We start from the raw sequence: 57671 nt of genomic DNA, 5'->3' as shown, positions 1-57671 counted from the left end.
CTTAGGTTGGAAGTTTGTAAGTGAGAAGGAAGCACAACGCGGCGTGAGACATGGGGATTACTACGCAAGCCTTGTTATTCCAAAAGATTTTTCCAAAAAAATTGGAACAGTTCTCGAAGAAAATCCTCAGAAACCACAAATTTATTATAGTGTAAACGAAAAAATTAATGCTGTGGCTCCAAAGATTACATCAAAAGGTGCCTCAAACGTCACAGAACAAGTGAGTGAAAAGTTTGTTAAGACAGCAACGAAATCAATGTTTGAAGAGTTTAATCGAATAGGAATTGAACTTGAGCAAGAGCTTCCAACAATCCGAAACTTTGAAAATCGTGTATTTGCACTAGAGGAAAAGCTTCCTGAAATTGAAGATATGGGGAACAAAGCGCTTGAAATTGAGCAGAAACTTCCTGAAATTCGTGAACAAGGCCAAAAAGTTGTGGAGCTTGAAGAAAAACTTCCTGAAATTCAAGCAGCAGGGCAAAGTGTTTTAAAAATTGAAAAAGAGCTTCCAAAAGTTAAGGAAGCAGGAAATGAGATTATAGAGCTTCAAAAGAAGCTTCCTGAAATTAAAAGTGCAGGAGATCGAGTTGTAGAGATTGACCAAAACTTTTATAAAATTGAAGAAGGGTTAAATAAAGCGCTAGAAGATGCTAAAAAAGCAAATGAAATTGTCATGAAAGCACAGTCCACCCTTCCGACAATTGAGAACATTGCTAATAAAGGAAGCGAATTTTCACAAGGGCTAAATGACTTTTTAGAGAAAAATGAAGGAGCGTTTAACGAAGTAGCTCCTGTTATAAAACAAAATCTTGTCCTTCTTAATCAAACGGCAAAAGATGTTGCAGGTGTCACAGAGGAATTAAAAAACGTTAATGATGAAAATAGAGCAACATATATTGAAACGCTAAGTGCTTTAGAAACACGTTTGTCTTCAGGCATTGATGCTGCAGATCGTACAGTTGATTTACTTACAAAGCTAAATGAATACACGGGAAATAATGCTCTAGCAGGAGTCATTAACAGGGTAAATAACGTAAAAGATAGTTTTACTAATCAGCGTGAAGCGGTTGTAAACATTGAAAATGCTTTAAAAAGAGGTGAGCAGCCTTCGAGTGAAGCGTTAGATCGCTTAAATACGCTTGCAACAGATGCAAACAACACACTATCTAATGTGTTGGCAAACTACGACTCTTCTATCGTTCCAGCTGTTAATAGTGGGTTAGATGAGCTTACAGAAAACGCAAAAAACGCAAATAACGCTGTACAAACAGCAAAAGAAAAGCTTCCAGACATTAAAGGTGTGTTAAATGATGCTTCAAGTGGTCTCCAATATGGACAACAAGAACTCACAAGTTTACAGGAGCAGTTACCAACTATCCGCGACCGTATTCATGAAGCAGCAACAACTATTTCTAGTAAAATGGATGACTTTACAAACGCTGTAAACAGCGGATCTGCATTTGTACAAAATGACCTCCCAGCTGTTGAGGCTCAAATTCATAAAGCAGCAGATTTTGTGAACAATGATTTGCCTGAAGCAGAGAAAGAAATCCAAAAGGCAGCAGATCTTGTTCAAACAAAACTTCCAGAAGTAGAAGAGACAGTTCACAAAGTAGCAAATCTTGTTCGTGATGACTTGCCAGACCTTGAAGACTCTGTTAAAAATGCTGCAGACAAAATTCGAGATTTTGAAGGGGAAAATGATCTAGGAGATATCATTGAGCTCTTAAAAAATGATGTTCAAAAAGAAAGTGACTTTTTTACAAGTCCTGTTCAATTAAAAGAAGATAAACAGTTTCCAATTCCAAACTACGGATCAGCTATGACGCCATTTTATACAGCTCTTTGCTTATGGGTAGGAGGACTACTCCTTATTTCATTACTCCGAGTTGATGTAGAAGATGTTCAAGAAGGAACAAAAGGAATGCATATTTACTTCGGACGTCTTCTCACCTTTTTAACAATTGGATTCTTTCAAGCGCTCATTGTTACGCTTGGGGACTTGTTTATATTAGGGTCATATGTAGCAGAACCAACGGCCTTTGTCTTATCGGCAATTTTTATCAGTATTGTTTTCCTGACGATTATTTACACATTCGTTTCCGTATTTGGAAACATCGGCAAAGCGTTTGCGATTATTTTGCTTGTGCTCCAAATTTCAGGCTCTGGAGGAACGTTCCCTATTCAAACAACGCCACCATTTTTCCAAGCAATTAATCCATTTTTACCTTTTACGTATGCTATTGGTTTGCTGCGTGAAACAACAGGTGGAATTGTGCGAGATATAATGATTCATGATATTCTATTACTTGTCTTGTTCCTTTTCATAGCTATTTTACTTGCCTTCCTTCTAAAAAAACCGTTATCAGGTTGGGCTGTAAACGTAGCGAAGAAAGCGAAAGAAAGCAAAATCATTCATTAAAAAAGGGGAGCATTATGTTCCCCTTTTTGTTTATTACTAAAGTATGTTAAATTAGTAAAGGATATTTAAAAACAAAGAGGGTTTAGCACATGAGAAAATTTGTGATAAGCGATATACACGGAAATTATGATGGGATGATGAAACTATTTCAATTTGCTAAGTTTGATCCATTGAAAGATCAGCTTGTTGTGATGGGCGACATGATTAACAGAGGCCCACAGAGTGGTAAGGTGTTAAGAGAAATCAAACAGCTTCACGAAACATATGAAAATGTTTATGCTACAATTGGCAATCATGAAGAAATGATGCTGTGGTACTTAGATCAAAAAAGCGACATGTGGGCTCATTTCGGAGGAAAAGAGTCTGCAGCAGACATTAATGATGTGTTCAAAGAAGAAGGTGTCACACAAGCAGTAGAATGGGTGAAGTCGTTGCCACTTTATATGGAAGATAACCAATTTATCTATGCACATGCTGGGATGTTATCTTTAGAAGATCGAAACAAGCGCAGCAACCTTTGGCTTAAAAAGAAAGAGCTTTACACATTAAATCCTCAGCTTTTTTTAGCACGGTTTAATGGAAAAATTCTTATCCATGGTCATACACCAACATGTTTTGCCATTTGTGATGGGGCAAGGTTAAATATTGATCTTGGAGCAAGTGTTATGAAAAATGGCCGACTCGGTCTTATTGAGCTAGAGCAAAAAGTAGTTTACAGTTATCACTTCGGGGAAGATAGAGTTGCGATGGAGAACATTAAAGATCTTGCACATCAGATGAATTGAAGCCAAAAGCCTGCTTTAGATAGCAGGTTTTTTTATTTACACAAAACTAGTATTTCTGTCTAATCATGAAAGTATAAATGTACATATACTTTCAGTAACAAGGAGATAGGAGCTGATAGAAATGCCAAGAAGATTCCGAGGAAGAATTAGAGCAGTAGAAGGCTGTGACCGAGACCAAGATTAAGACCAAGTAGGCGGAGTTGACGACATTAACGATTTTGATGATGTCGGAGGAAGAAATCGAAATGGAAACAGAGCAACAGCTAATGTATATGACAGTGGAAACTCTAACGTTGAGCTAACGTTAGATATCGATGTAGATGGCGAGTCAAGAGCACGCGTGCGCTCAAGAGCAAATTCAAACAACAATGATGAAGAGTGAATACCATAAAAGAAAGCGAGAAAAACCTCGCTTTCTTTTGCGTTTTTTAGAAGAGCTAGTGATTTTGTCTAAGCAAAACAAGACAAACGTACATAACCTAGTACAAAGTGGAAAAGAAGGAGAGAAAAGTTATGAAGCAGTCGTCAGGTGCATCAATACACTCTAGTGGTAATGCAGATGTTGATGTAACAGTGCAATTTGATACATCTCCGCTTGCGTATGCACTAGCCTGTTTCTTACATGCCACAGATCGAATTAACAGCGAGCAGTTTTCAAGAATGGTGAAAGATTTAGATTCATTAGGTCTTCGCGGAAAGATAGAGGAAAATAAGCAAGAGGTAATGAGAAAACAACGTCAAAGTGTGAAAAATGAAGTTAAGTTTGCTCGAACATTCGTAGGGAAATTAAAGGGAAAAAAACGATAAAAAAAGCAGGCAGCCGTAGCACTGCTTGCTTTTATATTACAAGTTCAGAAAGCGTTTTTTGGATGTCAAAAATGCTGTCGTCTTTTCTAAATTGTTTAGCAATAGGTGTTGCTCTTCCTGATACATAAATTTTTAGCTCAGCATCTAAATCAAATGTTCCTGCTGTTTCAACGCTAAAATGTGTAATGCTTTTATAAGGAAGGGAAAGATATTCTATTTTCTTTCCTGTAACACCTTGTTTATCAACAAGAATCAGTCGTTTGTTTGTAAAAACAATAAGATCTCGAACTAGTTTGTAAGAAGCACCGATTTCTTCTCCAGTCATTAAAAGTCGACTAAGTTCTTTCTTTATTTCCTCTTTGTTTGCTTCTGTTGCATTTCCCATCAATCCATTAAAAAGACTCAAATCAATCACTCCTTTTCTAATGTATACGGTTGAAAGGAGTAATAGGTTTCATATTTCTAAATGAACTTTTAAAATTTTTATTGCAAATTTCTTACGGTATTTATATAATACTAACTGTAATACAACTGTTAATACAGTTAATACATAAAATAAAGGGCAGCGGAAGGAGGAAAGAGATGATCTCATTAGATCTACGCAGCCGTAAGCCTATTTACGAACAGCTTGTTGAGAAATTAAAAGAGCTAATTATTCATGAAGTATTTAAAGCAGATGAAAAACTTCCGTCTGTTCGATTTTTATCAAAAGAACTAACGGTAAATCCGAATACAATCCAAAAAGCATATCGAGAGCTTGAACATCAAGGATATATTTATTCTATTCCAGGTAAAGGGAGTTTTGTTGTTCCACAAGCTATTACAACAAACAATGAGAAGGTGGAAAAAGTGAAAAGTGATTTAGTGAAAATACTTTCAGAAGCCTTGTATCTTGGGCTTGATAAAGAAGAAATTGTGCGGTTGATTGAAGAAGCAGAGAAAACGGTGAAGGGAGGAGAGATACGTGATTAAGTTTGAGAACGTAAAAAAGGAATTTGAGAGCGTTGAAGCAGTTCAAGGTGTAAGTGGAACGATTGAAAAAGGTTCTATTTATGGTTTGCTTGGTTCGAATGGCGCGGGAAAAACTACCCTTATGAAGATTTTAGCAGGAATTTATAAAGAAGACAGCGGCAGTGTGACAGTGGATAATCAACCTGTATTCGAAAACGTTGAATTAAAGCAAAAGCTTATTTTCATTCCGGACGTTCTTTATTTTTTTCCGCAAACAACGATTCGTCAAGCTGCTAACTTTTACCGGGATACGTATACAGCATGGAACGAAGAACGATTTCAAAAACTCTATCACGTATTTAACATTTCACCTAAGAAAAAAATCCAACGGTTATCAAAAGGAATGCAGCGGCAAGTTGCGTTCTGGCTCACGCTTTCCGCAATGCCTGACATTTTACTTATGGATGAACCGCTAGATGGGTTAGATGCGGTAATGAGACAGAAAGTAAAGAATCTTCTTATTGAAGATGTTGCGGAAAGAGACATGACAATTTTGATTTCCTCTCATAATTTACAGGAAGTTGAGGATCTTTGTGATCATATTGGAATTTTACATAAAGGAGAACTTTTGTTTGAAAAAGACCTAGATGATTTAAAATCAGACGTTCACAAAGTTCAGCTTGCTTTTAAAGGTGATATTCCACAAGCACTGTTAGAAAAGCTTGACCTTTTATATGAAGAAAAACGAGGAAGTGTTCTGCTTTGTATTGTAAAAGGAAAAGAAGAGCGCATTTCTTCCCTAATCAAACAATATAGTCCTGTTATTTTTGATATTCTACCGTTGACACTTGAAGAGATCTTTATTTATGAAATGGGAGGTGTTGGATATGCGGCAGAAAACCTCCTTGTTTAATAAAGGGATTTTTGTTCAAGATTTACGAAGTGTTGGATGGATTGGGATTGTATATTTTCTGTTGCTTGTAGCGGTTGGACCGTTGCAAACATTACTTAAAGTTGAAGAATATCGTAAATCCGTCTTAGAGCCCCAATCCTATATGCGAAGTCGAGTGATAAACTTCTTTGAGTTGGATAGTGCTCACGTTTTATTAACTTTTACTGTTCCTGTTGTGTTATCCATCTTTTTATTTCGTTATCTTCATACAAAAATGGCAGCCAATTATATTCACAGTTTACCAATGAAGAGAAGTACTCTATTTCATCAGCGAATGTTAACAGGTAGTTTACTATTACTCTTGCCACTATTAATAGATACCTTTATTATGTTTGGAATTGGACAAGGATATGATCTAGGAACAGCCTATTCTTTTAAAAGTCTATCACTTTGGTTTGTTACTTTGCTTCTATTTAACCTGTTTGTATTTGCAGGTAGCACGTTTGTTGCTATGTTCACAGGGATGTCCCTTCTTCAGGGAGCACTAACTTATATTATGTTTATACTGCCAATTGGGATTTTTATGATTATCTTACAGTATGAGGATCTGTTTCTTTTCGGATTTTCTTCTGAACTCGTACAGAGTGGATATTCTTCTAAAATTTTTCCTATAGAGCGAATGGCGAATATAACAGATGGTCCCCTTTCTTTATTAGAATGGTGTATTTATATTTTACTAATGGTTTTCTTCTACATTGTTGCTCTACTCATATACAGACATAGAAAGACAGAAGCAGCTACACAGGCTATCGTTGTGAGGCCACTTCGACCTGTATTTAAATACGGGGTCACTACTTGTTTTATGTTAGTAGGTGGAGTTTACTTTTGGAGCAATCAGGAAGATATAAAATGGCTTATTGTAGGGCTTATTATAGGTTCTTTAATTGGTTATATTATAGGAACCATGATTTTAGAAAAAACATGGCGTATCTTTTCGAAATGGAAAGGATATATTGGTTTTGCCATTGCTGCTTTTATTATAATGTTTACACTTAATTTGGATGTCTTCGGATATGAAAATCATGTTCCGAAAAGCAATGAAATTAAACGTGTTTATGTAAGCTCAGAATATGTTGATATAGAAACTCTTTTAGCTAATGATAACGAGTTTAACAGATATATTGAAGAATCGATTAAAAACGGAGAATTTAATTCTGAAGCTGAAGCAAGAAGATATTATAAAAGAGAGTTCTTTAAAAATAAAAATGATATTAACAATGTGATTACGCTTCACAAGTCTATTGTAAATGATAAGGAAAAGCTGCAATCGCTGCATAACAGCCGGGATAATATGGTGATTTTCGTTTATGAGCTAAAAGATGGAAGTCACGTTATGCGTCAGTATAGTTTACCAAATAATAAATATGATAATGTATACAAACCAATCGTAGAATCTGATGAATATAAAGAAAACCTTTATCCTGCTTTAAGTTTGAAAGAAAATGAAGTTCAGCAAATTATTCTAACAAACGGTATAGGTTTTATAGAGAAACAAGAAGTAATTTCTGATTCAAATGATGTTAAAGAATTGTTCAATCTTATGAAACAAGATGCAAGAGCACAAACATATGGAGATATTATAAGAGGAAAAGGGATGTTAATTAATACAGAATTTATAACTGGAAAAGATCGTATGCGAACGGATCAGATTCCTCTTACGTTTACGAAAACTATAAAATGGCTTAAAGCACACCATCTCTATGATAAAGTTGTGCCAAAAGCAGAAGAGTTTGATTATGTGGTTGTGAAGAAATATAACATTAATGGATCTCACGAAGAAATTGCTTCAACAGAGGAAATTACAGATAAAGATAAAATTAATCAGCTTATTAAATTAAGCTCTGATAAAGGTTTGGAATATAGCATAGATTTCGTATCAAAAAATGGACGTTCTAATTATGAAGTAAATGTTCAATATGAAGACTTACCAAATGACATTAAAAAGCAACTAAACTAGAAAAAGAGAATAAGAGAGGAGAGGAGTCGTGACACATTCTACACCGTCACAGCTTATGACAGTTTGGTATGAGCAATATCGCCATGATTTATGCCGATATGTACGCACGATTGTAAAAGATGCTTACCAAGCAGAAGATATTATTCAAGAGACATTTGTCAAAGCTTTTCAGCATATTGAATCACTTGAAGCTGTTAAAAAACCACAGAAATGGCTCTATAGAGTTGCTCATAATTTAGCCATTGACTTTTTAAGAAGAGAAACAACAAAAGATAAAACAGAAGCAAACATGAAGTTTAGCTATTTTCCTGCTCCTTCAACAGAAGAAGTTGTTTCAATAAGAGAAGCATCAAAAGAACTGGTTCAAGCGGTAAATATGCTAAAACCTTCTTATAAATCGGTCGTTATGATGCGTAAGATTCAAGGGCTTTCCCTTGATGAAACTTCTGCGTTGCTTTCATGGCCGAAAAGTAAAGTGAAAGTAACGTTATGCAGAGCATTAAAGAAATTGCGAAGTACAAAAGAATCTCAGTAAGGAAAAGCTCTCCAATAAAATGGAGAGCTTTTTTACTGTCTTCTGTTGTAGGAAAGAAGAAATGCATGTTACGATAGTTATGGGTAAATATGTAAAAATAAGTTTTTTTTAGAAGGAGCTGGTCCCTAATGAGTGAGTTTGCATTAGAGGTTCAAAATCTACAGAAGAAGTATGGGAAATTCGAAGCTTTGAAACCGTTAAATTTAGCTGTGAAAAAAGGAGAGTTATTTGGCTTTCTTGGTCCGAATGGAGCAGGGAAAACGACCACGATTAAGATGATGACAGGTCTGTTAGAACCGTCAAGCGGAAAGGCTGTAATTGGAGGAACAAATATATGGACATCACCAATTGAGGCAAAGAAAAAGATCGCTTACGTTCCAGATCAGCCTAACCTTTATCCGAAGTTAACAGGATGGGAATTTTTAGAGTTTTTCGCTTCTGTTTATCAAGTTCCAGAAGATAGGTTTAGACAGCGAGCTGAAAAACTATTAAACTTGTTTGATTTAAAACATCGTGCAGATGAGCTTACAGAAGGATATTCACATGGAATGAAGCAAAAGATTGCCTTGTGCGGCGCTCTTATTCATAAGCCAGATGTTTTATTTTTAGATGAACCTACAGTTGGTCTTGATCCCAAAAGTGCAAAAGTGTTAAAAAACTATTTGCGAAAAATATGTGATGAAGGAACAACGGTTTTTGTATCAACGCATATTTTAGAAATTGCAGAAGTGATGTGTGATAGAGTCGGAATTATTTTAGGAGGAGAGCTTATTGCCCTTGGAACGATGAAAGAACTCCGCGAGCAAGGAGGCAGAGAAGGAGCAACGCTTGAAGATATTTTCTTAGAGCTAACAGGTGGTAAAGAAGGGGAAGCACTTATAGCCGAAATTTCAAAAGATGAGGATGATGCTTCATGATGAAAGAGATGCTTAAAGTTCAGCAGCGCATGCTTTTTAATAGCATACGATCTCAAGGAGCAAAAGGCGCTTTTACATACGGAATATCCGCTTTGTTCATTCTCGTATTAATGATCATTTTAGCGCGGCTTACGTGGAGCCTTGCTTCGAACCTACCAGATGGGTTGTTCGAAAGTTTTTTACCGTATATTTTATTAGCAATGTTATCATTCATTTTATTAATGGGAATTCCTCAAGTGTTTAAAAATCTTTATTCAGCAATTGACCTTCAATTCCTATTTACAATGCCAATTCCTACGAAAACGATTTTTTGGGTCAAGTATATTCAAAGCATTGTAGGGATTCCACTACTTGTTTTCCTGTTGTTTTTTATTCCAGCTTTAACATTTGGGATTCACGGAAATGTATCCATTTTATTTTATTTTGTTGCCTTTGTTGTGGGAGCAAGCATTGTGTTGATTGGATTATCAATTGCTTATTTATTTAATCTTGGACTTATTCAGATTGTGCCTCCTTCTCGTGCAAACGAACTTATGACTGTTATGAGTGCTTTATCTGGATTGCTTGTTTATGTCTTGTTTCAGCTTCCAAATCTTTTGAACGATTCTTCAAGAGGGGCCAATATGATCGAGAATTATCAGTTTCCGAACTGGACACCAATGAGTCTTGGAGGAGAAGCGCTTTTTCAGGCTAGAGTTGGAAGCATCGATTTTCTTCTGCCGCTTTTCTTCCTTCTTCTTCAGGCTGTTATTTTCTTTTTTCTTTCCTCACTTCTTGTTGAAAAAGGATTCAGAACAGGGTGGATTCGACTTAGTGAAGGGTCAAGGAAAAAGAAAAAAAGCAAGAAAGCCAAAAGTTCAGGTGCTGTGCGACATCCTGTTATGGCACTAGGTTTAAAGGAATGGAAGGCCATATCAAGAGATTTAAGGGAATGGATGATATTTATGCCTCTTGGGTTCTTTTTAATCTTCCCTATAATTGCTTTTATGAATAATGGAGAGGGGCTAAAAATTCTTATTCAAAATACAGAGCTTACATTGGTGATTGTTCAAGGTGCGTTTTTATTTATTTATGCTGTGTTTACAGGAAGTCTAGCAGCTGCCTCTATCGGAAGAGAAGGCCCTGCAGCTTGGATGCTTAGTGTTCTGCCTGTTACAGGGGTTCAAGTGGCTCTCGGAAAGCTTTGGATTAGCTGGTTTTTACCGTTTGGAATTTTATCATTCCTTGAAGGTGTTGCTGGAATTTTCTTAAGCTGGCCGATTCATTATCATCTTATTGTACTGATTATGAATGCATTTGTAGCGCTTGGCATTAGTTCCATTGGAATTTGGATCGGAACCATAGGAGCGAGGTACAATCCAAACAGTCCTCAGCAGCGTAACAGTGTAATTTCAAGTCTTTTTCTTTTACTCCTGTCTTACGCTTATCTTTTGTTGATGTTTGTGCCGTTCGTTTTATTAATCGTTCCAACAGAAGCGATAAAGCTTGTTGAAAGTTTAAAAGGTGAAACAAGGGGCTTTTTCTCTTTTATTGTCGATAACTCCGCTTTTTTATTGGACTTAAAGCGCCAATCAACTCCACTTGGCATTTCAATAGGATTTATTAGTTTGATTGTCATCTCGTGCTTTGTTACGTACTTTATGGTGATGATTGCAGGAAAACGGATGGATGGAGGCGTCGATATTAAATTTGTTGAAAACAAAGGAAACGTTCGTTTTAAGAAAAACTCCATAAGCCGAAAATTATAAAAAACCAGCCGTTAGGCTGGTTTTTTATATCTTAACATCTACTTTTCCGTCTTTTTTCAGTTCATTCACTTTGTTCATCAAGTTTTCTTGCTGATTTTGTTCTTCAAGGCTTTGTTTAATTTGAGGTTTTACATCCTCTAATTTTGGAACTTCTTGCTGTTGCTTACTATCGCTTTGCTTCAGCTGTTGTACTTGTTGATCATAAGTATCTTGAATCTGTTTGTCTGTTACTGTTCCTTTAGGGATTTCTTTTTCCACATATTTGTTCGTTTGAACAACGTCACTAATTTGAGCCTTCAAGTCATCTAAACTTAAATCAGCTTCTTTTAATGCTTTATTGAATTCTTTATCTGTTTTATAAGGTTTTTTAACTTCATCAAGCTCTTTTTGAATTTCTTCGTTTGTTGCTTTATAGCCTTTTTTAGCAGCATCTTGAGAAATCAATTCTTGGTTGACTAGACCATCTAACGTTTGTTTCTTTATTTGTTTAGCAGCTTCTTTTGAAGTTGGATCTTGTCCATATTGTTGCATTTGACTTTGAGAAGTAGAGAGAGCCATATTATAGTCGCTTCCAAGTATTTTTTGTCCGTTAACTGTTGCAACTACTTTTTTCTCATCTACTTTTTGTTTAGCAAGCTTTTCTTGCATTTCTTTCATTTGTTTTTCTTGATCTTTTTTACTTGTTTGCTGTTCAGTTTGAGTATCTTTTGATTTATCGCTTGCATTGTCATCGTTTGAACCACATGCAGTGAGCGTAACGGCTAATAATCCTGCGATAAGAGGATACGTGAATTTCTTCATGACTTTCTCCTTTCTGAAACAAAAATAGATATCTTTTCTAAAAAAGTATCTAGTGGGCATTGTAAAGCATATCGATAGAAAAAGAAACCTTTGAGCTTTATTTTTGCACTTTGTAATCAAAATGAAAAACTTTGTAATAGCGAATGCAATGGAAAATAACTCTATAATGATGAGGTTTTACTTCTAATATGTACGAAGAATCTTTAAAAAATAACAAGACTTTGTAAAATGAACAATAAAGCACCGTGTTATAATAAACAAAAAAATACTTAAATGCATAAAAGTGGGGAAATAAATGGAGAAAATTAAGGTGATTATTGCAGATGATAACTCATTCGTCCGCGAAGGAATGAAAATTATTTTGAGTACATATGAAGAATTTGATGTAGTGGGCCTTTTTGTAGATGGAAAAGAAGCTGTAGCGTATTGTGAACATCACTCTCCTGATGTAGCTCTGTTAGATATTCGTATGCCTAATATGAACGGAGTTGAAGCAACAAAGATGTTGAGCGAGAAAACAAACGTAAAACCGCTTATTCTCACAACGTTTGACGATGATGAATATGTATTGGACGCAATAAGGAACGGGGCGCGTGGTTATTTACTAAAAAACAACGATCCTGAGCGAATCCGGGATGCTATCAAAAGTGTTTATATGGGACACACTGTTATGCAAGATGTTGTACTTGATAAAATTAAATCAAACTTACAGCCTGCTAAAGAAGAGGTAAGAATTGATCAAAATCTTTTTACAGAAAGAGAAATTATGGTTATGTCTCTTATTGCAAAAGGACTTTCTAATAAAGAAATCGCGGCAAAGCTGTTTATGTCAGAGGGAACAATCGCAAATTATGTGAGTACGATTTTATCAAAAGGTAATTTAGGACATCGAACAAAAATTGCCATCTATTATTTAACAGGGAAAGTAGATTAATGGTTAGAAAAGAACAGCTAATGGAAGAATGGGTTTTATACAGTAAAGCGGTACTGCTCTTGTACTTTATCCTCCAGTATGTAAATGAGGGTGGAGAAAAAGTTCCATGGGTAGTATGTTCACTTTTACTTTATGTTTGTCTCAATGTTTTACTTTATATTATGAAGAAAAGAAACGTGAAGCTTGTTGTATTGCTTTTATCTCTTACAGTGCTTGTTATAAGTACTACATTGCTTCATATCTTCTTTCTTTTACTTCTTCCGTTAAACATATACGAACTTCTTTTTTATCAGAGGAAAAGACTAGAATGGGGTATGCCTGCCGCTCTTATTGTTCTCTTTTTTCTTCCGTATCATGTGCAAATTTTATACGGATTTGTGACTGTCTTTACATTTTTAACGTTTATAATATTAGCTCGCTATACAAGTAGAATTGTTTTCTTGGAACAAAAAGAATTAAATCTTCGCAAGGACCTTCACGATACAAAGCGAAATCTTCATGAAAAAGAGGAATGGAAAAAGCAATCTCAGTATATGTTTAAGCTTGAAGAACGCAATCGTCTTTCTCAAGAAATTCACGATAAAATCGGGCATGCAATGACAGGAGCTTTAATTCAGATGGAAGCCTCAAAACAGCTTCTAGGGCGTGATGAAAAAAAAGCAAAAGAGCTTTTGCAAAATGCTATTAATATTTCCAGTGAAGGAATTGAAAGTATCAGGTTGACGTTAAAAAAAATTAAACCTCCCTCAGAACAAATGGGCGTAAATCAGCTTAAAACGCTTATTAATGAGTTTATCGTTCGAACGAACGTTTCTACCTCTTTTTTGTATAGCGGAGATTTAGATAAAATGGGACCAATCTATTGGAAGATTGTGTATGAAAATATTGCGGAAGGACTTACAAATTCTCTAAAGCATAGCAATGCAAGTGAGATTACAGTTGAAGTAGCTGTGTTAAATAAAGTGGTTAAGGCCGGAATAAAAGACAATGGAACAGGAGCAGAGAAAGTAATAAAAGGAATGGGAATTATGGGAATGGAAGAGCGTGCTGCATCTTTAAACGGACAGATTATTGTAGATGGATCAAACGGCTTTTCTGTTACAACGCTACTCCCTTTATCATCTTAAATGTGTTTCTTCCTGAAAAATAGTGAATATTCTCATCTAAAAAACATGAACTTCTGCACTACGGAAGTTCATGTTTTTTATTTACAATGAGAAAAGATAAGGAACTGAAAGGGTGATGGTATGAACGTTTTAGAATTGAGAAATGTCACAAGAAAATTTAATGACTTTATCGCTGTTGATAATATGTCTTTATCAATCCAAAAAGGTGAGATTTTTGGTTTGCTTGGAGCGAATGGAGCTGGAAAAAGTACAACGATTAATATGATAGCAAGCTTGTTGCAAATTACAGAAGGTGAAATTGAGATTTTAGGAAAAAGCATTACTAAACACCGAAAGTTTGCCAAAATGAATGTTGGAATTGTTCCGCAAGATATTGCCATTTATGAAAATCTAACAGCAAGTGAAAATATTAAATTCTTCGCTGGACTTTATGGACTAAGAGGAAGTTTGTTAAAACAGCGTGTTGAAGAAGCTTTAGAGTTTGTAGGGCTTATAGATAAAGCAAAAAGTTTTCCGAAAAGTTTCTCAGGAGGAATGAAACGCCGTCTGAATATTGCATGTGCGATTGCACATCGACCAAAGCTATTAATTATGGATGAACCAACGGTTGGTATTGATCCTCAGTCTCGTAAACACATTTTGGAATCAGTCAAAAAGCTTAATGAAATAGGTTCTACCATCATTTACACAAGTCATTATATGGAAGAAGTAGAAGCGCTATGTACGAACATTGCGATTGTTGACCATGGCAAAATTATTGCAAAAGGATCAAAAGAAAATCTTAAGTCGCTGATTACAGATGTAAAAGAGCTATGGGTTGAAGTGAAAGATCCCTTGCATGTTAATTGTGAATCTATCGAAGAAATTGGTGGAGTAAAGCGTGCAAGCATTGAAGGAAATATAATTAAAATTTATTCAGATGTAGAAATTCAAAACTTGAATAAAATTATTCAAACTTTACTGAAAGCAGAAGTAGAAATAAGTTCATTGGAAGAAAAAGCGCCTAATTTAGAAACGGTGTTTTTAACATTAACAGGGCGTAATCTAAGAGACTAGGAAAGGAGGGAGGATTTATGAGGATAATCAATCTGATGGTAAAGGAAGTAAAAAGCTACTGTCGAGATAAACAAATGTTTCTTTTTTATCTCGCTCTTCCGATTGGTCTTATGTTTATTTTAGGAACAGCTCTTTCAGGAGCGTTTTCAAAAGATGTATCTATTAATGAGGTGAACGTTCTGTATAAAAGTAAAGGAGACAGTGAATTTACCGAAAGTTTTAAAAGTTTTATAAAAGAAATGGAGAAAGAAAATGATCTATCTTTTAAGGAAGCAAAGGGAAGATTAGATGGAAAAGAAGCGATAAGGAAGGGGGAATATACAGCTTATATTGAACTTCACTCAAAAGAGGTGAAAATTTATAAAAATAGCACTGCTTCTGTTGAACAAAGCGTTGTTCAAGCTATTATGCAAAATTTCGTAGATCGATATAATGCTGTATATGAAGTAGCTAAAATAAATCCTAAAGGAATAGAAGAAGCTATAACAGCAAGCAACAGTGACTACATGAAAGAAAGGTCACTAAACTCACCAGATAAGCCAAATGCGATGGATTACTACGCTGTTGTGATGACAACAATGACAGCATTTTTTAGCTTGTTTCATAGTTTTCATCTTTTAAGAGGAGAAACAGTGCTTCATACGAGTGACAGACTTCTATCTTCACCAATTAGCAAGTTTGAAATTTTCGTTGGCAAGGTTTTAGGGAATTTAGTAGTGAATATGATGTTCCTCTTAGCAGTTATTTTATTTAGTAAATACATTTTTAAAGCGAATTGGGGGGATCATCTTTTTCTTATTTTCCTCCTTTTAGCTACGGAAGTATTTCTAGCCGTCAGTTTAGGAATTTGTATTAGCTATATTGCTAAAACCCCTCAAACAACAAGCGTTATTTCCATTGTCTTTGTACAGCTCGCTAACTTTTTTGGAGGAGCATATTTTCCTTTCACAGCAGAAAAGGGCACATTTTTGCATCTTATCGTAAATCTTTCTCCCCTTCATTGGGCAAATAAAGGAATTTTAGATGTTATATATGCTGGAAGTTTTGACACAGCTTTCACTGTTCTCTTTAGTAATATAGGGATCGCTTTACTGCTTATTTTAATCACTATTTTTGCTTTGCAGAGACGGGAGGGACTATAAGTGAAAGAAACAGGATGGATTATAAAAAATATTATAAAAAGCTTGTTAAATATGAAAGGAGGTCTTCTTTTATATTTGTTTATTCCTCTTGCAGGGATTATTTTATCAACGGTTATACATGGAAGTGCCAATCCGGACATCCGAATTGGCGTTGTTGATGAAGATAAAAGCGGACTTACAAAAGACACTTTCTCGTTTTTAAAAGGGCTAGAAAATACGAATGTTGAAAAAATTTCAATTAAACAACAAGAGGAATCTCTAACAGCAGGAGAAAAAGATCTTATTGTTATTTTTAAAAGCGGATTTGAAGAAAGTGTTAAAAGAGGAAAACCAGAAGGGGTTGAGCTTGTATCTCTTAAAGGAGAAGAAGCGACGGCTTTTGTAAAAAGCTATCTTTCTAGTTATATTGATAATGTGGCTTCAATTGCGCGTGGAACAGAGGGTAATGAAGAGTTTCAGCTTGTTTATAACCGCTATCAGAACTCTGAAGTTAGGGTCACAGCTGCAGCTCTTGAAAACACATCTCAGTATAAGCAAATGACGTACAGCTCCATTGGTTTTCTAATTGTCATCATGTTGTCCTTTGCTATGTCACTATCACTGCTTATTTTAAAAGAGAAAGAGACGAGAACTTATTATAGAATTACGGCAGCTCCTATTACAGCAAGACAGTATGTAGCAGCAAATATTATTGTAAATATGATTGTGATGAGCGTACAGGTTATCTTAACGTTAACCGTTATGAAAGCTGTTTTTCACATTGATTACGGAATGCCGTCCTGGAAACTTTTTTCTCTTATGTTCTTATTCTCTTTTGTTTCCGTCGGGCTTTCATTAGCGCTCATTTCCTTTGTAAATTCAACTTCTGCAGCACCTGCTTTACAAAATGCCGTACTTATTCCTACATGCATGCTATCAGGCTGCTTTTGGCCTATTGAAGTCATGCCAGATTCTATTCAGAAAATTGCTGACTTTCTTCCACAAAAATGGGTATTAGAAACTATTACATCATTTCAAGAAGGAAGAGGATTAGAAGATTTGTATATGAATTTTATTGTGCTGTTTTCATTTGGGATTGCTTTCTTTTTGATTGCTATCTATAAATTTAGTCGAAATAAAAGTGTAAGAACGTTTGTTTAACAAAACTTGTCTTGCCTATAATCAAAGAAGTTAAAAGAATAAAAAGAGCTAATTTCTGATATAGAGCTGGGAAATTAGCTCTTTTTATAAGTTGCTGACGTTCTTATTGTAACTAGTAAATAACAGCAACCTGAAGCATGAGACTCGAAAACTAACAAATATATATTTTAATAGGATATGGTAAAATTTATAAAAAGGAGGACGTGTAATGACCCTTAAATTTCATATTGTTGATGTATTTTCAAAAGGGCGCTACAGCGGAAATCAGCTTGCTGTTTTTGAAAATGCTCGTCATTTATCAACAGAAGAGATGCAGAAGATTGCAAAAGAAGTGAATTTCTCTGAAACAACTTTTATTTTGGATGATAAAGAAAGGGATGGAGCGTGGGACGTAAGGATTTTTACCCCAACAGAAGAGGTTCCATTTGCAGGTCATCCCACATTAGGAACAGCACATATTATTAGACAACATTTATTAGAAGAAGATGTGAAAAATATTACCTTGCGTTACAAAATTGGCCCAATTTCAGTTACATTTGAAGAGGATGGAAAAGTTTTTATGCTCCAAAACGAACCAACATTTGGGGCAACGATTGAAAAAGAAGAAGCTGCTGCTGTTTTAAATATAGGGACAGAAGAGCTTTGTGATACATATCCTGTTCAAGAAGTTTCAACAGGACTACCTGTCATTATTGCTCCTATTAAAACACTACAAACCGTTAAAAACATTGTTGTGAACGAAAGATCTTATTTTGAAATGATAAAAGATAGAGAAGTAAAAGCAATCATGGTATTTTGTCCTGAAACAGTAGAAGGGAATACGCTGCATGCTCGTGATTTTTGCTCTTACTATGGAGTCCCAGAAGATCCAGCGACAGGAAGTGCTAATGGCTGTCTTGGTGCCTACTGCGTCTACCACAGCTATTTTGGGGAAAGCTCTATATCTATGACGGTCGAACAAGGGTATGAGATAGGAAGACCTTCTCTTTTGTTTGTAAAAGTAAAAAAGGATGAGAAATTTCATATCGAAGTTGGTGGATATGTCGAACATATTGCTTCTGGTGCATGGAACGTATAGGTTAGGTGTTAGGTAGGAAAAAAAGTCGCCTTCTCAATGAGAAGGCGACTCCTTTGTAGTGACATTTTTTGTTTACTTAACAGCTTCTTTTAACTCTTTCCCTGCTTTAAAGGCAGGTACTTTTGAAGCTGGGATTTGAATTTCTTCTCCTGTTTGTGGGTTACGGCCTGTACGAGCTGAGCGCTCACGTACTTCAAATGTACCGAAGCCAATGAGCTGAATTTTCTCTTCTTTTGATAATGTTGATGAAATTGTGTCAAACAAAGCATCAAGAGCTTTTGTTGCATCTTTTTTGCTTAGTTCTGCTTTTTCAGCTACTGCATTAATTAAATCTGTTTTATTCACACTAAACACCTCTTCATTTTAGCTTTTGTGTAGAAATATCCTTTATATGAAACATTTTACAAGCATCATCTCTTCTACACAAGAGAAATTGTTTAAAATAAAAAATTAGTTTGGTTATACATGAAGCATGATATGTTTTTATGATAACCTGTTATCAGTAATAACCGAATCTTTCATAGAATAAACCTTTTCTATTAAAAAAATTTATTTTGCTCTCCTAAGATGATATTTGTACAATAGGAAAGATGGGGAAAAAGCACTTTATAAGCGGAAAAGAACCGTCTATTGGAAGAGGCTCTAGAAAGAAAAGTTTGCTATAAAGAGAGAAAAATAATCTATTTTTAAAGGGAAAGATATCAGGAGGGATACAGTGGCAGATTGGACAATGCTAACAGAACAAGAACGAGAGCAGCTTTCAAATATGATAGAGGAAATGACGTCTTCAGCAAAAGAAAGCGATGTGAAACAAACAAGCGAGAAGATTCATCGCTTTATTGATTTATTGGAAGAAAAGCAGCAATCTAAAAAAAGATAGTATTATAAAAAGGCAGAAGAGTTTCTTCTGCCTTTTGTTTTTATTGTTCTTCTTTTTGCATTTCCGCAAGCTTTGCAAGTAGAATATGCTGTGGCATATGCATAATTTGCTCAAGCGGCATATTCAGCGACTGTGCTAGTTTTTGAGCTGTTTCAGCCGATATTTGTAAAGGTCTCATACAAGTTTCTCCTTAGCTTTTTTTTTATCATATCATAAATCAAAGCTGTACGTGACCCTTATTTATACCACTCTTGGATCCGTTCATCTTTTGGAAGAAGAAACGTTAAAAATCCAAGGATAGGGAGGAAACCTACGCTAATGATCGTTGGATTAAGACCTATTTTATCAATAAAAAACCCTAAAGCAACGCCACCAATAGCTCCCATTCCAAATGCCAATCCAACGGTTAATCCGGACATTGTACCAATTTTCCCTGGCACAAGTTCTTGTGCATATACAACAGTTACAGAAAAGCTAGACATTAAAACGAGCCCAATGAGAGCTAGAAAAAAGTAAGCTAAGAGCGGACTGACGTATGGGAGGGAAAGTGAGAATGGAACGGTTCCAAGCATTGAAAATAAAATCACGTTTCTTTTGCCGAAACGATCTGCAAGAGGTCCGCCTAAAAATGTCCCAACGGCTCCCATGAGAAGAAAAAGAAAAATATAGCTTTGAGATTCAGAGATACTTGCTTCATAGTTTTGAATCGTATAAAAAGCATAAAAATTAGAAATAGCACTAATATACCAAGAACGGGCAAAGATGAGAAAAATAATAATAAGTAATGCGCCTTTAATTGCCTTTTTAGATTCTACATTCATCTGGCGCTGTGCTTTTCGCTTCTTCGGCGTATACATAACAAGGCGTGAACTATACCATCTAGCAATATAAAAAAGTAGAGCAACGGCCACCCCGCCAAAGATTGTAAACCAAGCAGCTCCACCTTGCCCAAGCTTTGCTAGCACAAGGGCTGTCATTAGAGGAGCAAGCGCTTGCCCTGAATTTCCTCCAACTTGATAAATAGATTGAGCAAGCCCGCGTCTATTTCCAGCTGCCATGTAGGCTACACGCGAACCTTCTGGATGAAAAATTGCAGATCCAAGCCCGATAAAAAATACACAAAGTAAAATAGTTTCAAATGAAGGAGCAAAAGCAAGAAAAAACATGCCAAGCATACTGCTTGTAAGCCCAAGTGGCAGAGCATAAGGGATCGGCTTCTTGTCTGTATAAAGCCCTACAACAGGCTGCATGACAGAAGAAACCATGTTAAGGGTAAAAGAAATAAGTCCAAGTTGTGTGAATGTCAATCCCATTGATCTTTCTAAAATTGGAAACATAGCAGGGATAACAGCTTGTAAGGCATCATTTAATAAATGACAAAGTCCAATAATAAATAAAATGTTGTACACTGTTATTTTTTCTATGTTATCCGGTTTTGGTGCAGCAACAGTAGTTCCCATAAAAAAATCCTCCTTTCAAAATATGTAAAATAGAAAAGCTACTCTTTATGATAGGCACAAATGAAAAGGAATTCAAGATAAGGGAGAGAAAAGAGATAAAAAAAGCTTGTAAAACACAATGATAATCATTATCATTGTATGGAGTTATACTATAATGATAAGGGAGGAAAAAGGTGTTAAAACGTTTTTTTTCATACTATAAACCATATAAGAAACTTTTCATCCTTGATTTTTCATGTGCTGTTTTTGTTGGGATTTTAGAGCTTGCTTTTCCGATTGCTGTAAATGAAGTGATTGATCGTTTACTTCCTATGGAAAACTGGACTGTTATCTCATTGGCATGTTTAGGTCTTTTGGCTATTTATCTTCTTAATACAGGTCTTCAGTACATTGTAACTTTTTGGGGACATAAACTTGGTATTAATATCGAAACAGATATGAGAAGAAAGCTTTTTGGTCACATGCAAAAGCTCTCTTTTAGCTACTATGACGAAAATAAAACAGGACATTCGATTTCAAGGCTGACAAAAGACCTAGAAGAGATCGGGGAAGTTGCCCATCATGGACCTGAGGATGTATTTGTCGCTATTATGACGCTTCTAGGCGCATTTGGAATTATGCTTACGATTAATTGGAAACTTGCTGTACTTTCTTTTATCGTTATCCCATTTTTAATGATTTGTGCTATTCACTTTAACAAAAAGATGACAAAAACGTTCCGTAAAATGTTTAGTGATGTAGGGGATATTAATGCCCGCGTAGAGGATAGCATTGGAGGCATTCGCGTTGTAAAAGCATTTGCAAATGAAGAACATGAACAAAAACGCTTTGAAGTAAACAATGAACGCTATCGCCAAACAAAGCTTCAATCTTATAAAATTATGGCTCAAAATATTATGGCCAACTACATGCTTATGCGCACTGTAACACTCTTTACTCTTTTGTTTGGAACGCTTTTCGTTATAAAAGGTCAGCTTACATATGGAGAGTTTGTTGCGTTTCTTCTCCTTTCTAATATTTTAATAGGACCAATTCAAAAAATTAATGCGGTGATCGAAAGTTATCCAAAAGGAATTGCCGGGTTCAAGCGTTATACTGAAATCATGGATACACATCCTGATATCGTTGATGCAGAGCACGCTAAAGATATGACGGTAAAAGGAGAAATCCGTTACGAAAACGTTGCATTTCGATACAAAAATATGGAAAGAGTCTTAAATGGCCTAACCCTTTCTATTAAAGAGGGTGAGACAGTTGCGTTTGTAGGTCCATCAGGAGCAGGAAAAACAACTTTGTGCAGCTTGCTTCCTCGTTTTTATGAGATTGAAGAAGGGCAAATTACAATTGATGGCGTAGACATTCGGGACTTTACTCTTCAATCACTGCGTAGCCAAATTGGCATTGTGCAGCAAGATGTTTTCCTTTTCTCAGGTACGATTCGGGAGAATTTAAGCTATGGTAAGTTAGACGCAACAGAGGAAGAGATAGAAGAAGCAGCTCGTAAAGCCCAGCTGTCTGACTTTATTTCAAATCAGTCTGACGGACTTGACACGATTATTGGAGAGCGAGGAGTAAAACTTTCTGGCGGTCAAAAACAACGCCTTGCTATTGCACGAATTTTTCTTAAAAACCCACCAATTTTAATTTTAGATGAAGCAACCTCTGCTCTTGATACTGAAACAGAAGTTGCCATCCAACAAGCGTTAAATGAGCTTTCAAAAGGGCGCACAACTCTTGTTATTGCTCATCGTCTTGCTACAATCAAAAACGCAGATCGCATTATGGTGGTCACAAAAAGTGGTATAACAGAACAAGGAACACACGATAGATTGCTAGGAGAAAAGGGAATATATAGCCGTCTTCACCAGGCACAGTTTGGATAATAAAAAAGATTCAGCAGTTATGCTGAATCTTTTTTATTTGAAAATCTCTTGAAACTTTTCTAATGTTATATCTGGTCCGATGCCGAATCGGTTAAGCAGCAGTGGGTTATCTCCAGGAAAGACGTAGCCTTTTTGTGTTGTAAAGGCTAGGGTAAAGCCTGCATCTTTGACAGCTTGAACAGATGTCTCATTTAAGTGTCCGAAAGGATAAGCAAAGTATGCAGAGTGAGATGGAAGTGCTTGTCTACTTTGTTTGAAGTCTGCTAACACTTGCTCATAAGGAAGTTGGGTAATCATCCCGCGTTTATTCTCCTCATTCATTGAATGAAGTGCATTTGTGTGAGAACCAAACGAGAACACATCCTTCATTTTCTCCATATCTTGATAGCTTAAAAAGTCTAATCGATCTGGATTGAATGGTTTACTTTCTTTTGAAATTCTACCTGTAATAATGAAGTTTTCTGCTTTAAATCCATATTTTTTAAGAATAGGATAAGCATACTCTCTCGAAGAAATAATCCCATCATCAAATGTAATGACAACAGATTTTTCAGGTAACGCTTTTTTTCCTTGTATGTAAGGCTCTAATTCTTTGAGCGTAATAGCAGTATAGCCGTTGTCATGAAGCCACTTCATTTGTTCATCAAAGGCTTCAGGAGTAATAGTTGTGGAAACATCTCTGAAGTTATGATTCTCCTCATCTTTTAAAAGGTGATGATACATAAGAACAGGAACGCCATTCTGTTTTTCAACACTATCTTTTGGAATGTAACCGATAAGACCGCCAACGTTCACTTCCATCCAATCTTGATTTGTATCTTTTGCTTCAATTTGAGTACGCTGATCAAATTCGCCAATTTTTTTAGACGTTTTAGACATTGAGCGATAAATCGGAGTTGATTTTTTTACTAAGAATGTTTCTCCCTCAAAAGCGCTCGTTAGCGACTGATCTTTGACAGCTGTTGCACTCGCTATTTTCGTTTCCTTGCGTGGAACATAGCCAACGTCGTTTCCAACAGCAACTCGCCACCAGTCTTGGTTAAATGCCATGTAGTTGCGATACTCAGTATTCTTAGTTAAATACCCTTTAACTTCTCTTTCAGTGTAAGGAGAAGGAACAGAATAAATTGGCGTGTACTCCTTTTCTGTTACGAGAGCTTGTGGAGCTTCTTCTGCATTTTCTTTCTTATAGAAGAGATATGAAGCAAATCCGACAATAAATACTAAAAACAAACAAGATAAAACAATAACCCCTTTTTTCTTCATCTCAAAAACTCCTAAATTTTTTTCTCTATATGTGAGTATAATAGACTCTCTTTACATTTGCAATGAAAATGTAATAAAAGTGTAATATATAAGGTAAAAAATGATAATTATCGGAAGATATTAACTAATTTAAATTCATTGAATATTTCCTCTATACTTTTTGTAAATCTTTACTATATGTTAAAATAAAGGGAAGGCATGCATTTCGTAAACTTTTTGAAAAAAGAAGAAAAGGAGAAGTTTTGAGAAAGGGATGGAAAGATGGATCGCTTATGTAAAGCAGGTGGTATAGTTTTTTCTATTTTCACCATCATATTGGCTTTAACTATACTCATTATGGAAAAGAAAGGGAATATCGAGAATTTTAACGTTGTTTCTTGGATGCTAGTAGCTATGTCTCTGTCACTTATCTTCAATAACATAACAGAGTTTAAAAAAGAAAAAAGGGAAGGTCATGTATCGTGTGTCGTTTTAGGAGGGGCTGTGCTTCTTCTGCATTTTACAAATGTGTTGTAATACATAGTGAAAAGAGTAAAAAACGGTTCCGGAATAATAAATATACATAGAAGTTAATATATGCTAAAATATAAGCTAATAAAAAGGGGGTGAAGACGTTGGGAAGGCGCTATGGAGAACGATTAGTCAGAAGAATGTAACCGTATTAATTGAAAACAAAGGACCGTTTTGGCTTGGGTACCTATCTCATGGTCATCACTCTACGGGTAGATATAAATAATTTTTATAGCGGAGGTGATTCCCTCTTTTTAGAGGGGATAAGTTGGACACGACCATTATCATTAATTTAATATTAGTAGCTCTTTTAATTGTATTGACAGCCTTTTTTGTAGGGGCCGAATTTGCTGTTGTAAAAGTAAGAATGTCGCGCATTGAGCAGCTTATCTCAGAAGGAAATAAAAAAGCGGTTGCTGTAAAGAAACTAGTAACCAATTTGGATTATTACCTTTCAGCTTGTCAGCTCGGAATCACAGTGACAGCTTTAGGTCTTGGGACGCTTGGAGAACCTACTGTAGAACGACTTTTGCACCCTGTATTTCATGAATTGGGCATTCCTACAGCTTGGACAACAGTTGTTTCTTACGCGCTTGCATTAGGTATTATGACGTTTTTACATGTTGTCTTAGGAGAACTTGCTCCGAAAACATTGGCTATCCAGTATACTGAAAGAGTTACGCTTTTGTTAGCTCAGCCGCTTGTGCTATTTGGGAAAATTTTATTTCCTCTTATTTGGCTTTTAAACGGCTCAGCGCGTATTATCCTTCGCATATTTGGGGTAAAGCCTGCGGGTCATGAACAAGCACACTCAGAAGAAGAGCTTAAAATTATTATGACGCAGAGTTATCAAAGTGGAGAAATCAATCAAACAGAGCTTTCGTATATGCAAAACATCCTTTCATTTGATGAAAGGGTTGCAAAAGATATTATGGTACCAAGAACAAGAATGATTGTTTTTGATCAGGAGATGGAAAAGGAAGAGCTTTTACAAATTATTGATGAAAACCACTTTACACGTTACCCTGTAACAGAAGAAGGAGATAAAGACAAAATTATCGGTGTTGTAAATGCTAAGGAAATGGTCACAAACCTTGTTCTTGGACGATCATTAAATATGAAAAAACATATCCATCCGATTCCTTTTATTCATGAATCAACACGTTTGCAAGATGTGTTAGTGAAGATGAAAAAAGAACACATTCATATTGCCGTTGTTATGGATGAATATGGAGGAACGTCAGGAATTATTTCGATGGAGGATATATTAGAAGAAATTGTTGGTGACATTCAAGACGAATTTGATACTGATGAAATTCCAGACGTAGTAGAACAAGAACAGGGCTACTATCTTTTAAATGGACGCGTTCTTTTAGATGATTTAGAAGAGCGATTCGGAATGACGTTTGATCAGCGAGAGAACGTTGATACAATAGGGGGATGGATGCAAGTGAAAATGGCTTCAACCCCAGATGAGAATCCTGTTGTTGAAGATGATCAGTACCGTTTTGAAGTAGTAGAAATTGAAAATCATCAAATTCTTCAAGTCTCTTTCTTAATTAAAGAATTAAATGAAGAAATGGAAGAGGATACGGAACGAAAGCACGGATAGGAAAGAAAACTCAGAAGCTCCTGCAAAATAGCAGGAGTTTTTTTATGGAGAAATTCACTTAAACTTGTCCACTTTTTATCAATGAAGGACTCCTTTAAGAGGAAGACCTTCCACTCTAGTGTTCACATCCGGACAATAATAGAGCCGCCTCCACTTGGTGCTGTGACCGTTTGACTTTGTTCAGGAGCTTTTCGATCTAAACGCTCAAGAAGCTGTTTGTTTTGCTCAATAAGTTGCTGAACTTGGTAAGAAAGATAATTCAAACGATATTCTAAACTTCCTTCTCCATATGGAAATGGGGGAGTAGTAGGGTGGGCAAAATTTTCATGATGTGATGAAGAATAATTTTGTTCATTTTGGTTGTTCGGCTTATAGTTTCTTTGATAATAATGAGGAAAGTAAGAGTGATGATGCACATGTATTACCTCCTTTTACGAGTCTCTTATAATATATACGAAAGATAAAATTCGGGGATTTGTCCTAAAAAAAATAGACAAATGCCTAATAAAAAAGCCGCATTAAGCGGCTTTTTTTATTAGTATTGACGATAAACATAAGTATCTTCTGGTTCGCTTATCTTCTCGTACTTTTTCACTTTTAAAACAGGAATTGTTTTTTTGAATGGTTGATAATACATTGTGTCTAGTTCTCCACTTACACGTAGCCATTCGTCATTTTCCAAGTCCATATCGTCTGGGAATTGAATGAGCATCCCATAGACACCCGAATCTGCTACACAGTGAATAATTCCGAATCTAAATAGAAAAACTTCATTCTTCTTCAAGTCATCACTATTATAAGAAAAACCGGTTAGTGATACCATTTTTCCTGTGAACTCTCCAGGGAAATTATAGATGGTTTCCATTCCCTTTAAATAATTGTCGTCATTTAGAATAATGGAGTTTTTCTTTTCATACTGTTTCTTTGATTTATCCATTAATTTTTCGTAATCTTCTGCTCCGTAATATGTGCTTGTATCAGGTTGCAAAATTTGATGGTTACTTGATGCATCATCACCTTCTAGAATAGGAAAGTGAAATCCTTTTGCTTCAACCATTTTTGAATCAAGCGTTGCAATTGGGAAGCACATAACAGCAACGAGAGGGAAAATCATAATCGGGTACACAACGAGCTTTTTGTACCATTTATCTTCATCATGACTGTGATCATGGCCACAGCTGCATGAATGATCATGTTCATGATCATCGTGATTTTTCTTATCACCATCTTTTACGTAAAAATAAACTTGAGCAATGGTTAGTAAAATAAAGATAAATATCGTACTAAATGAGATATAGCTATATTTCATATTAATATATTTATTAATTGTTCCTGTAGCATGCAGGTGCATAAAAATAAAACTAAAACCAATTAAGATTAAAATGCGTACCACTTTGTCTCCTCCTTTACAAATAAGAAATAATAAGTGCTCCTAAAAAGACAAAAATCGTAACGTAGAAGAGTAGGAAAAATACGAGTTTAGACTTAAAAGTTCCGAGCATAACAAGCATATTTTTAATATCAAACATTGGACCAAATACTAAGAATGCAACAAGTGAGCCATTACTGAACGTGCTTCGGAAAGATGAAGCAACAAAAGCATCAGCTGATGAGCAAAGAGAAAGAACGAAAGCGAGTGCCATCATTATTATAATAGACATAATAGGTCCATCTCCTAAAGAAAGAAGTGTGGATGTTTTAACAAATGTTTGCATCGCTGCCGCAATTAAGGCTCCAATGATAAAAAACTTACCAACTGAGAAAAATTCATCTAATGTGTGACGTACCATATCGCTAAACTTCTTCGAAAAAGCAAGGGAATGGTCATGATGATGGTGTGTAGCCTCATTGCGTAGCTGCCCGTCCTTAAATTGAAGGGAGATAATCCAACCAGCAAAAAGAGCTACAATAAAGGATAAAATGCACCGATAGCCAACCATCTTCCAATCATTCCCAAATGCTACATATGTGGAGAAAATCACAACAGGGTTGATAACAGGTCCTGTTAGCATAAAGCTTGTAGCTCCATGAAGAGGAACTCCTTTTCCGATAAGTCGTCTTGTAATAGGGACAATGCCGCACTCACAAGCAGGAAAAAGGCTTCCAAGCACAGAGGTCACTATAACAGAGAGAAAACGATTCTTAGGAATAATTTTAGCTAGCATATTTTCTGTAATGAACATTTGAATCACGCCCGAGATAATGACGCCAAGAACGACGAATGGTAGGGCCTCTACTAATATACTAATAAAAACCGTATTCATTTGTAAAAAAGATTCTTTTGACATAAGTCTTCCATCTCCTTGTAAAGTAATCGTAATCCACGTTGATGAAAGAGAACAACAAAGACACATAGTTACAAACGAATAGAGAAATAAAAAGTTTCACTATGTGAAGCTTTTTTTATTTAAGAATGTTTGAATTTTAGACAACGTGAAATATTTACCTAAAAAAGGAAGAACTACATTATGGCTAAAACAACGCTGGTCAAGCGTTAATTCGTTCACTACAAGAATGGAATATTGATCATATATACGGTCTTCCAGGAGATTCTATCAACAATGTAATGGAGGAGTTAAGAAAAGCAAAAGAGCAAATTAAATTTATTGGAGTCCGCCACGAGGAAGCAGCATCTCTCGCTGCTTCAAGCTACGCAAAAATTACAGGGAAAATAGGGGTGTGTTTATCAATTGCAGGTCCTGGAGCAGTTCATCTTTTAAATGGGATGTATGATGCAGCATCAGATAGCGTACCAATGCTCGTTCTTGCTGGACAAGTATCAACTGAAAAACTTGGGAGAGATGATTTTCAGGAAATTAATTTGCAGCGCATGTTTGATGACGTAGCCGTGTTCAATAAAACGGTGCAAAGAGCAGACACGCTCCCAGATCTTTTAAATCAAGCAATTAAAACGGCATATGCTAAAAAAGGGGGCGCTATTTTAACCATTCCAGACGATATCCTTGTTCAAGAAATTGACGAGAGTTTAATGTATACCTCATCAGTTTTTAGAGAAGCTCAGATTGTTCCAAATGGAGAGGAGGATCTAAAGAAAGCTGTTACATATTTAAATGAAGCAAACTATTCTAGTCGGTGCATTGCTGTTATTATTAATCCCAGGAGCCATATTTTTATGGATTTACATAAGAGATGAAAAACAGAAGGAACATTCCGTGCTAAGGAATTTTCCTGTTTTAGGGAAGGTACGCTACATCTTAGAGAAAATTGGACCTGAAATGAGACAGTATTTATTTCATAATGATAATGAAAGCAAGCCATTTTCACGGATAGAATATGAGCAAACAATGAAATCTGCTAAATATAAAAGCAGGTTAATTGGTTTTGGTTCGGAGCGTGAATTTGAGCGTCCTGGTTACTATATTGCAAATTCTCTATTTCCAGCTCAGCGTGAGGAGCTGAAGGTTGATAATAAGCAAAAAGTAAAAACAAAAGTTTATAAAATAGACGAAGATAACTTGTTGAGACGAAAAGAACATCGAGAAGAGGTAGAGGCTTCCCCATATCTTCTTCATGAAGATGCTGTGCAAATTATTGGTGAGCATACATGTGAAAAGCCTTTCTATGTAAAGGGAAACGTTGGGCAATCTGCAATAAGTTATGGATCGCTTGGGGATCGGGCTATTACAGCTCTTTCTAAAGGGCTGAAACTTGCCGGAGGAACATGGATGAATACAGGAGAAGGTGGATTGTCGCCTCATCATTTAAAAGGGGTCGCAGATATTATTTGTCAAATTGGCCCAGGTCTTTTTGGAGTGCGAACGAAAGATGGAGAGTTTTCATGGGAAGAATTTAAAAAGAAAAGTGAAATAAAAGAACTGAAAGCATTTGAACTGAAGCTTGCTCAAGGCGCAAAAACAAGAGGTGGCCATGTTGATGGCAGAAAAGTAACAGATGAAATTGCTGAAATCCGTCAAGTTAAGGCTGGAGAATCGATTGATAGCCCCAACCGTTTCAAACAGTTTAGCAGCAGAGAAGGAATGCTTGATTTCATTGAAAAGCTCCGTAGTATTGGAGGAAAGCCGGTCGGTGTGAAGCTTGTTGTAGGGAATGTAAAAGAACTTGAAGAGCTTATCGCATATATCGCAAAAAGTGGGAGAAGTCCAGATTTTTTCACAATTGATGGAGGTGAAGGAGGAACTGGAGCCTCTTATTCAGAACTTGCTGATGCTGCTGGGTTGCCGATTTATACAGCTCTGCCTATTGTAGATGATTTACTACGAAAATACGGAGTTCGAGATAAAGTAAAAGTATTTGCTTCTGGAAAATTGCTTACGCCTGACAAGATTGCAGTAGCGCTTGCAATGGGCGCTGATTTTGTGAATATTGCTCGCGGCATGATGTTTTCGGTTGGATGTATAAGAGCACAAGTTTGTCATACAAACAATTGTCCTGTTGGGGTTGCAACAACAGATCCTAAACTGCAGAAAGCCCTTATAGTAGAAGAAAAATCATTCCGTGTATGTAATTATATCTTGTCTCTTCGAGAAGGGTTATATAATTTAGCTGCAGCAGCGGGTATCACTTCTCCTGTTCATTTTTCAAGAGAACATATTGTTTTTAAAGATGAAAAAGGCAACATTGAAAAACAAGAAAAAAGGGCAAAAATATCGAGTTGAAGAATAAAAGTAGGAGAAACTAGCGCAATCTAAAACGAGTCTTTCTTGAAATAATCTATACATCTATACTAAATCATGGTAGATTTAGTAGGAGCAACAAATGCACCATTGAGGAGGAAGAGAAAGAGCATGAGTAAGATTGAAGCAGGAACGATTGTGACGCTAGAAGTGGAGCGTGAAGCACCGTTCGGCGTATTTTTAACAAATGGCAGTGAAGATGTATTGCTACATGAATCAGAAATTATTGGTGAAATTGAAGTTGGCGAAGATGTAGAAGTCTTCCTTTATCATGATAAACAAGAACGTATTACAGCTACAATGAAGAAACCAAATATTCAAAAAGGGCGCTATGGATGGGCGCAAGTTGTTGGCGTTCAACGTCATTTAGGGATTTTTGTTGATATTGGCATAAGCACAGATTTGCTTGTTTCCCTTGATGATTTATCAGCGCTTGAACATTTGTGGCCTGAAGTTGGTGATTGGTTATATGTGAGCATTAAAACGGATCGTAAAGGTCGTCTTCTTGGCCGCCTCGCGACAGAAAATATTATGGAACAAGTAGCGCGTAAAGCTCCTAAAACTGCATATAACAGCGACATTACAGGAAATGTGTATCGTTTAATGAAAATTGGCAGTTTCATGATTTCAGAAGAGGGATATCGCTGTTTTATTCATGAAAGCGAACGTAAACGTGAACCACGTTTAGGAGAAAGAGTAAGCGGTCGCGTTATTGATGTAAAAGAAGATGGCACTTTAAATGTATCTCTTTTTCCACGTAAGCAAGATAAAATGAGTGATGACGCAGAAGAAATTTTAGCTTATATGGAAGGGCGAAATGGTGCGATGCCATATAGTGATAAAAGTCATCCAGATGACATTTTAGAACAGTTCGGAATGAGCAAGGGAGCTTTCAAGCGTGCGCTTGGAGGGTTAATGAAACAAAAGAAAGTGTATCAAGAAGATGGTTGGACATATATAACGAAATCTTAACAAAAAAAGCCCTTTCTAAAAGGGCTTTTTGTCAAAATGATTGAAAATTCATATATTTTTTACATTTTGAAGCAGGATATCTCCTCTTCGTAGCGAATATTAAACTAAATAACGCAAACTAGAGGAGGTTTCTACTTATGATTATAGTAGCAGAAAAACATGCTTTACACAAAGCCGTATCTCACGGTGAACAAACGATTATGGTGAAAGGAATGATCGGAAAGCTTCTATCACCGCTCACAAACGTACAGCAAAAACCGAAAGATCTTTGTATTACGATGACCCCAGCCGTTGCGGCTGCTATTATTGCACCTCTTGCTGATATAACAACAGCTCTTGCTATTACGCTTATTCTCGTAATTGGCCTTGTCACAATCGTATCTATTTTCAAAGATTATCATATGGAAAATACGTATGACGGACTTGTACTACACAAGAAAGCGTAGCATATTTTGTATTTATTAGATGACCTTATAACTCATATTTTGATGTAGAAAGATAATAGAGATCAAAATGATTTCTGTTATCTTTTTATCCCATCTAAATTTCTTTCAATTCCGTTTTCGATTTTTTCAAGAATACGGAAATATTCCTTTGTTTCATCCTCTGTTAAAACCGCGAGCATTTTGCCCCAAAATTCATCACGCTTTTTTAGAGCGTTGCGAACAAGTTCGTTTCCTTGTTCCGACAGTGTTAGCCAAACAATGCGACGATCCCGGCTATCACGCCGTCTTTCAATTAAATCATATTCTTCAAGCTGATTAAGAGTAATAGTTGTGGCCCCAGACGATAACTCCAGTTTTTTGGATACATCAACAACCATGCATTTTTCTTTTTCGTAAATAAATTTAAGCATATAATATTTTGTCGGAGTAATGTTGTAAGGAAGCTTACTACATAATTCTTCAACAAGCTTTTTTTTATGGCGAAAAAACGTATCCTTCATACGATCCATATGTTCTAACTGTTCTTTTATCTCTTTTGGATATTCACTCATTTTTGGTAATGCCCCCTTTATAATAAAACCAAAACGCTTTTTATTCTCCTTCTATTATAATAATAAAAAAAACGTTTTCAAATAAACCTTTCTAGAAATTGTTCTTTTCTCCTTCTAATGAACTAAGTAAAAAGACTTTCATTTTGAAGTTTTACGCTTGAAAAAATAATATTTGTAAACGTTGTTGTATAAGAGGTCACATCGTTAATAAAATCTTCAATCTGTTCAAGCTTTTCCACAGTTAGCATGACCATAAAACAGGACTTTCCTGTAATACGATAGCAGAATAAAGCGTTAGGATGCTGCTCAATAAACGTTTTAAATGCTTCATGTTTTCCATTTTTAACGGTAACTTCAATAATACAGTCAATAGAATAACCAAGCTTTGTTCTATTGACGTCAATGGTATAGCGTTCAATGACCTCTTCATCTTCAAGTCTTCTAACTCTTTCAGCTACAGACGGTGGGGATAAATTGACTTTTTGACTAAGTTGTCGTATTGAAAGCCTCGCATTTTTCTTTAGTTCTTTCATAATTTTAATATCTAACTCGTCAATTTTCATACGCAACCTTCTTCTTCAAAATTTATATCAAATAAAATTTATCTCTTGTTTTTTAGTTTCATTTGAAATGTGAAAAAGTTCTTTTTCTTTCTATAATTGTAACATAATTTACTTGAAAACAGGAAGGAAGAGGAACAATGACAACAATATCCTTATCATTAAATGGAGAAACTTCATTTCAAAAGCTTCTAGGACATAATGAAGAAGTAATGAAAAAGTGGAGTGAATTAGGGGAAGTACTTGAAAACACTATGTCGCTTTCAAAGGATTTAAAGGAACATGTGCGAACAGCACTTGCTCATGGAAACGGCTGTCTTTATTGCAAAGCTAAAAGAGAACCTGAGAAAAATATTCAGGATGAAAAAACGATAAAGGCTCTCGGATTTGTGAGTGTTTTTTTAAGAGTAGGGAGCGCTATCCCACAGGGAACTTTTGAAGTATTAAAAGAAACGTTTAATGAAAAAGAAATAAGCGAACTTTGCGCTTTTGTTTGTTTTACGACCGCTTCTCAATATTTTGGTGAAATGATGGATTTACGTCCATAATATAAGAGCTCCCCTTATACAGGGGAGCTCTTTAAAAAGAAGCGAAAATGCCTATCTTATTCATTTCTTTATATACAAGTGTTTCAGTAAGATCAAGAGAAAGAGTATTAAAATCAAACGCTTGAAGTTCAGGAATAGAACAGAGAATTTGAGCTAGTTCTTTACTCACAAGGGTTGTTTCCCTTCCTTCTAAAAGCTTCTTCTTATATCGATTAAACTTCTTATCAAGCGTTTCAACATTCTCATAAAGGCTGTCAATAGACCCATAAAGCTGGATAAGAGGAAGAGCTGCCTTTTCGCCAACGCCACGGCAACCGGGAATATTATCACTTTTATCGCCAAGCAGTGCTTTAACATCTACCCATTGAGAAGGTGAAATGCCATATTCCGTTTGAAAATCTTCCATTGTAAAAACGTTATCACCACGTTTTCCTGCGACAATTTGAGCTACATCTTCATTTAATAGTTGAAATAAATCCTTATCATTGCTATAAATATAACACTTTCCTTCCTCTTGAACAGTCCATGAAAGGGATAAAGAGCCGATAAGGTCATCTGCCTCATAGGGGGCAAGAGCCATCTGTTTAATTGAGAGAGCATCTAATATTTTTTGACATGTTTCGTATTGTTCAATAAGAGGGGGAGGAAGTTCATTACGAGTTGCTTTGTAAAAATCGTATTTTACTCGGCGGTCTGTCTCATTTCTTTTTACATCCCAAGCAACTAATGCATGTGTTACCTCATATTGTCTAAAAAGCTGAAATAGCTTTCGAAAAAATACATTTAAAGCATTAATATAGGCGCCGTCGATATTTTTTGTAAGATCTTCTTCATCTCGTCCATATGCTGTAGCAAAGTAACCGCGACTAAGCAAATTGAAGCCGTCAATTAACAGCAGCGTTTTTTTCTTCATTATAGTAAGCTCCTTTTGAGTTATTCCTGCTCTATTATAGAAGAAAAAGAAGAGGGAAGAAAAGGGAGATTTTATTGAAAAAATAACCAAAAAAATTATAAGAAAAAATTGTTGCTTTTATATATATTCGTATGGTAAGATTCCATATGTAAATTAACTTTATAAGAAAGTAATTACCGTAGTGAATATACAATTTTATGTAGTAAAAAAGTAGCTCTCTTAAAAAAAGAGCTTATTCTACGGTTTTTATTTAATAAAGTTAAATATAAATTTAATTAATTATTTTAAATGGAGAAAGGAGCAAGATTATGTCAAGAGGTCGTTTAGTTTTAATCAACATCATTGGTATCATCGTTATTTTAGCATTAGTTGGAGGCGGCGGGTACTACTACTACCAAAACGCTAACTACATCAAAACAGAAAATGCACAAGTTATGGGAGATGTGAAAAGCATCACTGCTCCACAGTCAGGGAAATTAGCAGATTGGTCTGTTGAAGAAGGCGAAGATGTTTCAAAAGACAACGCTGTTGCTAATGTAAATACAGGAGAGGGCAGCGTAGATGTAACAGCTCCTGAAGATGGAAAAATCGTTAAAAAAGATGTTTTAAATAATGAAGTAGTACAACAAGGTCAAGCAGTTGCTGAAGTAGTGGATATGACTCAACTTTATGTAACAGCTAACATTGAAGAAAATAAGCTAAAAGATATTGAAAAAGGTGACGATGTAGAAGTCACTGTTGATGGTGACGAAGGTACAACAATTGATGGAAAAGTAGAAGAAGTAGGTTCTGCAACAAACTCACTTTTCTCTTTAATGCCAAGCACGAATACTGATGGCAACTATACAAAAGTAACACACACAATTCCAGTTAAAATTTCAATCTCTAACTACTCTGAGAATGTTTTACCAGGAATGAACGCACAAGTAAAAATCAACAAAAACTAATAAGATAGATAATTTTTGAAAAGGGAAAGGAGGAAATTTAATGGCTTCATCTGTTAATGGAAACTCAGGTTCAAAAAACTCTGGTCAAGGCATGCTTCTAGCCATTGTTATGCTTGGTTTGTTCCTAGCTATTTTGAACCAAACGCTATTAAATGTAGCCTTACCCCATTTAATTAATGAATTTGGCGTAACAGCAAGCAGTGCACAGTGGCTTTTAACAGGTTATATGCTCGTCAACGGAGCACTTATTCCACTATCTGCTTTCTTAATTGAACGTTTTGGAGTTCGTAAGCTATTCCTATTTGCGATGTTTGTATTTACGCTTGGATCGCTTATTTGTGGGATTGCAACAACGTTCCCAATTATGCTTGTTGGCCGCTTAATTCAAGCCATTGGTGGTGGTGTACTTGCACCACTTGTTATGGCAATTATTGTTCAGATTTTCCCACCAGAAATGCGCGGGAAAGGAATGGGGATCTTTGGTCTTGCGATGATGTTCGCACCGGCTATTGGACCAACTTTATCAGGTTGGGTTGTAGAAAATTATGATTGGCACCTTTTGTTTGAAGGAATGGTTCCATTAGGTGTAATCGTATTTGTTTTTGCTTTCTTTAAATTAAAAGATATTCAAGAAGGGAAAAACATTAAGGTTGATGTTTTTGGTGCGACAACTTCTTTGTTAGGTATGGCACTTCTTCTTTACGGATTTAGTGAAGCAGGTCAAGATGGATGGACAGATCCTATTGTCCTTTCAACAATGATTATTGGAGTTATCCTACTTGCGGTGTTTGCAATCCAACAATTGCGTTCACCACATCCAATGCTAGATATGCGCGTATTTAAATTTAATATTTTCACACTATCAAGCATTATTAACATTGCACTTACAATTAGCCTTTTTGCAGGTATGTATTTACTACCAATTTACTTGCAGAATATTCGCGGGTATACACCGCTTGATTCAGGTTTATTACTACTACCAGGAGCGATTATTATGCTTATTATGTCGCCGATTTCTGGTATTCTATTTGATAAGATTGGGCCAAGACCGCTTGGTATCGTTGGAATGATTATTACTGTTGTTACAACGTTCCAGTTTACACAACTAACATTAACAACGTCATATGCACATCTACTAACTGTGTATATGTTCCGTTCATTTGGGATGTCGCTTCTTATGATGCCAATTATGACAGCAGGTTTAAACCAGTTGCCATCTCGTCTGAACAACCATGGTTCATCAATGTCAAATACGCTACGTCAAGTTAGTGGATCAATTGGAATTAGTCTTGTCACAACGATTTTTACAAACCGCACAACGTTCCATTTAGGTGCTTTAACTGAGAATATGAATACATCAAACACTGGTTTTATGCAAAGCTTTCATGAGCTAACAGTCAAAATTGCTTCAGCTATGCATGTGCCAATGGAACAAGCACAGCAAACAGCTGTGAAGCAAGTGTATGCTAACGCAAGTGAGCACGCTACTGTAATGGGCATTAACGATGCTTTCTTCTGGGCAACAGGAATTGCTGTTATTGGTTTGATTTTAAGCTTTTTCTTACGTGATGTTCGTAAAGATCCACAGACAAAAGAAGCAATTGAACCTGTACAAGAAGAAACAAAAATGCTTCCAGCTCCGAAAACTTCTTAATAATTTAAAGGGAAAAAGGGGGAGAAATGGTTATGAAGATTTGTATTGTTTATGATAGCGAAGGCGGACATACTGAAGAGCTTGCAAAATCAATTGCTGAAGGAGCTCGTATGGTACAAGGTGGAGAAGTTTTTCTCCGCTCTGTTCATGAAGCAAATGTAAGAGAGCTTCCAGAGATGGACGCAATTATCTGGGGATGTCCAGGGCACTTTGGAACAATCAGTTCAGGCTTAAAAGCTTGGATCGATAAGCTTGGATATCTTTGGGCAGAAGGGAAATTAATTAATAAAGTTGGGGCTGTATTTTGCACAACAGCTACAACACACGGTGGACTTGAAGCTACAATGCTTAATTTAATTACGCCAATGCTTCATCAAGGTATGATTATTACAGGTCTTACTGGAAATATACCAGAAAATGCCCTTTACGGTTCTTACTACGGCGTAGGCATTACTTGTCCTGTTGAAAGCAATGGTCTTCTTTCTGAAGAGGATAAACAGCTAGGAATGGCACTAGGAAAACGTGTTGCAGGAGTAACAGCTAAATTCAAAGGTCAGCAACTGTAGGTGATTATATGTTAACAATTATAATCATTGCGGTTATTGCTGTTGTACTTATTGCACTTATTGTTTCTGTGAATATTAGAAGTCTTTCTCGTTCGAACGAGAAAAAAGCAGTGAAAACACAGCCTTCCGAAGAAAATACCCAACAACCAACAGAAACGAAGAAACGTGAAGAGCCTGCTGTTGAAAAACGTGAAGAGCCAAGAGCTGTAAAAAGAGATTCAAACGAAATGAACGATAATGCGTACCGCCAAGCGCTAAAGAACATGAGCGATAAAGAAAAGAAACCAGAGTCTTCATCATCATCTAGTGAAATGAACGACGATGCTTTTCGACAAGCACTCAAATCTATGAATAAAAAAGATAATGAATAGCGATGGAGAAGGGATGAGACAGGATGGCTAACGGAGAAACGATTAATAAAGCCCACAAAACGATGATGAGTATTACAAAGAAAATCAGGTTATCGGCTAAGCATAATCTTCATCCTTATAACATCACGCCCCTTCAGTTTCAAACGTTGTTTTTACTTGACTGTGAGCGTTCTCTTTATGTGAAAGAACTTGTTACAGAGCTTAATATTAAGCCAAGCGCTGCAACTCTTATTGTGGATCGTCTTAGTGAACAAGAACTTGTGCATCGCTATCATGATAAGAAAGATCGCCGCATGGTTAAAGTAGAACTTGCTACAAAAGGACGTGCGCTTGTGCGAGAAGTAAAAGGTAAGCATTTAGAAATGCTGACAGCCTATTTCTCTGTTCTAGCGCCAAAAGAGCAAGAAACGTTGGTGGATTTGCTCGGCAAATTAGAGAAGAATATCCCTGTCGCTTAAAAAAACGCGTGCCTGTTGGCGCGCGTTTTTTTATATAGATACTTCCTTTATAGGTTCTGCGCTTTTTTCTTCATCGGGTTCTTCTATTCTTCTTAGAATTTCACCTTTTATAAAGGGAAGAGAACTCCCTATTAGAAGGAGGGTAGCGGGAAGAAAGGTCAAGCTGAATGAGAATATAAAAGAGATTAGCGCACAAGAAGCGATTGAGATAGAATATGCTTTAATATGCATAGGAGACAAAATTAACAAAACGATCGTAATGCTTGCAATAAGACAAAGGTAGCTCCCAGAAATTCCACTATACTGCCCTGTTGCTTGAAGATTAACTAGTAAAAGGCCGATATAAAAAAGGAGAAAACCACCTACGCTGTTTAAGATAAAGCTTTCTTTCTTTATATTATAGCCGCGTTTCTTTTGAAGAAAGACTCCAACTGTGAGTAAAAGAGAAAGACAGAAGGCAAAAGGAATAAAAGTAAGGAAACTATACAGAGCGCTAATAACCTCAAGCAATACAAAAACTCCTTTCTTGCATGGTTTATTAAATATATGTGAAAAACAAAAAGAAAAGTACCTTGTTTTTACTAGTTTTTTTGTCTTGTTCTTTTTCCCTTTTTTTCGTTTTTTAAGCTTTTTTTCATAGGACAAAAAGAGCAGGACTTTACAGAAAGAACAAGAATATAAAAGGTACGTAAGGTGGTAGAAAGCGTTTTCTCGAAAAGGAGGAGTACAGTGAAAAAAAAGCTTTTAAAATGGGGAATAGCTCTTTTAGCTTTAAGCTTTGTTACGGTAGGAGGAGAAAAGAAAACAGAGGGAGCATTCTCGCCTGTTGTGAAAGGGGCTCATGGTGTAGAAGTTACTGTATTTGATGGGAAAGAAGGAAGGTTTCTTACAACAGTAAATAGTGAGCAGTATCAAAAGGCTGCACTTTTTGGAAACGAAAGCTTAATTCCTTATAAATGGGGAAGCAAAACAGACAATACGGGATGGTATAACTACTATAAGCCCCAACAGATAACGGGAAGGGAAATAAGGGGGAACTTTGACGATTCAAAATTTATCATTCGGGTGCCAGACAAATGGAATGGAAAACTGGTTGTTTCTGCTTCGCCAGCTACACGAAATGAAACAAGTACAGATTTGTTGTTTAGCGACTATATGTTAGGAAAAGGATACGCTTATGCAGTAACAGATAAAGGAACACAGGGGGAGATTGATCCTAATGATGCTCTTGGCAAAGTGAAAAATGCGCTTGCTTCAGAGGAAGATAGCATAAAAGAATGGAACGAGCGATTTCGGCAGGTAACAAAAGCTGCACAAACCTATTTGGTGAACAATCATGCTTCATCTCTGATTAAAAAAGGAGATAAATCAAATAGCGCAAGTAAGCTTATTACAAAAGACCATAAAGTTCCAACATATGCTATTGGAATTTCTAACAGTGGCTATGTTGTTCGCTATGCCCTTGAGCATGATGGAGTAAAATACAGTGGAGAGCCACCTTTATATGATGGTGGGGTAGATTGGGAAGGTGTTCTTTGGCAAAGTAACAACGATAATTTAATTACTTCTCTTACAGACGTTGTAAACAATGCTGAGCCTGCTCTATATGGAGAAGGAAAGGAAAAGCAAAAAGCAATAAAAAGAATGTATAAAGCAGGATTACCAAAAGGATCTGAAGAACTCTGGCCTTACCATGATTTAGCGTACTGGTTTGTTACGCTAAATATATACCGAGATGAATTCGATCCTAACGCTCCAAAAAAATTAGCTTGGGAAGATTATTTAACAATCATAAACGGTGTACGTGATCGCTCAAATGACCATATTTTTAAAAACTATAACTACTTCAAGCGTCCTAAACAAGTAAGAAAGAACGTGGCCCAGATTGAGAATACAGGAAACATCCAAGCGCCTCTTATTAGCATAGCTGGATCGCTTGATGCTCTCATTCCACCAAGCATTCATGCAGAGCCGTATGAAAAGCTCATAAAGAAAAATAAAAAGGACCATATACACCGCCTTTATACGATTGAAAATGGCAATCACGTTGATAGCCTTGTTTGGGATCCAAGTGCTGATTCAAAAAAGAAGCTTCAGCCACTTCTACCTTATGCCCATCAGTCATTTGATTTATTAGTTAATTGGGTAGAGAAAGGGACGCCGCCACCATCAAGCGGCACAATTCAAGCACCTACAAACCCTCTTCATGTAAGAGATATTGTAACAGGTAAAGAAAAAGATCCTTCTATGTAAATAAAGCTGAGAGCAAACAGTCTTGTTTTGATAAAAGCAAGGCTGTTTGTGTTTTGTGGTAGATTGATGAAAGTATATATCCTTAATAAGGCAAGATGGGAGCTGAAACTTTCAAAAAAGTTTGAAATACGATACAATAAAAGTAAACCTTATTACAGAAGGTTTCAAAAATACTCCAGCATATGCTAGGAGATTTATTTTTACAAGATTATAGTGTTCAAGTGGTATAAAATGATTTAGCAACTAAATATTATGATGAGAAAGGAGAGGTGTTTATGAAACAAGTATCCTTTTCGCTGTTGCCTAGACAAGCAGGAACGTATAAATCACTTGTTGATTCGTCTATGCAGTCTAAAATTTTGCGGAATTATATTTTACATGAATATCAACTGCCAGAGCAGCTTAGCATTATTAATGAAGGAGATAAGAAAGGATTAAAACTTGAGAAATTTTTATTTGATGAACCTACAAATATAAGACTAAATGAACTTGTAAAACATGTTCGAAAAAACGGTTATATTGCAAATAGATCTTCTCTTATGAGACATATTTTATCCCAACTTATCACAAACTTAAAGAAAAACAGCACCATCCCTCCAAAAGAAAGAGCTGTGCGCCCACTCAACTTTTATTTTAAAAAAGGGACAAAAGAAGTGCTGGAGCAGTTCGTATCTTTTCGCAATCGAAATGCCGTTATTGAGCGATTTATCCTTGAGGACTACAAGCCAAGTGATGTGAAACACCTTCTTGATAAACCAAAAGAACTAGAACAAATGAGAATAGGTGTTGATAGGAAAGCAATTGAAAAGCTTGATGAATTTGTTGAAAACATCGCCCAAAAAGGTGTTACAAGAACAGCTCTTATGCGTGACGTTGTTGAAAATATTATTGCTAAATTGTCAAACACAGATACACGGAAGCTTATTGCAGAAGCCCGTTTGCAAAATGCTCTTTTTGAATATGAACAAGCATTTGGGAAAGATGTGCTAAGAGAACAACTCTACAAATATGTCACATATGATGAATCAGACCCTGTCCATTAAAAGCTAATAAAAAGAGATTTATAAAGAAGAAGAAAAAGGAATGATTTTAAAATCATTCCTTTTTTTGTATAAAGTGATTGACTATCATATTAACGATGTTAATATTAATATTGTTAATATGAAAGGGGAACTGTTGATGAATATTAAACATGTTATACTAGGATTTTTACTGGAGGAGCCAATGAGCGGCTATGATTTAAAAGGGAAGATAGAAAACTCTGTTTCCTATTTTTTTGATGCTTCCTTTGGGGCTATCTATCCAGCACTCAAGCGACTTGAAAAAGAACAGCTTATTTACAAACAAATTATTCAACAAGATGGAAAGCCTAATAAAAACCTATTTGTGATAACTGAACAAGGAAGAGAAGAGTTTTTACGTTATATAGAAAGTCCGCTTCATCCAACGCTTATTCGTTCAGATTTGCTTATTCGCATCTTTTTTGGAAGGAATACGAGCAAGGAAAAGCTAATAGAGTGGCTATTAGTAGAAAAACAGAGAGCGAGCAGACAAGCTGAACATCTAACAAGTTTGAATGAGAAATATCCTAAAATGGATCGTTATCGAAAAATTACGCTTCTCTACGGAATTGATGAAGCACTATTTACGTTAGAGTGGATTAACAAGGAACTAGCTTCTTTAGAAAAAGAGGAATAGAGATGAAAGAAAAACGAATTGTATTCATCATGTGTATTGGAATGTTTTTATGCATGTTAGATTCTACTATTATGAACATTGCGCTGCCAGCCATTCAAAATGATTTAGGCACAACGCTTGAACAAAGCTCATGGATGTTGAATATCTATACGATGACAATTGCTGTATTAGCTATTCCGCTTACTCGCTATGCCACAATGGTGGGGAAGAACAAAGTATATATAGGAGGGCTACTTTTATTTGGACTTGGTTCCTTACTATGCGGATTTTCCTCAAGCGGTACATTTTTAATTTTTTCTCGCTTTGTTCAAAGCTTAGGAGCCGCTGCTCTTATTCCTTTAAGTCTTGTTATTAGTATAAGTGCTCTTCCTAATACAAAACGTGCTTTTGCGTTAACGATGCTAGGAGCTACGCAAGGCCTTTCCACAGCTCTTGGCCCTTCAATAGGAGGAGCTATTACAGAATTACTAAGCTGGCACTGGGTTTTTTACATAAATATGCCTCTCTGTTTAATAGGAGTGCTCACATGTCTACGTTTTCTAAATATGAAGAATGAAGAGAAAGTAAAAGCAAAAATGGATGGTGGTGGCCTTCTTTTTTCGACCGTTTTTTTATTTTCTGTGACCCTCGTGCTCATTAAAGGAAATGAGTGGGGCTGGAACAGCGGCTATGGGTGGAGCTGTTATATCTTAAGTTTTCTATCTTTCATTTTCTTTATTTTCATAGAAAAGAGAGTGAAAAGCCCAATGATTGATTTCTCACTTTTTAAAGATCGACTTTTTCTCGGTTCGATTTTTACAGCTTCAACAGGTTACCTTTTTTTAGTAGGTGTTATGGTTCTTTTACCTCAGTTTCTGACACGCTTTCAAGGGAAAAGCGAGCTTGAAGCAGCTTTTCTTGTAACACCTGTTTCAGCAGCTATCTTTCTTTTTTCTCAATTTGTAGCTCTTATGGTGAAAAAAATAGGATTTATTATTCCTGTTGTCATTGGTTTTTGTATGATGGGGGTTGCATATTATTTACTATCAAAACTGACTGTTGAAAGTACATCACAACAAATTGTAACGTTGTGTATTCTACTTGGAGTAGGATTTAGTTTTCTTATTGCGACTTCTACGATTGCAAGTACTTCTAATTTTGAAGGAGAGCTGTTAGATTCTTCGCAAAGTGTCTTCTCGATGCTTCGCGGTGTTGGGACTGTTCTTGCTGTAGCTATCTTTGTTGGTTCTTTAACAGCACAAATGAACACCGAAAAACAGGAAGTTGTAAATTATGCACAAGGGGTACTTGAAAAATCAAACTTGATTCAAAATAAAGAAGAATTGCTAAATTTAACAAGCAACGTAATAGATGAAAACAACGAGATGACGCAAGAAGAACTTATTAAAAGTTCCATACATAGTAAGTTTAGGAATCAAAATGAAAAAGAAAATGTTCAAGAAGCTCTTGAGGTTAAAAGGGAGCTACAAAATTATGTTACTGATGTTTCTAAAGAAGCAAAATATAAAATGGGAGAAAGCTTCGGTAATTTATATAGAACGGCGTTTCCTTTTCTTTTCCTCTGTGCTTTTCTTGGTCTTTCTTTACGCTTTCTCCTTATCAAAAGAAGAATCCGATAATAGAACCCTCCTTTGAAAACAGAGGAGGTTTTTTTCTTTCTCTTTTTTCTTCTTCCTTTAACAAAATCTACAACATCTATTAAAACTAGCTTAATATATCAACGATATAGTAAAGACCATAGAAGGATTCTGGTAGAAGTTAGCTAAAAATACCTCTTTTTACTAATTTCGTTTTTTAAAAAGTAAAATATTGTGACGAGCACTGTTCGGCTAGTTGTTGGAACGGTTGGAATAGAAGTTAGAGGAGGATGTAAGTTGATTACATTAAATGAAATTTCAAAAGTGTATGCTAACTCACAGAAGAGGGCAGTAAATGCTGTTTCTGCAACAATTGAAAAAGGAGAATTTTTCGTTCTTGTCGGTCCATCAGGTTGTGGAAAGAGTACGCTTCTTCGCATGTTAGCGGGTCTTGAAGACATTACAGATGGAAGCATGTATATAAAAGGAGAGTATGCAAACTTTTTGCCACCTAAAGATCGTCATCTTGCAATGGTATTTCAGAATTATGCTCTTTATCCTCATTTAACTGTAGGGGAGAATATTGTTTTTGGCCTCAAAGTCCGAAAAATTAAAAAGGATGAGCGAGAAAAAAGACTGAAAGAGGCTGCAGAAATGGTTGGATTAACAGAATACTTAAAGGTAAAGCCAGGACAGCTTTCAGGTGGACAGCGTCAGCGTGTTGCCTTAGCTCGAGCTATCGTAAGCCAAACGCCTATTTGCCTTATGGATGAACCACTTTCTAACCTTGATGCTAAGCTTAGGGGGCAAATGAGAATTGAAATTAGGGAAATTCAGCAGCGGCTTGGTATTACAATGATTTACGTTACACATGATCAAATTGAAGCAATGACAATGGGAGATAGAATCATGGTTCTAAACAATGGGGAAGTTCAGCAAATTGGAACTCCACTTTGTATTTATAATGAGCCTGAAAATGAATTTGTTGCTTCTTTCATTGGATCACCCTCCATGAATATCGGAAAAGGAACTTTTATAGATAACGGAGTAGAAATAGGAGATTTCCATATTCCTTTTTACAGTAATAAGAGAGGGGGAGTAAAAGTAGGAATTCGCCCTGAACATATTCAACTAGATGAGAATGGGCAAGAAGTTACTATTCATTCTGTTGAAGTATTAGGTTACGAATCAATTATTAATTTCTATATGGGAGAGTCCGTTTGGAAAGCAAAAGTTTCTTCTCAAGTGATGTTAGGAAAAGGGGACAAGATAAAACTTGGTTTCCCTTTAGATAAACTTTATTACTTTGATGTAGAAACTTCAGAACGCATTCTTATACAAGAAATGAAGGAAATGGTGGGCGTGTAATGGAAATTGCTAGAAATGTAAATCAAGAACCAAAGTCTAACAAGGTGTCAGTGAGAAAATCTGATTTAAAAGTAGGGCTCCTTTTTCTTGCTCCCTCTATTTTGCTGTTTTCTGTTTTCCTTTTTTATCCGCTTGTAAGAACCGTCTACTATAGCTTTCATATTACAGATATAACAGGAGAACAAAGCGTTTTTGTAGGAATGGAAAATTATCTGTTTTTATTTCAAGACCCCGTCTTCTATGAGAGTTTGAAAGCTACTTTCCTATTTGTGCTCTATACTGTGCCAACAAGCATTGTAGCAGCTCTTTTTCTTGCACTTCTTTCAAATGAAAAACTAAAAGGGATTGGTTTTTTTAGAGTAATTTTCTCCTCTACAATGGGCATATCAGCAGCGGCAAGTGCTGTTATTTGGCTGTTTTTATTTCATCCAAGCGTTGGCTTTTTTAACAACGTATTACATTCACTAAACTTACCTGTTGTTCAGTGGCTTATCAATCCAGATTGGGCGCTTTTGTCTGTGTCTATCACAACAATATGGATGAACCTTGGGTTTTCGTTTTTGATTTTACTGGGTGGTCTGCAAAATATTGATCAAACATTATATGAAAGTGCAGCTATTGATGGGGCTGGGTATTTTACTAGACTATGGCGCATTACTCTTCCATCCCTTTCCCCGACGCTCTTTTTCATTACAACCGTTACGCTTATTAACGCATTTCAAAGCTTTGGGCAAATTGATATTTTAACAGGAGGAGGGCCAAATGATGCGACAAACTTACTTGTCTACTCCATTTATAAGGAAGCCTTTGTTAACTATCACTTTGGAACAGCAAGTGCACAGGCCATCGTACTTTTTGTTTTCATCTTCATTCTTACCATTTTGCAGTTCAAATTTGCTGAACGAAAGGTGCATTATCAATGAGAGAGAAAAGGAGCAAGAGATTTATTTTTTATACACTATTAATTATTAGCGCTCTCGTTACCTTCTTTCCAATCTTCTATGCTATTTCTGTGAGCTTTATGAGTGAGGGAGATGTAAGAGCGAGAAAATTGTGGCCATCAGATTTTACATTTTCTAACTATGGAAGTGCTTTTGAACAAATGCCTCTTCTTCATTACTTAAAAAATAGTTTTATTGTTTCATCAGTTGTGATGATCGGTCAGCTTGTTTTATCAAGTCTAGCAGCTTATACATTTGCTTTTTTGCAGTTTAAAGGAAGAAATGTACTATTCTTTATTTTTATTTCTACAATGCTCATTCCGTGGGAAGCTACAATGATTCCGAATTTCCTTATGGTTCAAGGTCTTGGGTGGACGAACTCTTATGCTGGTTTAACTATTCCTTTTTTCGCAACAGCTTTTGGCATCTTTTTATTAAGGCAGCATTTTCTTACTGTTCCGTATGAACTTCGGGAGGCATCTTTGATTGAAGGATTGGGACACTTTGGTTTTTTAACGAGAGTTGTTGTGCCTTACTGTAAAACAAGTTTTATTACGCTTGGTGTATATAGTTTTCTTACAACATGGAATATGTACCTTTGGCCACTTCTTGTCACAAGCGATGATAGTGCAAGAACGGTTCAAATTGGAATGAAGCAGCTTCGTTCTCAAGAAGTTGCAACAGATTGGGGAGGTGTTATGGCAGGGGCTACGATTATTGTAATTCCAACGTTAATACTTTTGTTTTTAGGACAAAAACAGCTACAGCAAGGGTTAGCAAAAGGAGCCATTAAATAAGGGAAGGAAAGGTGAAAATTATGATGTTTTTGAAAAAAGGTACGGCCGTGTTAGCGGCTGGGTTTATGGCTATGAGCTTAGCGGCCTGTTCCTCTAATAGTAGTAGTGGAAATGCAAGTGAAAAAAAAGAGGTAGCTCCTGTTGAAAAAGAAGGAGATAAAACGGTTGTTAGGTTTTGGCATGCTATGGGCGGGGATACCCAAAAAGTATTAGATGATATTGTACAAGATTATAACGAATCACAAGATAAATATGAGATTAAAGCAGAATTTCAAGGCACATATGAAGAATCTTTAACAAAGTTTAGAAGTACAAAAACATCGAAGACTGCTCCTGCTCTTGTCCAATCAAGTGAAATTACAACGAAATATATGATTGACAGCGGGAAGATTACCCCTGTGCAAGAGTGGATGGATAAAGATAATTACGACACGTCTCAGCTAGAAGAAGCAATCACCAACTATTATACAGTGGACGATAAAATGTATTCAATGCCTTTTAACTCGTCTACACCTGTTTTAATTTATAACAAAGACGCATTCAAAGAAGCTGGATTAGATCCTGAAAAAGCGCCGCGTACATATTCAGAATTGAAAAAAGCAGCAAAAGCTTTAACAAAGAAAGAAGGAAATTCCACAAAGCAATACGGGTTTTCAATGCTTAACTATGGATGGTTCTTCGAGGAACTTCTCGCAACGCAAGGTGGACTTTACGTTGATCAAGAAAACGGTCGCGAGGGTACAGCAGAAAAAGCAAAATTCCAAGGAAAAGAAGGGGAGCGCATTTTTAATTTATTAAATGATATGAATAAAGAAGGCTCTCTTGGAAACTATGGTACAAACTGGGACGATATTCGAGCAGCCTTTCAGTCAAAGCAGGTTGCGATGTATTTAGATTCGTCAGCAGGTGTTCGGAATACCATTGATACAGCAGACTTTAACGTTGGTGTTGCTTATATTCCTCATCCTGATGAAGTAGATCCAGAAGGTGTTATTATCGGAGGAGCATCTCTATGGATGACAAATATGGTAAGTGATGAAACACAGCAAGGAGCTTGGGACTTTATGAAGTATCTTGCTACAAAAGAAGTACAAGCAAAATGGCATACAGGAACAGGATATTCATCAATCAATCCAGATGCTTATGAAGAAGAGCTTGTGAAAGAGCAGTATAAAAAATATCCACAGCTTCAAGTAACCGTTGAACAACTTCAATCAACAAAGAAATCTCCTGCAACGCAAGGAGCTCTTATTACAGTATTACCAGAGTCTCGTGAAGCCATTGTTAAAGCTTTAGAATCGATGTATGAAGGAAAAGATCCGAAACAAGCTCTTAAAGAAGCAGCAGAAGCAACCGAGAGAGCAATGAAGCTTTCAAATCGTACAGCTCAAAAATAAAGGATAAAGAAGTCGGCCTTATAAGACCGGCTTCTTTATCCTTTTGTATGGTTAAATCTTTTATCTTGTTATTTTTAATATTGAATTATCTAAAAAGAAGTCGGCTAAAACGGAAATAAGTAAATTGTCTGTATCAGAACTTTTTCAACGAGAAGCAGAGAAAGTGAAAGAACTAAAGATTATAAACGGATTTTGTCCTTAAGGCAAGGCGAAAAGAGTATGGTCGTTCACGCCTTTGCAGTGCTTCATGGCGAATTTAAGCTGAAATATTACTAAAAAAAGGAATTTTTTAAAACTTTCTTAGAAGTTAAAGATGAGATGACTCTTAAAAAAACTGAAGAAGGGGAGATGAATTAACCGACGGCTAATTCAAAACCCATGATTTGATTTATTTCATTACATAACTTTTGTTCTGTTTTTTTAAATAATATGAAGATAGGAAAAAGAACAGTATATGATAGCAAGGACAAGTTTTTCTACGAACGGGATGTTTTGACTGATTTTATGCATCTATGCCAAAGTCATTCTTCTAATCAAGAGCGGCTTTTTTTATTTCTTCTTCATCCTTTCATTGAAAATGTTCGTTAAAGGATATATCTTTTAGAGAACGTTCGTAATTGATTGTAGACTTAAACAGACATTAAACAGAATGTATTTCTCTTAAAACTAAGGAGTTTGTAAAAGTAAACTTTTATGGACGTTCATTTTACGAACTATCTGTTTATGTTCGGTTTTTATGGAGTGAAAAGGTAATTAATGGATATGGGAATTATGCTCGTTTATAATATAAAAAAAGCGCCAACTTGTTGTTATTAAACAGGTTGGCGCCTTTTTTCTACCTAGAACATGTTTTATATTAACTGTAATTAAACATTATATAAATTTTTAAACATTTTTGTGTAAAATATCCAATTAATGTACAAATTAACTGTTATTTGTGTAATAATGGTAATTGTCAATTATTTTAAATTTTTAAATAATTGACAATATTTATTATACATAAGGGAGGAGAAATAATGAAATCATTTAGTTTTAAGATGATACTAGTGGCTATTCTTTTTCTAGGATCAGGACTTTTTACGTCAAGTCAAGCATTTGCAGCTACACCTTCTTTTCAGATGCCCTTTCCATGTGGGCAAACCTGGGAAGGACAGACACGTACTAACCATAGTCCCCAGAACTCTGTTGACTTTAACCGGGCAAATGATGAGGGAGATAAAGTCGTCGCCTCTGCTTCAGGTAAGGTTGTTACGGTAAGAGATCTTGGAAATTCAAGTTATGGAAAATATGTTGTTATTGATCATGGGAGTGGATGGTCTACATTATATGCACACTTGAATTCTTTCAATGTATCTAGTGGACAAAGTATCTCTCAAGGACAGCAGGTTGGAACCGTTGGGGCTACAGGGAATGTTACGGGGGCTCACCTTCATTTTGAAGAACGGTATAATGGTACAGCGCAAAAAATCATATTTAATGGTTCTCAAATTACCTACTATGGAACAAAGAACTATACCAGCAAAAATTCCTGTTCTTCTAGTGGTGTAACGGGAACCGTTCATACAGATTCAGGGGTTTCAATTAATGTTCGTTCTGGCCCAGGGACTAATTATGGAATTGTCGGGTCAGTTTCAGATGGACAGACTGTAACCATTACTTGTCAGAAACGTGGGGAAACCGTTACAGGAAAATATGGAACAAGCGATTTATGGAATTACATTGGAAATGGTTATATATCTGATACTTATGTCTATACCGGTTCAGATGGACAAGTCGCTCCTACGTGTAAGTAAAAAAAGTAGACATCCAATATTTTAGAAGAGAGAGGGATTAGGATGAAGAAACTAAAAATGATGAGTATGCTATCCATTATGATAGCATCATTGTTCTTTTTTTCTAGTAACACGTTTGCAGTACAGTATTACACGATTTCTACTAACAGTGGTGTTCCTATAAATATGCGTAGTGGCCCAGGGACTAATTATCCTATTATGCTTTCTATTCCTAGTGGTTCAAAGGTTCCTTACTATTGCTACTCTTATGGCACGACTGTAACTGGGAAGTATGGAACGAGCAACATTTGGGATCAAATACAGTGGAAAGATTCACGTGGAGTAGTAAACATAGGATATATTTCCGACACATATGTCTATACCGGATCGGATGGACCGGTAGGAATTCGGTGCGACTGGCCTTAATAAAAATCCTAATAGGAAATAATCCCCTAATTAAAATGTACTGAGTAGAGAACGATTAGTACTTGAAATAAAGCTCCTGTCCTCCATGATACCCTCAGAGAACAGGAGCCCGTATTAAAAAGAGTCCTTTGCTCATGGGCAGCAAAGGACTTTCTCATTTATATGGATAGGGGGAATGCATTAATAGTTTGTCCAGTTTGATAGACTCATATGCATACCCAATTTAAAAATTCCCTGAAGGGCTTATATCCGATAATCAACATTATGGTAACTAGTTTTGTATATCCTATCCACTTTTTATTTTAGAATTCATCAGTTAGACAGAGTATTATTAACATAACACTTTTTTCCTGTGATAACATTAATTTAAGTGAATTTACAAATAAACCAGGGAGAGGTTAGAATGAAAATTCGTTTAGTGAAAGAGTCAGATTACTATATAATATCTCCTTTAATTAATGATTGGTGGAATGGAAGACAAATGTCTAGTATGTTGCCAAAGCTATTTTTTGATCATTTTAAAAACACAAGCTTTATCGCTGAAGAAGAAGGCAAGATTATAGGCTTTTTAATTGGATTCTTATCTCAATCCCATTTGAATGAAGCATACATCCATTTTGTTGGAGTACATCCAGAATATAGAGGAAAAGAGATTGGAAGGCAATTATATAACTATTTTTTTGATGTTATTAGACAACATGGCCGTGATACTATTCGTTGTATAACATCTCCTATTAATAAAGGGTCCATTGCTTATCATACTAAAATGGGATTTAAAATTGAGCAAGGGGATAAGGAATTTGATAATGTATCCGTACATGCTAACTATGATGGGGTTAATCAGGATCGAGTTCTATTTGTAAAGTATTTGGCTTAATTCAACGTGTGTTGTTTGAAAATTAAGAAATGTTGAAATGGAAGGGGAAAGCTAGTGGATACAATAAAGCTACAGAGAATGAGCCAAGAGGAATTTGATTTCTACATACATAATAAGGTACCAAGATATGCGGAAAGTATAGCTGAAAATACAAAAATAGGTGAACAGCAAGCATTGGAAACTGCTGAACAAAAGTTAAAAAGTCTTTTACCAAAAGGAAACAATACTCCCGGTCATTTATTATTTAATGTAATTCAAGATAATAAATTCATCGGTTACATATGGATCAAGATTAGTGATGAAACGAAACAAGCAAAATATATATTGAAGAGCAATTTAGAAGCCAAGGGAATGGTACATTAGCTATACAGCTTGTAGAAGAATTATTGATTGAACAAGGAATTAAATCGTTTAGTTTACATGTATTTGGCCATAATACTGGAGCTTTTAAGCTATATGAAAGAATTGGATTTAATATAGTTGGGGTTAATATGCAAAAAAAACTAACCTCTACACGATAAATTCTTCATTCGGTAATGCGTATTATGCGAACTAAATACTATTTAAAATCAATTTAGCTTATGTAAAGACTGAAAAGGAGAAATATATGATTAAAGGAGAAAATATACATATACGAACATTTAGAACTGATGATGCTCAAGCCATGTTGAAATTACAAACAGAAAATCGTGATTTTTTCGAGCAATTTGCAATGACTCGTAGTGGTCACTTCTATACAATCGAAGGACAATTAGAAAGAATCAAAAAGGCTGCCGAACATGTAAAACAAGATCAGGACTATTATTTTGGGATTTTCGAAAATGACGAGAACAGGCTAGTAGGAACAATCAATCTTTTTCATATTATTCGAGGTTCATCTCAAAGTGCTGTTATTGGATATTTTTTAGACAAAAAATATAATGGTAAGGGATTTACTACTGAGGCTACAAAACTGATTGTAAAATATGCATTTGATGAATTGAAATTGCATCGTATAGAAGCTGGGGTACAGCCTCATAATATTGGTTCTATACGGGTATTAGAAAAAGCAGGGTTCCATAAAGAAGGCATCGCTAAAAGAAACCTTAAAATAAATGGAGAATGGAAAGACCATCAAGTTTTAGCTATCATTAATCCAAAAGACTGAGATAAATACTTTAACCTCTCTTTTAATAAGTGGAAGGCATGTACTTTCAATAAAATAAGAGGAATGTTTAGCTGATTTAATTGTTTAAAGACTTTCTTCATAAATGGAGAAATAAATTCCTTTTTTAACCATAAAAGAGATTGACCACCAGTATATTGGTATTATAGTATTAATATGGGTATTTTTAAAAATATAGAATGTTAAGTTCGGAAATTGTCAAAAGAAAGGGATATCTATGAATCATACTAACTCACACATAAGACCTATTAATGCTGCAGATATTAAAAAATTAATACCGTTAGTTAGATCCTATATTGTGGATTTCTACAAATGTCCAAATCCATCTGATGAAGAATTATTTAATCATATTAATTCTTTAATTAAAGAGCCAAGTTTAGGAAAGCAATTTGTAATTGAGAGAGAAAACGAGTTTTTAGGCTTTGCTACTCTCTATTTCACTTTCAGTACCACTAAAGTTAAGAAAATTTCTATCCTGAATGACTTATTTATAAGAGAAGACTATAGGGGAAAAGGATTAGGAGAGAAGTTATTTGAATTTGCGTTAGCTTATTCTCAGAATAATAATTATGCTGTTATGAACTGGAAGACAGCTTCTGATAATAAAACAGCTCAATCCTTATATAATAAGAAAGGTGGGGTAAATACTAATAATACTTGGATTAATTATGAAATCAAGTTATAGAACTTCTAAAGTACTAAAGGGATTTCTAAAGTAAAGCTTAAATAATAAATACATTTGTTAATTAAGGTATTACATAATGACTGAGCTTTTTCTATAAAGTTAAACAAGGCCATCTCTTATTAAGGGATGGCCTTGTTTAGTTAGAGGGACAGTTTTGTAGATTCATATACATATATGTTTTATAAATAGGATTTTTACTAAAGGTACGACAAGGAGATTTGTGGTATGTGTGAGGGCAGTTTCCATTTCAAAAGAAAACATGAAAACAGTATAAAAGGATGTCTCTTTACCTGAAAGAGAAGTAAACAGCGACAAGGGGAGTTGTGGAAAATGTAGGTGAAGATTCCACAAGTATATAGTAGTTGTTACCTTGAAAATATATAGATAAAGGCTTGGATTTTGCATTTATCTTATGATTTTATAGAACGCCACTACTGAATGCAAAATTCAAGCCCTTTCACTATCCTTTGTTTTATATGCCTCCTTGAGAAGGATTAATTATCTTGGTTTAATTGTTCCCATTCACTTAAGTACATTCGTTTTGTAATATTCTTAGGATTATCCATCTTACAAATAAATTCTAGGCTATTTCCATCCGGATCATTAAAATGAATTTTAGCATGAGCCATACCACTGTGTGCCATAACGAATGGCTCAAAAGGTTCGAAACCAAATGCTTCCCTAGGTGTATATCCTCTTTCATTTAACCATGAAACAGAGTGTCTTAAACCATCTAAAGAAACTTGAAAAGCAATGTGCCTTATGGAAGGATGATATTCTAGTTCTACTTTATCTGTTTCCCAAAGTCCTAACCAACTTTTATTCTTTTCAATCCACAAAAATGCCAACCTATCTTCATGACTATGTGAAAATTCTAGACCAAGTCCTTTATAAAATTCTATAGAACGTTTTAAATTGCTCACGGGCAAATGTGCTTCATATAATCCTTCAATCATTCCTTTCATCCCTCCCTGACTACATTATACAAAACATTCCAATTTTTTCACTTAAAATTCAGACCTTTTAATAATTGTTTATATACAAAAAAGTCCGTAAAAGTACACTTTTATGGACGTTCACTTTGTGAACTATCTGTTTGTATTCACTTTTTATGGAGTAGAAAGGTAATTAATGGATATGACCATTATGCCTGTTCATAATAGAAATAAATGTAAACTTGTTGTTGTTAAACAGTTTTGCGCTTTTTTACTACATGGAACATGTTTTATATAAACTAGAATTGAATCAAAAATTCAGTAATGTTAATTTTAGAATAACAAAGTTATAGAAATACTTTAACTAGCCATATTTCCTTGACATAAATTTCTTAAAACTATAACATTGAATATAACTTAAATATATGCACTAGGGGTGTTATTTAACTGAGATGAGTATTAACTCAAACCCTTTGAACCTGAACTAGCTGAAACTAGCGTAGGAAAGTGTAAACTCTAATACATACTTAAAGAGCGATTGTGCCTTATTCTTAATATGTAATTATTTGTTTTTACGCAATTTTCCTATGGGAAGGTTGCGTATTTTTTATTTTATCTATCATTTTATTATTTAAGTTTCATCAAAATTAAAAATATAGGAGTTGTTATGATGACTAGAACAGTATTAGTAACAGGTAGTAGTAGAGGTTTAGGAGCAACTATTGTAAAAACATTGGCACAACAAGGATTTCAAGTGGTTATTAATTACTATAAAAGCAAAGATGCTGCTGAGAAGCTTGTTTCTGAGATTGGTGAAGAGAATGCTATTGCAATTCAGGCTGATGTAACAAATCGTAAAGAAGTAGATAAATTGATAGAAAAAGCAACGGAATATTTTGGTCAAATAGATGTTGTAGTCAACAATGCATTAGTAGACTTCAAATTTGATCCAAACAAACAGAAAACCTTCACAGAACTCACTTGGGATGATTATCAAAAACAACTAGATGGTACTTTAAAAGCAGCATTTAATGTAGTTCAAAGCGTCATACCTCAATTTATTGAACGACAAAATGGAAGTATTATAAGTATAGGTACTAATTTATATCAAAATCCTGTTGTACCCTACCACGAATATACAACAGCTAAAGCTGGATTAATAGGTTTTACACGTAATATCGCTTCTGAATTAGGACTATATGGTATAAAAGCGAATGTAGTTTCAGGTGGATTATTAAAAAAGACTGACGCCAGTGCTGTTACAACACCAGAAGTGTTCGATTTAATTGCTCAATCAACGCCATTGAAGAAGGTGACCACACCTCAAGATGTAGCCAATATGGTCGCTTATTTATCTTCGGAAAATGCGAACGGTATTACAGGTCAAAATTTCACAGTAGATGGCGGTTTGACAATGAACTAATAGCTTAAATTACCATAGATAATCCTTCAAAAAAAGGAGTATACAAGACAATTAATAATGATGTATTTTGAGGTGTGAATAAATGACAAAAACTAAAGAAAAACAACTACACTTAGGTGTTTTGTTGTATGGTTGTGGCCACCATCAAGCTGCTTGGTTAATGCCTGACTCAAGCGTTGAACGTATTGGAGATATTTCCTATTACCAATATTTATCACAATTAGCAGAAAAAGGTTACTTTGACGCAGTATTCTTTGCTGATAATCAATCATTTCCAGGTAAACATTCTAGTGATATGCCAGCATTTTGGTTTGATCCAGTAGTCAATTTAACTGCTATTTCTCAAGTGACAAATCATGTGGGATTAGTTTCAACAATTTCAAGTACTTTTTCTAATCCTTTTACAGCTTCACGACAACTATTAAGTTTAGACCATATTACGAAAGGACGTGTTGGTTGGAATCTCGTTACGTCAATGACTGATTTAGAGGCGTTAAATCATAGTATGGAAAAACTACCTTCTCATGACAAACGCTATGAGAAGGCAGATGAATTCGCTGCTTTAATGAATAAGTTATTTCTTTCATGGGACAGTAATGAGTTTCTACATCATCGAGAAGAAGGAAAATTGATAAATCCTTCAAACATTCAGCCTTTTAATCACGATGGTACCTATTTTAAAGTGTATGGCCCATCCACTACGCCAAAAAGTCCGCAAGGTAAACCAGTATCAATGCAAGCAGGAGCATCTAAACAAGGCATTGCATTAGCCGCAAAATATGCCGATGCAGTCTATTCAGTGTCGTGGAACTTAAAGCAAGCAAAAAAATTTCGCAAAAAATTAGATGAACAAGTTAAACAAAGCGAAGACAGCAATAGACATATTAAAGTATTTCCAGGCTTAGTAACCTATGTAGGTCATACTCATGAAGAAGCTTTAGCCAAAAAAGCAGCATTAGATGAGCAATTACCTCTTGAAACAGCTTTAAAACAGTTGAGTTTCTTTATTCAACAAGACTGTTCTAATTGGGAAATTGATAAAGAAGTACCTCAATTACCTCCAGTAGAAGAATTTACGGGTCCAGTTGGACGTTACGAAACGATACTAGAAATTATTAATGATACACAACCTACAGTAAGAGAATTATTAGGATATCTTAATGCAGGCGGTGGACATCACACGCTGATAGGTACACCCGACGAAATTGTGGATCAGATGGAAGTCTGGTTTGAAGCTGGTGTGGCTGACGGATTTAATCTTATGCCTCCTACATTACCCGGTAGTTTAGAAGACTTTGTTGAACTAATTGTTCCTGAAATGCAAAAAAGAGGTATTTTCAGAAAGAAATATGAAGGTCATACCTTCCGTGAACATTTAGGATTAACATAATAAATTATTATAAAATGACTGTACTAGTTGAAGAGATAAGATGTTGGTATTAGTATAAAAACTTGAGAATCTTCTCGTAAGTTAAATAACTATTTTATTAATGCATTATCATTTTAACAATTGTTTTATTTATTACTTGCTAAATCCTTATTTATAATTAATGTACCATAAAAAGTAAATAGTTACTTTTCATTAAAATGAATGATTAGTTATACAAAAATTAGTAAAGAGGAAAAGTAAGTATAAATGGTTTTGTACTTCCGTAAAAGTCTATATAAATGAAAAGAAAAAGCGCAAACTCGTTGTTACTGAACGGGTTTGCACTTTTTTACTTCCGCGAACATGTTTTATGGTGCGACAAGA

Annotated in this window: 60 protein-coding genes and 1 riboswitch (1 of these 61 running past the window's edge); of the genes, 46 read left to right on the top strand and 14 right to left on the bottom strand. The window is 35.6% G+C overall.

Annotated elements, in window-relative coordinates; genetic code table 11:
• From MOC86_RS08295 to MOC86_RS08285, 3 genes are all read left to right on the top strand, one after another.
• Positions 1 to 2422: the 3' portion of a YhgE/Pip domain-containing protein gene (locus tag MOC86_RS08295; protein ID WP_268583707.1), read on the top strand. 269 nt of this gene lie to the left of the window's left edge; the window shows 2422 of its 2691 coding nt (coding positions 270–2691); the start codon falls outside the window, past its left edge; its stop codon occupies positions 2420 to 2422.
• An 89-nt stretch (positions 2423 to 2511) separates the two neighbouring features.
• Positions 2512 to 3207 (top strand): metallophosphoesterase, encoded by a 696-nt coding sequence (locus MOC86_RS08290; protein WP_268583706.1) that lies wholly within the window; start codon positions 2512 to 2514, stop codon positions 3205 to 3207.
• Positions 3208 to 3720: 513 nt separating this feature from the next.
• Positions 3721 to 4014, top strand: coding sequence for a hypothetical protein (locus tag MOC86_RS08285; protein WP_268583704.1), 294 nt, complete (start codon positions 3721 to 3723; stop codon positions 4012 to 4014).
• 31 nt (positions 4015 to 4045) lie between these two features.
• Here the strand turns inward: MOC86_RS08285 and MOC86_RS08280 are convergent, their stop codons facing one another.
• On the bottom strand, positions 4046 to 4420 hold the full coding sequence (locus MOC86_RS08280) for a PH domain-containing protein (protein WP_111924353.1): 375 nt from the start codon (positions 4418 to 4420) through the stop codon (positions 4046 to 4048).
• A 176-nt stretch (positions 4421 to 4596) separates the two neighbouring features.
• Here MOC86_RS08280 and MOC86_RS08275 point away from each other — a divergent pair, with 176 nt between their 5' ends.
• From MOC86_RS08275 to MOC86_RS08250, 6 genes are all read left to right on the top strand, one after another.
• Positions 4597 to 4986: a GntR family transcriptional regulator gene (locus MOC86_RS08275; protein WP_019392308.1), complete on the top strand. Its 390-nt coding sequence runs from the start codon at positions 4597 to 4599 to the stop codon at positions 4984 to 4986.
• On the top strand, positions 4979 to 5878 hold the full coding sequence (locus MOC86_RS08270; protein ID WP_113753387.1) for an ABC transporter ATP-binding protein: 900 nt from the start codon (positions 4979 to 4981) through the stop codon (positions 5876 to 5878). Before MOC86_RS08275 ends, MOC86_RS08270 begins: the two co-directional genes overlap by 8 nt.
• On the top strand, positions 5853 to 7874 hold the full coding sequence (locus MOC86_RS08265) for a DUF6449 domain-containing protein (RefSeq protein WP_268583702.1): 2022 nt from the start codon (positions 5853 to 5855) through the stop codon (positions 7872 to 7874). The genes MOC86_RS08270 and MOC86_RS08265 overlap by 26 nt, the downstream gene beginning before the upstream one ends.
• A gap of 28 nt (positions 7875 to 7902) precedes the next feature.
• Positions 7903 to 8409 (top strand): RNA polymerase sigma factor, encoded by a 507-nt coding sequence (locus MOC86_RS08260; protein WP_268583701.1) that lies wholly within the window; start codon positions 7903 to 7905, stop codon positions 8407 to 8409.
• Between the two features lie 128 nt (positions 8410 to 8537).
• Entirely contained in the window at positions 8538 to 9326 is a 789-nt protein-coding gene (locus MOC86_RS08255) for an ABC transporter ATP-binding protein (RefSeq protein WP_268583699.1), read from the top strand.
• Positions 9323 to 11074: a putative ABC transporter permease subunit gene (locus tag MOC86_RS08250; protein ID WP_268583698.1), complete on the top strand. Its 1752-nt coding sequence runs from the start codon at positions 9323 to 9325 to the stop codon at positions 11072 to 11074. The genes MOC86_RS08255 and MOC86_RS08250 overlap by 4 nt, the downstream gene beginning before the upstream one ends.
• A gap of 24 nt (positions 11075 to 11098) precedes the next feature.
• On the opposite strand, the gene MOC86_RS08245 is transcribed toward MOC86_RS08250, so the two are convergent.
• Complete coding sequence (locus tag MOC86_RS08245) at positions 11099 to 11875, bottom strand: SurA N-terminal domain-containing protein (protein WP_040056395.1); 777 nt, start codon at positions 11873 to 11875, stop codon at positions 11099 to 11101.
• 295 nt (positions 11876 to 12170) lie between these two features.
• On the opposite strand from MOC86_RS08245, the gene MOC86_RS08240 reads away from it, so the two are divergent.
• The 6 genes from MOC86_RS08240 to MOC86_RS08215 all read left to right on the top strand — a co-directional run bounded on the left by MOC86_RS08240 (position 12171) and on the right by MOC86_RS08215 (position 18352).
• Complete coding sequence (locus MOC86_RS08240; RefSeq protein ID WP_268583697.1) at positions 12171 to 12809, top strand: response regulator transcription factor; 639 nt, start codon at positions 12171 to 12173, stop codon at positions 12807 to 12809.
• Positions 12809 to 13936 carry a sensor histidine kinase gene (locus tag MOC86_RS08235; protein ID WP_268583696.1) on the top strand — a complete coding sequence of 376 codons (1128 nt, stop codon included), beginning with the start codon at positions 12809 to 12811 and terminating at the stop codon, positions 13934 to 13936. The genes MOC86_RS08240 and MOC86_RS08235 overlap by 1 nt, the downstream gene beginning before the upstream one ends.
• Positions 13937 to 14056: 120 nt before the next feature.
• Positions 14057 to 14992, top strand: a complete 936-nt coding sequence (locus MOC86_RS08230) for an ABC transporter ATP-binding protein (RefSeq protein WP_268583695.1) — start codon at positions 14057 to 14059, stop codon at positions 14990 to 14992.
• A gap of 17 nt (positions 14993 to 15009) precedes the next feature.
• Complete coding sequence (locus MOC86_RS08225; protein ID WP_268583693.1) at positions 15010 to 16134, top strand: ABC transporter permease; 1125 nt, start codon at positions 15010 to 15012, stop codon at positions 16132 to 16134.
• Positions 16135 to 17274, top strand: a complete 1140-nt coding sequence (locus MOC86_RS08220; protein WP_268583692.1) for an ABC transporter permease — start codon at positions 16135 to 16137, stop codon at positions 17272 to 17274.
• A 208-nt stretch (positions 17275 to 17482) separates the two neighbouring features.
• Positions 17483 to 18352, top strand: a complete 870-nt coding sequence (locus tag MOC86_RS08215) for a PhzF family phenazine biosynthesis protein (protein ID WP_268583690.1) — start codon at positions 17483 to 17485, stop codon at positions 18350 to 18352.
• A 72-nt stretch (positions 18353 to 18424) separates the two neighbouring features.
• Here the strand turns inward: MOC86_RS08215 and MOC86_RS08210 are convergent, their stop codons facing one another.
• Positions 18425 to 18697 (bottom strand): HU family DNA-binding protein, encoded by a 273-nt coding sequence (locus MOC86_RS08210; RefSeq protein ID WP_019392321.1) that lies wholly within the window; start codon positions 18695 to 18697, stop codon positions 18425 to 18427.
• 370 nt (positions 18698 to 19067) lie between these two features.
• Between MOC86_RS08210 and MOC86_RS08205 the strand changes: the two genes are divergently transcribed.
• Positions 19068 to 19232 carry a hypothetical protein gene (locus tag MOC86_RS08205; RefSeq protein ID WP_268583687.1) on the top strand — a complete coding sequence of 55 codons (165 nt, stop codon included), beginning with the start codon at positions 19068 to 19070 and terminating at the stop codon, positions 19230 to 19232.
• Between the two features lie 40 nt (positions 19233 to 19272).
• On the opposite strand, the gene MOC86_RS08200 is transcribed toward MOC86_RS08205, so the two are convergent.
• Together MOC86_RS08200 and MOC86_RS08195 are read right to left on the bottom strand one after the other, a co-directional pair.
• Entirely contained in the window at positions 19273 to 19410 is a 138-nt protein-coding gene (locus MOC86_RS08200) for a YycC family protein (RefSeq protein ID WP_019392323.1), read from the bottom strand.
• A 58-nt stretch (positions 19411 to 19468) separates the two neighbouring features.
• The gene (locus MOC86_RS08195; RefSeq protein WP_268583684.1) at positions 19469 to 20692 is read right to left on the bottom strand and encodes an MFS transporter; all 1224 of its coding nucleotides are present in this window, start codon (positions 20690 to 20692) and stop codon (positions 19469 to 19471) included.
• Between the two features lie 173 nt (positions 20693 to 20865).
• Between MOC86_RS08195 and MOC86_RS08190 the strand changes: the two genes are divergently transcribed.
• Positions 20866 to 22575: an ABC transporter ATP-binding protein gene (locus MOC86_RS08190; protein ID WP_268583683.1), complete on the top strand. Its 1710-nt coding sequence runs from the start codon at positions 20866 to 20868 to the stop codon at positions 22573 to 22575.
• A gap of 33 nt (positions 22576 to 22608) precedes the next feature.
• Here MOC86_RS08190 and MOC86_RS08185 read toward each other — a convergent pair whose 3' ends face one another.
• Positions 22609 to 23841, bottom strand: a complete 1233-nt coding sequence (locus MOC86_RS08185) for a polysaccharide deacetylase family protein (RefSeq protein WP_268583682.1) — start codon at positions 23839 to 23841, stop codon at positions 22609 to 22611.
• A gap of 261 nt (positions 23842 to 24102) precedes the next feature.
• Here MOC86_RS08185 and MOC86_RS08180 point away from each other — a divergent pair, with 261 nt between their 5' ends.
• Both MOC86_RS08180 and MOC86_RS08175 read left to right on the top strand, forming a co-directional pair.
• Positions 24103 to 24357, top strand: a complete 255-nt coding sequence (locus tag MOC86_RS08180; RefSeq protein ID WP_268583681.1) for a hypothetical protein — start codon at positions 24103 to 24105, stop codon at positions 24355 to 24357.
• A 262-nt stretch (positions 24358 to 24619) separates the two neighbouring features.
• Positions 24620 to 25963: a hemolysin family protein gene (locus MOC86_RS08175; RefSeq protein ID WP_268583680.1), complete on the top strand. Its 1344-nt coding sequence runs from the start codon at positions 24620 to 24622 to the stop codon at positions 25961 to 25963.
• 122 nt (positions 25964 to 26085) lie between these two features.
• On the opposite strand, the gene MOC86_RS08170 is transcribed toward MOC86_RS08175, so the two are convergent.
• The 3 genes from MOC86_RS08170 to MOC86_RS08160 form a co-directional block, all read right to left on the bottom strand.
• On the bottom strand, positions 26086 to 26379 hold the full coding sequence (locus MOC86_RS08170; RefSeq protein ID WP_268583679.1) for a hypothetical protein: 294 nt from the start codon (positions 26377 to 26379) through the stop codon (positions 26086 to 26088).
• A 119-nt stretch (positions 26380 to 26498) separates the two neighbouring features.
• Entirely contained in the window at positions 26499 to 27356 is an 858-nt protein-coding gene (locus MOC86_RS08165) for a TIGR03943 family putative permease subunit (protein ID WP_268583678.1), read from the bottom strand.
• Between the two features lie 13 nt (positions 27357 to 27369).
• Complete coding sequence (locus MOC86_RS08160; protein WP_268583677.1) at positions 27370 to 28251, bottom strand: permease; 882 nt, start codon at positions 28249 to 28251, stop codon at positions 27370 to 27372.
• A 209-nt stretch (positions 28252 to 28460) separates the two neighbouring features.
• Between MOC86_RS08160 and MOC86_RS08155 the strand changes: the two genes are divergently transcribed.
• From MOC86_RS08155 to MOC86_RS08140, 4 genes are all read left to right on the top strand, one after another.
• A complete protein-coding gene (locus MOC86_RS08155; RefSeq protein ID WP_419146616.1) occupies positions 28461 to 29117 on the top strand; it encodes a thiamine pyrophosphate-binding protein in 657 nt (218 codons plus the stop codon).
• Positions 29035 to 30600, top strand: coding sequence for an FMN-binding glutamate synthase family protein (locus MOC86_RS08150; RefSeq protein WP_268583676.1), 1566 nt, complete (start codon positions 29035 to 29037; stop codon positions 30598 to 30600). The genes MOC86_RS08155 and MOC86_RS08150 overlap by 83 nt, the downstream gene beginning before the upstream one ends.
• 129 nt (positions 30601 to 30729) lie before the next feature.
• Entirely contained in the window at positions 30730 to 31590 is an 861-nt protein-coding gene (locus tag MOC86_RS08145) for a S1 RNA-binding domain-containing protein (protein WP_268583675.1), read from the top strand.
• Positions 31591 to 31727: 137 nt separating this feature from the next.
• Positions 31728 to 32036 carry a hypothetical protein gene (locus MOC86_RS08140; RefSeq protein WP_268583674.1) on the top strand — a complete coding sequence of 103 codons (309 nt, stop codon included), beginning with the start codon at positions 31728 to 31730 and terminating at the stop codon, positions 32034 to 32036.
• A 77-nt stretch (positions 32037 to 32113) separates the two neighbouring features.
• Here the strand turns inward: MOC86_RS08140 and MOC86_RS08135 are convergent, their stop codons facing one another.
• Together MOC86_RS08135 and MOC86_RS08130 are read right to left on the bottom strand one after the other, a co-directional pair.
• Positions 32114 to 32587 (bottom strand): MarR family winged helix-turn-helix transcriptional regulator, encoded by a 474-nt coding sequence (locus MOC86_RS08135; RefSeq protein ID WP_019392336.1) that lies wholly within the window; start codon positions 32585 to 32587, stop codon positions 32114 to 32116.
• A 122-nt stretch (positions 32588 to 32709) separates the two neighbouring features.
• The gene (locus MOC86_RS08130) at positions 32710 to 33150 is read right to left on the bottom strand and encodes an Lrp/AsnC family transcriptional regulator (protein ID WP_040056383.1); all 441 of its coding nucleotides are present in this window, start codon (positions 33148 to 33150) and stop codon (positions 32710 to 32712) included.
• 137 nt (positions 33151 to 33287) lie between these two features.
• Between MOC86_RS08130 and MOC86_RS08125 the strand changes: the two genes are divergently transcribed.
• Positions 33288 to 33695, top strand: coding sequence for a carboxymuconolactone decarboxylase family protein (locus MOC86_RS08125; RefSeq protein WP_268583673.1), 408 nt, complete (start codon positions 33288 to 33290; stop codon positions 33693 to 33695).
• A 31-nt stretch (positions 33696 to 33726) separates the two neighbouring features.
• Here MOC86_RS08125 and MOC86_RS08120 read toward each other — a convergent pair whose 3' ends face one another.
• Positions 33727 to 34608 carry a 5'-3' exonuclease gene (locus MOC86_RS08120; RefSeq protein WP_268583672.1) on the bottom strand — a complete coding sequence of 294 codons (882 nt, stop codon included), beginning with the start codon at positions 34606 to 34608 and terminating at the stop codon, positions 33727 to 33729.
• A 308-nt stretch (positions 34609 to 34916) separates the two neighbouring features.
• Here MOC86_RS08120 and MOC86_RS08115 point away from each other — a divergent pair, with 308 nt between their 5' ends.
• Genes MOC86_RS08115 through MOC86_RS08095 form a run of 5 tightly spaced genes read left to right on the top strand, consistent with a single transcriptional unit; the run spans position 34917 to position 38604 of the window.
• Positions 34917 to 35555: an HlyD family efflux transporter periplasmic adaptor subunit gene (locus MOC86_RS08115; RefSeq protein ID WP_268583671.1), complete on the top strand. Its 639-nt coding sequence runs from the start codon at positions 34917 to 34919 to the stop codon at positions 35553 to 35555.
• 40 nt (positions 35556 to 35595) lie between these two features.
• On the top strand, positions 35596 to 37209 hold the full coding sequence (locus MOC86_RS08110) for a DHA2 family efflux MFS transporter permease subunit (RefSeq protein WP_268583670.1): 1614 nt from the start codon (positions 35596 to 35598) through the stop codon (positions 37207 to 37209).
• A gap of 32 nt (positions 37210 to 37241) precedes the next feature.
• Positions 37242 to 37775, top strand: coding sequence for an NAD(P)H-dependent oxidoreductase (locus MOC86_RS08105; RefSeq protein WP_124048959.1), 534 nt, complete (start codon positions 37242 to 37244; stop codon positions 37773 to 37775).
• 8 nt (positions 37776 to 37783) lie between these two features.
• The gene (locus MOC86_RS08100) at positions 37784 to 38146 is read left to right on the top strand and encodes a hypothetical protein (protein WP_268583669.1); all 363 of its coding nucleotides are present in this window, start codon (positions 37784 to 37786) and stop codon (positions 38144 to 38146) included.
• A gap of 23 nt (positions 38147 to 38169) precedes the next feature.
• Positions 38170 to 38604: a MarR family winged helix-turn-helix transcriptional regulator gene (locus MOC86_RS08095; RefSeq protein WP_243519190.1), complete on the top strand. Its 435-nt coding sequence runs from the start codon at positions 38170 to 38172 to the stop codon at positions 38602 to 38604.
• A 30-nt stretch (positions 38605 to 38634) separates the two neighbouring features.
• Here the strand turns inward: MOC86_RS08095 and MOC86_RS08090 are convergent, their stop codons facing one another.
• On the bottom strand, positions 38635 to 39114 hold the full coding sequence (locus MOC86_RS08090; protein ID WP_268583668.1) for a hypothetical protein: 480 nt from the start codon (positions 39112 to 39114) through the stop codon (positions 38635 to 38637).
• A gap of 219 nt (positions 39115 to 39333) precedes the next feature.
• Between MOC86_RS08090 and MOC86_RS08085 the strand changes: the two genes are divergently transcribed.
• The 15 genes from MOC86_RS08085 (at position 39334) to MOC86_RS08020 (ending at position 53560) form a co-directional block, all read left to right on the top strand.
• Complete coding sequence (locus MOC86_RS08085; protein WP_268583667.1) at positions 39334 to 40857, top strand: 3-hydroxybutyrate oligomer hydrolase family protein; 1524 nt, start codon at positions 39334 to 39336, stop codon at positions 40855 to 40857.
• 275 nt (positions 40858 to 41132) lie between these two features.
• On the top strand, positions 41133 to 41900 hold the full coding sequence (locus tag MOC86_RS08080) for a hypothetical protein (RefSeq protein WP_268583666.1): 768 nt from the start codon (positions 41133 to 41135) through the stop codon (positions 41898 to 41900).
• A gap of 40 nt (positions 41901 to 41940) precedes the next feature.
• Positions 41941 to 42555: a PadR family transcriptional regulator gene (locus MOC86_RS08075; protein ID WP_268583665.1), complete on the top strand. Its 615-nt coding sequence runs from the start codon at positions 41941 to 41943 to the stop codon at positions 42553 to 42555.
• A 2-nt stretch (positions 42556 to 42557) separates the two neighbouring features.
• Entirely contained in the window at positions 42558 to 44174 is a 1617-nt protein-coding gene (locus tag MOC86_RS08070) for an MFS transporter (RefSeq protein ID WP_268583663.1), read from the top strand.
• Positions 44175 to 44429: 255 nt separating this feature from the next.
• Positions 44430 to 45500 carry an ABC transporter ATP-binding protein gene (locus MOC86_RS08065; protein WP_268583661.1) on the top strand — a complete coding sequence of 357 codons (1071 nt, stop codon included), beginning with the start codon at positions 44430 to 44432 and terminating at the stop codon, positions 45498 to 45500.
• Entirely contained in the window at positions 45500 to 46423 is a 924-nt protein-coding gene (locus tag MOC86_RS08060) for a carbohydrate ABC transporter permease (RefSeq protein ID WP_268583660.1), read from the top strand. Before MOC86_RS08065 ends, MOC86_RS08060 begins: the two co-directional genes overlap by 1 nt.
• Positions 46420 to 47238: a carbohydrate ABC transporter permease gene (locus tag MOC86_RS08055; RefSeq protein ID WP_268583658.1), complete on the top strand. Its 819-nt coding sequence runs from the start codon at positions 46420 to 46422 to the stop codon at positions 47236 to 47238. The genes MOC86_RS08060 and MOC86_RS08055 overlap by 4 nt, the downstream gene beginning before the upstream one ends.
• A 20-nt stretch (positions 47239 to 47258) precedes the next feature.
• A complete protein-coding gene (locus MOC86_RS08050) occupies positions 47259 to 48635 on the top strand; it encodes an ABC transporter substrate-binding protein (protein ID WP_268583656.1) in 1377 nt (458 codons plus the stop codon).
• A 1016-nt stretch (positions 48636 to 49651) separates the two neighbouring features.
• Entirely contained in the window at positions 49652 to 50428 is a 777-nt protein-coding gene (locus tag MOC86_RS08045; RefSeq protein WP_268583655.1) for a peptidoglycan DD-metalloendopeptidase family protein, read from the top strand.
• Positions 50429 to 50470: 42 nt separating this feature from the next.
• Complete coding sequence (locus tag MOC86_RS08040) at positions 50471 to 50833, top strand: SH3 domain-containing protein (RefSeq protein WP_268583654.1); 363 nt, start codon at positions 50471 to 50473, stop codon at positions 50831 to 50833.
• Between the two features lie 403 nt (positions 50834 to 51236).
• The gene (locus MOC86_RS08035) at positions 51237 to 51710 is read left to right on the top strand and encodes a GNAT family N-acetyltransferase (RefSeq protein WP_268583653.1); all 474 of its coding nucleotides are present in this window, start codon (positions 51237 to 51239) and stop codon (positions 51708 to 51710) included.
• 54 nt (positions 51711 to 51764) lie between these two features.
• Positions 51765 to 52073 carry a hypothetical protein gene (locus MOC86_RS08030; RefSeq protein ID WP_268583652.1) on the top strand — a complete coding sequence of 103 codons (309 nt, stop codon included), beginning with the start codon at positions 51765 to 51767 and terminating at the stop codon, positions 52071 to 52073.
• On the top strand, positions 52028 to 52231 hold the full coding sequence (locus MOC86_RS27460) for a GNAT family N-acetyltransferase (RefSeq protein WP_419146615.1): 204 nt from the start codon (positions 52028 to 52030) through the stop codon (positions 52229 to 52231). The genes MOC86_RS08030 and MOC86_RS27460 overlap by 46 nt, the downstream gene beginning before the upstream one ends.
• A gap of 86 nt (positions 52232 to 52317) precedes the next feature.
• Positions 52318 to 52857, top strand: a complete 540-nt coding sequence (locus MOC86_RS08025; RefSeq protein WP_268583651.1) for a GNAT family N-acetyltransferase — start codon at positions 52318 to 52320, stop codon at positions 52855 to 52857.
• Positions 52858 to 53092: 235 nt separating this feature from the next.
• Positions 53093 to 53560: a GNAT family N-acetyltransferase gene (locus tag MOC86_RS08020; RefSeq protein ID WP_268583650.1), complete on the top strand. Its 468-nt coding sequence runs from the start codon at positions 53093 to 53095 to the stop codon at positions 53558 to 53560.
• 494 nt (positions 53561 to 54054) lie between these two features.
• Here the strand turns inward: MOC86_RS08020 and MOC86_RS08015 are convergent, their stop codons facing one another.
• Complete coding sequence (locus MOC86_RS08015) at positions 54055 to 54516, bottom strand: VOC family protein (protein WP_151588093.1); 462 nt, start codon at positions 54514 to 54516, stop codon at positions 54055 to 54057.
• A 401-nt stretch (positions 54517 to 54917) separates the two neighbouring features.
• A riboswitch (TPP riboswitch) is annotated at positions 54918 to 55018 on the top strand.
• A gap of 147 nt (positions 55019 to 55165) precedes the next feature.
• On the opposite strand from MOC86_RS08015, the gene MOC86_RS08010 reads away from it, so the two are divergent.
• Both MOC86_RS08010 and MOC86_RS08005 read left to right on the top strand, forming a co-directional pair.
• Positions 55166 to 55918 carry a 3-oxoacyl-ACP reductase gene (locus MOC86_RS08010; RefSeq protein WP_268583648.1) on the top strand — a complete coding sequence of 251 codons (753 nt, stop codon included), beginning with the start codon at positions 55166 to 55168 and terminating at the stop codon, positions 55916 to 55918.
• An 82-nt stretch (positions 55919 to 56000) separates the two neighbouring features.
• The gene (locus tag MOC86_RS08005) at positions 56001 to 57308 is read left to right on the top strand and encodes an LLM class flavin-dependent oxidoreductase (protein ID WP_268583646.1); all 1308 of its coding nucleotides are present in this window, start codon (positions 56001 to 56003) and stop codon (positions 57306 to 57308) included.
• The last annotated feature ends 363 nt before the right edge of the window (positions 57309 to 57671 follow it).

The organism is Priestia endophytica (assembly GCF_026790145.1).
Lineage (GTDB): Bacteria > Bacillota > Bacilli > Bacillales > Bacillaceae_H > Bacillus_I > Bacillus_I endophytica_A.
Note: the sequence above shows the minus strand (reverse complement) of the source record. Positions and strands in the feature narration are given on the sequence as shown.

Bases quoted from the DNA above. Each gene is read 5' to 3' on its own strand.
- MOC86_RS08290 (WP_268583706.1), top strand. From the start codon at position 2,512: ATGAGAAAATTTGTGATAAGCGATATACACGGAAATTATGATGGGATG.
- MOC86_RS08285 (WP_268583704.1), top strand. From the start codon at position 3,721: ATGAAGCAGTCGTCAGGTGCATCAATACACTCTAGTGGTAATGCAGAT.
- MOC86_RS08275 (WP_019392308.1), top strand. From the start codon at position 4,597: ATGATCTCATTAGATCTACGCAGCCGTAAGCCTATTTACGAACAGCTT.
- MOC86_RS08265 (WP_268583702.1), top strand. From the start codon at position 5,853: ATGCGGCAGAAAACCTCCTTGTTTAATAAAGGGATTTTTGTTCAAGAT.
- MOC86_RS08255 (WP_268583699.1), top strand. From the start codon at position 8,538: ATGAGTGAGTTTGCATTAGAGGTTCAAAATCTACAGAAGAAGTATGGG.
- MOC86_RS08250 (WP_268583698.1), top strand. From the start codon at position 9,323: ATGATGAAAGAGATGCTTAAAGTTCAGCAGCGCATGCTTTTTAATAGC.
- MOC86_RS08245 (WP_040056395.1), bottom strand. From the start codon at position 11,875: ATGAAGAAATTCACGTATCCTCTTATCGCAGGATTATTAGCCGTTACG.
- MOC86_RS08240 (WP_268583697.1), top strand. From the start codon at position 12,171: ATGGAGAAAATTAAGGTGATTATTGCAGATGATAACTCATTCGTCCGC.
- MOC86_RS08235 (WP_268583696.1), top strand. From the start codon at position 12,809: ATGGTTAGAAAAGAACAGCTAATGGAAGAATGGGTTTTATACAGTAAA.
- MOC86_RS08230 (WP_268583695.1), top strand. From the start codon at position 14,057: ATGAACGTTTTAGAATTGAGAAATGTCACAAGAAAATTTAATGACTTT.
- MOC86_RS08225 (WP_268583693.1), top strand. From the start codon at position 15,010: ATGAGGATAATCAATCTGATGGTAAAGGAAGTAAAAAGCTACTGTCGA.
- MOC86_RS08215 (WP_268583690.1), top strand. From the start codon at position 17,483: ATGACCCTTAAATTTCATATTGTTGATGTATTTTCAAAAGGGCGCTAC.
- MOC86_RS08200 (WP_019392323.1), bottom strand. From the start codon at position 19,410: ATGAGACCTTTACAAATATCGGCTGAAACAGCTCAAAAACTAGCACAG.
- MOC86_RS08195 (WP_268583684.1), bottom strand. From the start codon at position 20,692: ATGGGAACTACTGTTGCTGCACCAAAACCGGATAACATAGAAAAAATA.
- MOC86_RS08185 (WP_268583682.1), bottom strand. From the start codon at position 23,841: ATGAAGAAAAAAGGGGTTATTGTTTTATCTTGTTTGTTTTTAGTATTT.
- MOC86_RS08180 (WP_268583681.1), top strand. From the start codon at position 24,103: ATGGATCGCTTATGTAAAGCAGGTGGTATAGTTTTTTCTATTTTCACC.
- MOC86_RS08160 (WP_268583677.1), bottom strand. From the start codon at position 28,251: ATGTCAAAAGAATCTTTTTTACAAATGAATACGGTTTTTATTAGTATA.
- MOC86_RS08150 (WP_268583676.1), top strand. From the start codon at position 29,035: ATGAAGCAAACTATTCTAGTCGGTGCATTGCTGTTATTATTAATCCCA.
- MOC86_RS08145 (WP_268583675.1), top strand. From the start codon at position 30,730: ATGAGTAAGATTGAAGCAGGAACGATTGTGACGCTAGAAGTGGAGCGT.
- MOC86_RS08140 (WP_268583674.1), top strand. From the start codon at position 31,728: ATGATTATAGTAGCAGAAAAACATGCTTTACACAAAGCCGTATCTCAC.
- MOC86_RS08135 (WP_019392336.1), bottom strand. From the start codon at position 32,587: ATGAGTGAATATCCAAAAGAGATAAAAGAACAGTTAGAACATATGGAT.
- MOC86_RS08130 (WP_040056383.1), bottom strand. From the start codon at position 33,150: ATGAAAATTGACGAGTTAGATATTAAAATTATGAAAGAACTAAAGAAA.
- MOC86_RS08125 (WP_268583673.1), top strand. From the start codon at position 33,288: ATGACAACAATATCCTTATCATTAAATGGAGAAACTTCATTTCAAAAG.
- MOC86_RS08120 (WP_268583672.1), bottom strand. From the start codon at position 34,608: ATGAAGAAAAAAACGCTGCTGTTAATTGACGGCTTCAATTTGCTTAGT.
- MOC86_RS08115 (WP_268583671.1), top strand. From the start codon at position 34,917: ATGTCAAGAGGTCGTTTAGTTTTAATCAACATCATTGGTATCATCGTT.
- MOC86_RS08110 (WP_268583670.1), top strand. From the start codon at position 35,596: ATGGCTTCATCTGTTAATGGAAACTCAGGTTCAAAAAACTCTGGTCAA.
- MOC86_RS08105 (WP_124048959.1), top strand. From the start codon at position 37,242: ATGAAGATTTGTATTGTTTATGATAGCGAAGGCGGACATACTGAAGAG.
- MOC86_RS08100 (WP_268583669.1), top strand. From the start codon at position 37,784: ATGTTAACAATTATAATCATTGCGGTTATTGCTGTTGTACTTATTGCA.
- MOC86_RS08095 (WP_243519190.1), top strand. From the start codon at position 38,170: ATGGCTAACGGAGAAACGATTAATAAAGCCCACAAAACGATGATGAGT.
- MOC86_RS08080 (WP_268583666.1), top strand. From the start codon at position 41,133: ATGAAACAAGTATCCTTTTCGCTGTTGCCTAGACAAGCAGGAACGTAT.
- MOC86_RS08075 (WP_268583665.1), top strand. From the start codon at position 41,941: ATGATTTTAAAATCATTCCTTTTTTTGTATAAAGTGATTGACTATCAT.
- MOC86_RS08070 (WP_268583663.1), top strand. From the start codon at position 42,558: ATGAAAGAAAAACGAATTGTATTCATCATGTGTATTGGAATGTTTTTA.
- MOC86_RS08060 (WP_268583660.1), top strand. From the start codon at position 45,500: ATGGAAATTGCTAGAAATGTAAATCAAGAACCAAAGTCTAACAAGGTG.
- MOC86_RS08055 (WP_268583658.1), top strand. From the start codon at position 46,420: ATGAGAGAGAAAAGGAGCAAGAGATTTATTTTTTATACACTATTAATT.
- MOC86_RS08050 (WP_268583656.1), top strand. From the start codon at position 47,259: ATGATGTTTTTGAAAAAAGGTACGGCCGTGTTAGCGGCTGGGTTTATG.
- MOC86_RS08045 (WP_268583655.1), top strand. From the start codon at position 49,652: ATGAAATCATTTAGTTTTAAGATGATACTAGTGGCTATTCTTTTTCTA.
- MOC86_RS08040 (WP_268583654.1), top strand. From the start codon at position 50,471: ATGAAGAAACTAAAAATGATGAGTATGCTATCCATTATGATAGCATCA.
- MOC86_RS08035 (WP_268583653.1), top strand. From the start codon at position 51,237: ATGAAAATTCGTTTAGTGAAAGAGTCAGATTACTATATAATATCTCCT.
- MOC86_RS08025 (WP_268583651.1), top strand. From the start codon at position 52,318: ATGATTAAAGGAGAAAATATACATATACGAACATTTAGAACTGATGAT.
- MOC86_RS08020 (WP_268583650.1), top strand. From the start codon at position 53,093: ATGAATCATACTAACTCACACATAAGACCTATTAATGCTGCAGATATT.
- MOC86_RS08015 (WP_151588093.1), bottom strand. From the start codon at position 54,516: ATGATTGAAGGATTATATGAAGCACATTTGCCCGTGAGCAATTTAAAA.
- MOC86_RS08010 (WP_268583648.1), top strand. From the start codon at position 55,166: ATGACTAGAACAGTATTAGTAACAGGTAGTAGTAGAGGTTTAGGAGCA.
- MOC86_RS08005 (WP_268583646.1), top strand. From the start codon at position 56,001: ATGACAAAAACTAAAGAAAAACAACTACACTTAGGTGTTTTGTTGTAT.